The organism is Streptomyces glaucosporus, assembly GCF_039533345.1.
In the GTDB taxonomy this organism is placed as follows: Bacteria; Actinomycetota; Actinomycetes; order Streptomycetales; family Streptomycetaceae; genus Streptomyces; species Streptomyces glaucosporus.
Genome location: NZ_BAAATJ010000014.1, coordinates 112,160 through 158,244 on the forward strand (window position 1 = coordinate 112,160; position 46,085 = coordinate 158,244).

Annotated in this window: 41 protein-coding genes (1 of these 41 cut by a window edge); 16 read left to right on the forward strand and 25 right to left on the reverse strand. The window is 75.4% G+C overall.

The annotated features are described in order from the left end of the window. Positions 1-542: the 3' portion of a hypothetical protein gene (locus tag ABD358_RS16385; protein ID WP_344631762.1), read on the forward strand. Its footprint begins 262 nt before the window's first position; the window shows 542 of its 804 coding nt (coding positions 263-804); its start codon lies beyond the left edge, outside the window; it ends in the stop codon at positions 540-542. Positions 543-594: 52 nt separating this feature from the next. On the opposite strand, the gene ABD358_RS16390 is transcribed toward ABD358_RS16385, so the two are convergent. Continuing rightward, a complete protein-coding gene (locus tag ABD358_RS16390) occupies positions 595-780 on the reverse strand; it encodes a hypothetical protein (RefSeq protein WP_344631763.1) in 186 nt (61 codons plus the stop codon). A gap of 104 nt (positions 781-884) precedes the next feature. Then, complete coding sequence (locus ABD358_RS16395) at positions 885-1,958, reverse strand: fatty acid desaturase family protein (RefSeq protein ID WP_344631764.1); 1,074 nt, start codon at positions 1,956-1,958, stop codon at positions 885-887. Between the two features lie 229 nt (positions 1,959-2,187). Between ABD358_RS16395 and ABD358_RS16400 the strand changes: the two genes are divergently transcribed. Further along, positions 2,188-5,127 (forward strand): DEAD/DEAH box helicase, encoded by a 2,940-nt coding sequence (locus tag ABD358_RS16400; RefSeq protein ID WP_344631765.1) that lies wholly within the window; start codon positions 2,188-2,190, stop codon positions 5,125-5,127. Further along, positions 5,124-6,467 (forward strand): SWIM zinc finger family protein, encoded by a 1,344-nt coding sequence (locus tag ABD358_RS16405; RefSeq protein WP_344631766.1) that lies wholly within the window; start codon positions 5,124-5,126, stop codon positions 6,465-6,467. The genes ABD358_RS16400 and ABD358_RS16405 overlap by 4 nt, the downstream gene beginning before the upstream one ends. Here ABD358_RS16405 and ABD358_RS16410 read toward each other — a convergent pair. Next, on the reverse strand, positions 6,440-7,246 hold the full coding sequence (locus ABD358_RS16410; RefSeq protein WP_344631767.1) for an SGNH/GDSL hydrolase family protein: 807 nt from the start codon (positions 7,244-7,246) through the stop codon (positions 6,440-6,442). The two genes, ABD358_RS16405 and ABD358_RS16410, sit on opposite strands and share 28 nt — an antisense overlap. Before the next feature lie 328 nt (positions 7,247-7,574). Here ABD358_RS16410 and ABD358_RS16415 point away from each other — a divergent pair, with 328 nt between their 5' ends. Further along, positions 7,575-10,484 (forward strand): glycoside hydrolase family 2 TIM barrel-domain containing protein, encoded by a 2,910-nt coding sequence (locus tag ABD358_RS16415; RefSeq protein WP_344631768.1) that lies wholly within the window; start codon positions 7,575-7,577, stop codon positions 10,482-10,484. Positions 10,485-10,509: 25 nt separating this feature from the next. Here the strand turns inward: ABD358_RS16415 and ABD358_RS16420 are convergent, their stop codons facing one another. From ABD358_RS16420 to ABD358_RS16430, 3 genes are all read right to left on the reverse strand, one after another. Then, positions 10,510-11,331, reverse strand: a complete 822-nt coding sequence (locus tag ABD358_RS16420) for an SAM-dependent methyltransferase (protein ID WP_344631769.1) — start codon at positions 11,329-11,331, stop codon at positions 10,510-10,512. Positions 11,332-11,404: 73 nt separating this feature from the next. After that, positions 11,405-11,656, reverse strand: coding sequence for a DUF397 domain-containing protein (locus tag ABD358_RS16425; RefSeq protein ID WP_344631770.1), 252 nt, complete (start codon positions 11,654-11,656; stop codon positions 11,405-11,407). 16 nt (positions 11,657-11,672) lie between these two features. Beyond that, positions 11,673-12,539: a helix-turn-helix domain-containing protein gene (locus tag ABD358_RS16430; RefSeq protein ID WP_344631771.1), complete on the reverse strand. Its 867-nt coding sequence runs from the start codon at positions 12,537-12,539 to the stop codon at positions 11,673-11,675. A gap of 192 nt (positions 12,540-12,731) precedes the next feature. Here ABD358_RS16430 and ABD358_RS16435 point away from each other — a divergent pair, with 192 nt between their 5' ends. From ABD358_RS16435 to ABD358_RS16450, 4 genes are all read left to right on the forward strand, one after another. Next, positions 12,732-13,160, forward strand: a complete 429-nt coding sequence (locus ABD358_RS16435; RefSeq protein ID WP_344631772.1) for an ATP-binding protein — start codon at positions 12,732-12,734, stop codon at positions 13,158-13,160. 117 nt (positions 13,161-13,277) lie between these two features. After that, a complete protein-coding gene (locus ABD358_RS16440) occupies positions 13,278-13,688 on the forward strand; it encodes a cytidine deaminase family protein (RefSeq protein WP_344631773.1) in 411 nt (136 codons plus the stop codon). Between the two features lie 106 nt (positions 13,689-13,794). After that, entirely contained in the window at positions 13,795-16,155 is a 2,361-nt protein-coding gene (locus tag ABD358_RS16445) for a glycosyl hydrolase family 95 catalytic domain-containing protein (RefSeq protein ID WP_425576350.1), read from the forward strand. A gap of 78 nt (positions 16,156-16,233) precedes the next feature. Next, positions 16,234-16,530 (forward strand): SGM_3592 family protein, encoded by a 297-nt coding sequence (locus ABD358_RS16450; RefSeq protein WP_344631775.1) that lies wholly within the window; start codon positions 16,234-16,236, stop codon positions 16,528-16,530. A gap of 82 nt (positions 16,531-16,612) precedes the next feature. Here ABD358_RS16450 and xylA read toward each other — a convergent pair whose 3' ends face one another. After that, entirely contained in the window at positions 16,613-17,785 is a 1,173-nt protein-coding gene (gene xylA, locus ABD358_RS16455) for a xylose isomerase (protein WP_344631776.1), read from the reverse strand. A gap of 78 nt (positions 17,786-17,863) precedes the next feature. Between xylA and xylB the strand changes: the two genes are divergently transcribed. The 4 genes from xylB (at position 17,864) to ABD358_RS16475 (ending at position 23,565) form a co-directional block, all read left to right on the forward strand. Beyond that, positions 17,864-19,291 (forward strand): xylulokinase, encoded by a 1,428-nt coding sequence (gene xylB / locus ABD358_RS16460; RefSeq protein WP_344631777.1) that lies wholly within the window; start codon positions 17,864-17,866, stop codon positions 19,289-19,291. A 93-nt stretch (positions 19,292-19,384) separates the two neighbouring features. After that, positions 19,385-20,605 (forward strand): ROK family protein, encoded by a 1,221-nt coding sequence (locus ABD358_RS16465; RefSeq protein ID WP_344631778.1) that lies wholly within the window; start codon positions 19,385-19,387, stop codon positions 20,603-20,605. Positions 20,606-20,762: 157 nt separating this feature from the next. Then, positions 20,763-22,238: an acyl-CoA synthetase gene (locus ABD358_RS16470; protein WP_344631779.1), complete on the forward strand. Its 1,476-nt coding sequence runs from the start codon at positions 20,763-20,765 to the stop codon at positions 22,236-22,238. After that, positions 22,231-23,565 carry a carboxyl transferase domain-containing protein gene (locus ABD358_RS16475; protein ID WP_344631780.1) on the forward strand — a complete coding sequence of 445 codons (1,335 nt, stop codon included), beginning with the start codon at positions 22,231-22,233 and terminating at the stop codon, positions 23,563-23,565. The genes ABD358_RS16470 and ABD358_RS16475 overlap by 8 nt, the downstream gene beginning before the upstream one ends. A gap of 92 nt (positions 23,566-23,657) precedes the next feature. Here ABD358_RS16475 and ABD358_RS16480 read toward each other — a convergent pair whose 3' ends face one another. From ABD358_RS16480 to ABD358_RS16495, 4 genes are all read right to left on the reverse strand, one after another. Continuing rightward, the gene (locus tag ABD358_RS16480) at positions 23,658-24,371 is read right to left on the reverse strand and encodes a GNAT family N-acetyltransferase (RefSeq protein WP_344631781.1); all 714 of its coding nucleotides are present in this window, start codon (positions 24,369-24,371) and stop codon (positions 23,658-23,660) included. Between the two features lie 73 nt (positions 24,372-24,444). Next, positions 24,445-25,458, reverse strand: coding sequence for an MsnO8 family LLM class oxidoreductase (locus tag ABD358_RS16485; protein ID WP_344631782.1), 1,014 nt, complete (start codon positions 25,456-25,458; stop codon positions 24,445-24,447). 63 nt (positions 25,459-25,521) lie between these two features. Next, complete coding sequence (locus ABD358_RS16490) at positions 25,522-26,220, reverse strand: response regulator transcription factor (RefSeq protein WP_344631783.1); 699 nt, start codon at positions 26,218-26,220, stop codon at positions 25,522-25,524. Beyond that, positions 26,217-27,356 (reverse strand): sensor histidine kinase, encoded by a 1,140-nt coding sequence (locus ABD358_RS16495; RefSeq protein WP_344631784.1) that lies wholly within the window; start codon positions 27,354-27,356, stop codon positions 26,217-26,219. Before ABD358_RS16495 ends, ABD358_RS16490 begins: the two co-directional genes overlap by 4 nt. Positions 27,357-27,480: 124 nt before the next feature. On the opposite strand from ABD358_RS16495, the gene ABD358_RS16500 reads away from it, so the two are divergent. Next, positions 27,481-27,684: a hypothetical protein gene (locus ABD358_RS16500; protein WP_344631785.1), complete on the forward strand. Its 204-nt coding sequence runs from the start codon at positions 27,481-27,483 to the stop codon at positions 27,682-27,684. 359 nt (positions 27,685-28,043) lie between these two features. Here ABD358_RS16500 and ABD358_RS16505 read toward each other — a convergent pair whose 3' ends face one another. The 3 genes from ABD358_RS16505 to ABD358_RS16515 all read right to left on the reverse strand — a co-directional run bounded on the left by ABD358_RS16505 (position 28,044) and on the right by ABD358_RS16515 (position 29,485). Further along, positions 28,044-28,856 carry an SAM-dependent methyltransferase gene (locus ABD358_RS16505; RefSeq protein WP_344631805.1) on the reverse strand — a complete coding sequence of 271 codons (813 nt, stop codon included), beginning with the start codon at positions 28,854-28,856 and terminating at the stop codon, positions 28,044-28,046. A 147-nt stretch (positions 28,857-29,003) separates the two neighbouring features. Next, positions 29,004-29,354, reverse strand: coding sequence for a hemerythrin domain-containing protein (locus ABD358_RS16510; protein WP_344631806.1), 351 nt, complete (start codon positions 29,352-29,354; stop codon positions 29,004-29,006). After that, positions 29,351-29,485 (reverse strand): hypothetical protein, encoded by a 135-nt coding sequence (locus tag ABD358_RS16515; RefSeq protein ID WP_344631809.1) that lies wholly within the window; start codon positions 29,483-29,485, stop codon positions 29,351-29,353. The genes ABD358_RS16510 and ABD358_RS16515 overlap by 4 nt, the downstream gene beginning before the upstream one ends. 387 nt (positions 29,486-29,872) lie before the next feature. On the opposite strand from ABD358_RS16515, the gene ABD358_RS16520 reads away from it, so the two are divergent. After that, a complete protein-coding gene (locus ABD358_RS16520; protein ID WP_344631786.1) occupies positions 29,873-30,532 on the forward strand; it encodes a GOLPH3/VPS74 family protein in 660 nt (219 codons plus the stop codon). A 90-nt stretch (positions 30,533-30,622) separates the two neighbouring features. Here the strand turns inward: ABD358_RS16520 and ABD358_RS16525 are convergent, their stop codons facing one another. Both ABD358_RS16525 and ABD358_RS16530 read right to left on the reverse strand, forming a co-directional pair. Further along, complete coding sequence (locus tag ABD358_RS16525; RefSeq protein WP_344631787.1) at positions 30,623-32,365, reverse strand: trypsin-like serine protease; 1,743 nt, start codon at positions 32,363-32,365, stop codon at positions 30,623-30,625. Between the two features lie 171 nt (positions 32,366-32,536). Continuing rightward, positions 32,537-33,097: a winged helix-turn-helix transcriptional regulator gene (locus ABD358_RS16530; protein WP_344631788.1), complete on the reverse strand. Its 561-nt coding sequence runs from the start codon at positions 33,095-33,097 to the stop codon at positions 32,537-32,539. A gap of 56 nt (positions 33,098-33,153) precedes the next feature. On the opposite strand from ABD358_RS16530, the gene ABD358_RS16535 reads away from it, so the two are divergent. Next, entirely contained in the window at positions 33,154-34,365 is a 1,212-nt protein-coding gene (locus ABD358_RS16535) for a pyridoxal phosphate-dependent aminotransferase (RefSeq protein ID WP_344631789.1), read from the forward strand. Positions 34,366-34,471: 106 nt separating this feature from the next. Here ABD358_RS16535 and ABD358_RS16540 read toward each other — a convergent pair whose 3' ends face one another. The 3 genes from ABD358_RS16540 to ABD358_RS16550 all read right to left on the reverse strand — a co-directional run bounded on the left by ABD358_RS16540 (position 34,472) and on the right by ABD358_RS16550 (position 37,445). After that, a complete protein-coding gene (locus tag ABD358_RS16540) occupies positions 34,472-35,443 on the reverse strand; it encodes an MBL fold metallo-hydrolase (RefSeq protein WP_344631790.1) in 972 nt (323 codons plus the stop codon). Positions 35,444-35,586: 143 nt separating this feature from the next. Next, on the reverse strand, positions 35,587-36,234 hold the full coding sequence (locus ABD358_RS16545) for a response regulator (protein WP_344631791.1): 648 nt from the start codon (positions 36,232-36,234) through the stop codon (positions 35,587-35,589). Next, positions 36,225-37,445 carry a sensor histidine kinase gene (locus tag ABD358_RS16550; protein WP_344631792.1) on the reverse strand — a complete coding sequence of 407 codons (1,221 nt, stop codon included), beginning with the start codon at positions 37,443-37,445 and terminating at the stop codon, positions 36,225-36,227. The genes ABD358_RS16545 and ABD358_RS16550 overlap by 10 nt, the downstream gene beginning before the upstream one ends. A gap of 109 nt (positions 37,446-37,554) precedes the next feature. Here ABD358_RS16550 and ABD358_RS16555 point away from each other — a divergent pair, with 109 nt between their 5' ends. After that, the gene (locus tag ABD358_RS16555; protein WP_344631793.1) at positions 37,555-39,075 is read left to right on the forward strand and encodes a serine hydrolase domain-containing protein; all 1,521 of its coding nucleotides are present in this window, start codon (positions 37,555-37,557) and stop codon (positions 39,073-39,075) included. A 37-nt stretch (positions 39,076-39,112) separates the two neighbouring features. On the opposite strand, the gene ABD358_RS16560 is transcribed toward ABD358_RS16555, so the two are convergent. From ABD358_RS16560 to ABD358_RS16585, 6 genes are all read right to left on the reverse strand, one after another. After that, a complete protein-coding gene (locus tag ABD358_RS16560) occupies positions 39,113-39,823 on the reverse strand; it encodes an ABC transporter ATP-binding protein (protein WP_344631794.1) in 711 nt (236 codons plus the stop codon). After that, a complete protein-coding gene (locus tag ABD358_RS16565; protein ID WP_344631807.1) occupies positions 39,816-40,739 on the reverse strand; it encodes an ABC transporter ATP-binding protein in 924 nt (307 codons plus the stop codon). The genes ABD358_RS16560 and ABD358_RS16565 overlap by 8 nt, the downstream gene beginning before the upstream one ends. A gap of 59 nt (positions 40,740-40,798) precedes the next feature. Beyond that, positions 40,799-41,725, reverse strand: coding sequence for an ABC transporter permease (locus ABD358_RS16570; protein WP_344631795.1), 927 nt, complete (start codon positions 41,723-41,725; stop codon positions 40,799-40,801). Continuing rightward, positions 41,722-42,690, reverse strand: a complete 969-nt coding sequence (locus tag ABD358_RS16575; RefSeq protein WP_344631808.1) for an ABC transporter permease — start codon at positions 42,688-42,690, stop codon at positions 41,722-41,724. The genes ABD358_RS16570 and ABD358_RS16575 overlap by 4 nt, the downstream gene beginning before the upstream one ends. A 92-nt stretch (positions 42,691-42,782) precedes the next feature. Further along, on the reverse strand, positions 42,783-44,387 hold the full coding sequence (locus tag ABD358_RS16580) for an ABC transporter substrate-binding protein (protein ID WP_344631796.1): 1,605 nt from the start codon (positions 44,385-44,387) through the stop codon (positions 42,783-42,785). 262 nt (positions 44,388-44,649) lie between these two features. Further along, positions 44,650-45,639: an acetylxylan esterase gene (locus ABD358_RS16585; protein WP_344631797.1), complete on the reverse strand. Its 990-nt coding sequence runs from the start codon at positions 45,637-45,639 to the stop codon at positions 44,650-44,652. Positions 45,640-46,085 lie beyond the last annotated feature (446 nt).

Here is a 46,085-nt window from a genome sequence, read left to right on the forward strand (position 1 = left end):
CCCCGGACGAGGGGACGATCGCCGCCGTGCTCCCCGGCTGGCCGCTGGCGCTGGCGGTGTCCGCGCCGGGCGTCCCGGCTCCCCACGACCCGGAACCCGGTCCCGGACCGGACGGCGGCCGGGCGCCGCTGACCCCGCCGGACATCACGCGCTGGGGCCCCGCGCAGCGGCGGCTGGGGGCCGACGAGATCGCGCTGCGGTGGGCCGACTGGCGCGCGCAGGTCGACGACGCGGACGTGACGTCCGCCGGCCCGGGAGAGCGGCCGCGCGGCAGGGCGCGCCGCGCCCTGGAGGAGGCCCGCGCCTACCTGGACTCCCCGCCTCCGCCCGGCCGGATCCGCTCGGCCTTCGCCACCGGCAGCGCCCGGACGCTGCGCGTGGACGGCCCCGGGTGGAGCCTGGTGGCCCGGACCGACGACATCGCGTTCGTCCTGCTGGACGACGAGCCGGGCGGGGTGCTCCCGGTGGGCCGCGGCCCGGAGCTGCCGGGGCTGCTCCGGGCCCTGGACGAGCTGGCCCTGCGGCCGGACACCGCCGTCTGAGCCGCCGTCTGAGCGCGCCTTCCCGCGCCCGGCCGCGCGGTGCGGCGCCGGCTCAGCGTCCCAGTTCCTTGCGGGTCACCCGCCGCAGCCGGCGACGTTGCGAGGGGTCGAGCATCAGGTAGGCGACCGCCGGGACACCGACGATCACCGCCACCGCGATCAGGAAACTTCCGGTCAGCCACCATAGGAACAGCCCTGCGGCCACACCGCCGACGGCGATCTTCCCTCGGTTGGTCATCTTCCACGCCTCCTCGGCGGCGGTACGGCCACCGCCCGTCATCGGAACGCCCGGGAGGGGGTCCCGGTTCCCCTCCTACCCGCTCCCGTCCGGCATGCGCGCCCTCATCCGCGCAGCGGCGCCCCGACCTCGTGCATGTGCCGCAGCGCCTGCGCGTAGGAGTCCCACAGCCCGGTCTCGGTGTACGGCACCCCCAGCGCCCGGCAGTGGCGGCGGACCAGGGGCCGGGCGAGCCTGAGGTGCGGGCGCGGCATGCTCGGGAACAGGTGGTGCTCTATCTGGTGGTTGAGACCGCCCAGCAGCCAGTCCACGACCGCTCCGCCGCGCACGTTGCGCGAGGTGAGGACCTGGCGGCGCAGGTGCCCCCAGGGCTCCCCGTCCGGGTCGGGCATCTCCATGCCCTTGTGGTTGGGGGCGAAGGAGCAGCCCAGGTGGAGCCCGAACAGCGCGTGGTGGACGGCCGCGAAGGCGAGCGCCCTGCCGGCGGGCATCGCCGACAGCAGCAGGGCCGTGTATCCGGTCAGGTGCGCCAGGATCAGCGCCCCTTCCAGGGCGCGCTCGCGTCCCCGCCGCCGCTCCCCCTCGCCGGCCCACAGCATCCGCACGCTCGCCGCCTTCAGCGCGACGCCCTCCAGGAGCAGCAGGGGGAGGAACAGCCGTGCCTGGTGACGGGTGAGCCACCGCGCGACCCCTTCCCGTCCGGCGGCCTGCCGCTGGGTCCACACCAGGACTCCGACCCCGACGTCCGGGTCCTTGTCCACGTGGTTGGGGTTGGCGTGGTGGCGGTTGTGCTTGTCGTTCCACCACATGCGGCTCATCCCGAGCAGCAGGTTGCCGTGGACGAGCCCGATCGCGCGGTTGACGCGGCGGCTCGCGGCGATCTGCGCGTGTCCGGCGTCGTGGCCGATGAAGGCGGTGCGGGCCCACAGGACGGAGAACGGGAGCGCCAGCGCCAGGACCCACCAGGAGTGCCCGAGGAGCACGGTGCCCGCGGCGACGGCGGCCAGCGCGAGCGCATTGACGGCGATGCCGGTCGCGTACCAGCCGGTGCGCCGCTCCAGCAGGCCCTGCTCCCTGACCTGCCGGAGCAGAGGCGCGAACTCGCTGCCGCCCTCGGCGGCGCCCACGGGCGGTCCGGGGCTTCGGTCCGGTGCGGCGGGCCGGGTGGTCCTGGGCATGCTGCCTCCGTGGGTTGTCTGCGGGCGCGGCTCCGGTCTGCTCAAACGTAGGGAGGGGGACGCGGCGGGGACCATGGCGGCAGCCCCCGTGCCGGCCTGGGGAGAACCCCCGTAACCGTGTTCCGTGCGGTGCCGGCGTACCGCCTTCCGGCGGGGCTTGCGCAGGGAGCGGCCGTGCTGTACGGTGAGCCGCTCTTGACTAGTCAAATTTGAGGAGTCAGTCAGCACTGTGGCTTCGCCCGTGGCACCGTCCTCGCCCCCGTCTCCCCCTCTGCTCGCCGACTGCGCCGCCGTCTTCCTCCCCGCCGATCCGCCGCGTGCCGGGCGGATCGCCTTCTGGCGTCCGGACGGCGAGCCTCCGCTCCCGGGCGGCCATCCGCCGCAGGAACTGACCGTCGCCCTGCCCGGTGCCGGAGGACGGGTGCGTCCGCACAGCGTGCCGGCGCTCGTGCTGCCCGTCGCCGACGCCCTGCCCGTGCTGACCCGGATCCGCGCCGCGCGCCGGGAGGGCGCCCCCGCGTTCTGGGGGGCGGCCGCGCTGCTGGCCCTCCACCTCGCCGCCCGGGGACGTCTGCTGCCCGGCCTGAGCCCGCTGGACCACGACGCCTGGCGGCTCGGCCCCCTCGATCCCGCCGACCTCGGCCGGCTGCGCGACCTCGCCGCCGCCATGCCGCCGTACGCCCACGCCGTACCGCTGCCGCGGGAGGCCTCCCCCGGCCCCGGCGACCTGCGGCTGCCCGATCCGGAGCGGCTCCTGCGGGCCTTCCTCGACGCCGTGGCCGACGTCCTCCCCCGCACTCCCGCGGCCGAACTCGCCGCCGGGGGCCCCGCCTTCGCCGCCGACGCCCCGCAGCACCTGCCCGAACAGCGCGCCTGGGCGGACGGCGTCGCCGCCGGGCACGACACGGGCGTGCGGCTCTCACTGCGCGTGGAGGTCCCCGGCCTCACCGGACCCGGCGCCGGGGACACCCGGGAGCCCTCCCCCGCGCCGCGCTTCCGGGCCGTCCTCCAGGTGCACGACCCCGCCGGCCCCTCCCTCGTCGCCGATGCCGCCGAACTGTGGTCCGGCGCCTCCCCGGCCGCGGCGGACTTCGGTCCGCGGGCGCGCGCGGCCACGCTGCTCACCCTGCGCCGGGCCGCCGCCGCGTGGGAGCCGCTGGCCCCGCTGCTGTCGGCGGCCGTCCCCGACTCCGTCGAACTCGCCGACGAGGAGGTCGCCGAGCTCCTCGGCGCGCCCGTCGCCCGTGCGCTGGACGCGGCGGGTCTGGCGGTGCACTGGCCCCGGGACCTGGTCCGCACGCTGGCCACCCGCGCGGTGGTCGGCCCGGAGGAGGCCGCGGACACGGGGGACGTTCCCGGGCGGGGCCGCCCCTCCTCCCCCTCCGCGCCCTCCTTCCTCTCGGCCGACGCGCTGCTCTCCTTCAGCTGGCGGTTCGCCGTCGGCGACCGGGAACTCTCCCGTGCGGAGCTGGACCGCCTCGCCGAGGCCGGACGTCCTCTCGTCCGGCTGCGCGACCGGTGGGTCCTGATCGACCCGGCCGAGGTGCGGCGGGCCCGCGACCTCCGGGACCGCGAGGTCGCCCCGCTCGACGCCCTCGGCGCCGTGCTGGCCGGCGCCCTCCCCGGCGAGGACGGCGGGAAACCCGCGGTGGAGGTGCGGGCCACCGGTTGGCTGGAGGAACTCCGCCGCCGGCTCGCCGACCCCGGGCACACCGACCCCGACCCCGTCCCCCAGCCTCCCGGACTCGCCGCCGACCTGCGCGACTACCAGCTGCGCGGCCTGAACTGGCTGCACCGGACGACCTCGCTCGGGCTGGGCTGCTGCCTCGCCGACGACATGGGCCTGGGCAAGACCGTCCAGCTCGTCGCGCTCCATCTCCACCGGCAGCTCGATCCCGCCTCGGCCGGACCGACGCTGGTGGTCTGCCCCGCCTCCCTGCTGGGCAACTGGCAGCGGGAGATCGAGCGGTTCGCCCCCGGCACCCCCGTGCGCCGCCACCACGGCACCGGCCGCGACCTGTCGAAGGCGCCCGCGGACGGGTTCGTCCTGACCACGTACGGCACCATGCGGCTCGACGCCGCCGAACTCGCCCGCGTGGACTGGGGCCTGGTCGTCGCCGACGAGGCGCAGCACGTGAAGAATCCGTTCTCCTCCACCGCCCGGCAGTTGCGCGCCATCCCCTCCCGGGCGCGGGTGGCGCTCACCGGCACCCCGGTGGAGAACAACCTCACCGAGCTGTGGGCCGTCCTCGACTGGGCCACACCCGGGCTCCTCGGCAGCCTGGGCGCCTTCCGCAGGCTCCACGCCGACGCCGTGGAGCGGGACGCGGGAACGGACGGCGGCGCCGCGGCCGAGCGGCTCGCCCGGCTGGTGCGCCCCTTCCTGCTGCGCCGCCGCAAGAGCGACCCGGGCATCGCCCCCGAACTGCCTCCCAAGACCGAGACCGACCGAGCCGTCGCGCTGACGGCGGAGCAGGCCGGGCTGTACGAGGCGGCGGTCCGCGAAGGGCTGGCCGGGATCTCCGGGGCGGAGGGCCTCGCCCGCCGCGGACGGGTCGTGGGACTGCTCACCGCCCTCAAGCAGATCTGCAACCACCCCGCGCAGTACCTGAAGGAGGAGAACCCGTGTCTGGCGGGCCGCTCGGGCAAGCTGGAACTCCTCGACGAACTGCTGGACACCATCCTCGCCGAGGGGGCGGGGGTCCTGGTCTTCACCCAGTACGTGCGGATGGCCCGGCTGCTGGAGCGCCATCTGGCCGGCCGGGGGGTGGGCGTCCAGTGTCTGCACGGGGGCACCCCCGTGCGGCGGCGCGAGGAGATGGTGGAGCGCTTCCAGAGCGGCGAGGCGCCGGTCTTCCTCCTCTCCCTGAAGGCCGCGGGCACCGGGCTCAACCTCACCCGGGCCGAGCACGTCGTGCACTTCGACCGCTGGTGGAACCCGGCCGTCGAGGCGCAGGCCACCGACCGGGCGTACCGCATCGGGCAGGACCGCCCGGTCCAGGTGCACCGACTGGTCACCGAGGGCACGGTCGAGGACCGCATCGCCGGGATGCTCGCCCGCAAGCAGGCGCTCGCCGACGCCGTGCTGGGCTCGGGCGAGGCCGCCCCGACCGAACTGACCGACGCCGAACTGGCCGGTCTCGTCGAGCTGCGGAGGGACGGACGGTGAGCGGAACGAACGGAGCGGAGGAGCGGCGCGAGCGCACCTTCGAGGCGCTGCCGCCCGCCCGCGGGCGCGGCTTCGCGCAAACCTGGTGGGGGCAGTCCTGGCTCAGGGCGCTGGAGGACACCGCGCTCGACTCCGAACAGCTCAAGCAGGGGCGGAGGTACGCCCGTGCGGGCGCGGTCGGCGCGGTCTCCGTCCGGCCGGGGCGGGTCACCGCGGTCGTCCGGGACCGCGACGGCACGCGCCGCCGCTGCGACGTGCTGGTGCAGCGGCTGGACGACGCGGAGTGGGACCGGCTGCTGGACGTGGTGGCCGGCGAGGCCGGCCACATCGCGGCACTCCTCGACCACGATCTGCCTCCCCGGCTCGCCGAGGACGCGGACGCGGCGGGCGTCGCCCTGCTGCCGGGCATCGGCGACCTGGAGCCGGAGTGCGACTGCGGGGCGTGGGACCACTGCCTCCACACCGCGGCGGTGTCCTACCAGGTGGCGCGGCTGCTGGACCGGGACCCCTGTCTGCTGCTGCTGGTCCGGGGGCGGGACGAGCGCTCCCTGCTGGAGGAGGTGCAGCGGCGCAACGCCGTGCGGGCGGACGGTACGGCGCGGGCGGACGGCTCCGCGCCGCCGGCCGACCGGGAGCCGGCGGGCGTACCGGCCGACGAGGCCTACGCGCTGGGGGCGATCCTGCCCCCGCTGCCCGCCGTGCCCGCCGTGCCCGCCGGGCCGGGCGGCTCCGCGTCGCTCACCGGCGGCGCGCCGCCCGAACCCGGTGTGGACACCGCGGCGCTGGAGTTCCTGGCGGCGCGGGCGGCCGACGCCGCGCGGCGGATGCTGGCCGGGGCGCTGGCCCCGGGCCACGCGGACACCGTCGTGCCCGCGCCGCTCACCCGGTGGCAGGACGCGGTGCGGCTGGCCGCCGCCCGCCCCGGCCCGGACGTCGCCGCGCGGCTGGCCGCGGGCTGCGGCCGTACCCCTTCGGAGCTCCGCGTGGCCGTGCGGGCCTGGGAGTTCGGCGGTCCCGAGGGGGTGGCCGTGCTGGAGGAGGAGTGGGATCCGGACCCCGAGGCGCGGGCGCGCGCCCGGGATCTGGTCGCCGCCGCCTGGGCGGACGTCCGGGGGGACGGGCGGGAGGAGGGGGAACGGCCGCGGTGGCGCGTCACCCGCAACCGCTGGACGGCTGCCGGCACGGACCTCCAGCTCCGCCTCGGGCGCGACGGACGCTGGTGGCCGTACCGGAGGGAGGGCGGCCGGTGGTGGCCCGCGGGTCCCGCGGAGCGCGATCCGGCCGCCGCTCTGGCGGGGCTGTGTCAGCTGTGTCAGGCGAGTCCTTCCATCACGGGGTAGTAGCCCCCGGACTGGCCGGCCGCCTTGGGGTGGTACGAGTTGGTGATGTTGAGCCAGTCGACGCTGTGCAGCCACGCGTCGCCGGAGCAGATCTCGTGTCCGGTGAAGCGGCCCCGCACGTCGCCGAAGGCGAAGCCGTGGTCGGCGGCGCGCTTGGCGATGACGTCGCTCAGGTGGTCGGCGGCGTCGTTGATGGCCTTGCGCGAGGTCTCGCTGAGACCGACCGCGCAGGTGCCGTTGAGCTTGTAGAAGCGGGGGTAGTTGAGCACGACCACCCGGGCGTTGGGCGCCTTGCTCCGGATGGCGCCGTAGACCGCGTCGAGCCGTCCGGGGAGGGTGCCGGCGATGTACTGGCGTGCCTGGTCGATCCGTTCGACGCAGCCGCTCGTGCCCTGCAGGACACAGGTGGTCATCGCGTCCGCGAACCCGGCGTCGTTGCCGCCGATGGAGATGCTGACCAGGGTGGTGCCCGAGTTCAGGGGGCCGAGCTGACTGTTGATGACATCGGTGGTCTTGGCGCCGGAACAGGCGGTGAAGTGGAAGGATGCGGGGGCGTTGGCGTTCTTCCACAGCACCGGGTAGGCCCTGTTGCTGCGCTTGCAGGAGCCGCTGCTGCTGTCGTAGTCGCCGGCGCCGACTCCGGAGGAGTAGGAGTCGCCGAGCGCGACGTAGGAGGTGGCGGCGGCCTCCTGGGCCGTGGCCGCACCTGCTCCGCCGAGCACGAGTCCGGCGAGGACGGTGAGGGTGGCCGCCGCGGACGCGAGACGGGGCAGCTTCATGGAGCCTCCTGGAGCGTGGGGGGACGGGGGAGGGAGTTGCGCTTACTACGTGGTAGCAGCGGCACGTTCTTTCAGGAAGTGTTCATGCCAAATCTGATCCGGTGTTCGGCTGATCAACCGAACCTCGCCCCGGGGAGTAACGCCCTTTCCTCTGACGAACCGTCCGATGGGCGATCGTGCGGGAACCCGGGTCTTGTCGGAAACTCCGGCAACGGGCAGGGTCTGCGGAGAGCCACAGGGAACAACTCAAGCGAACACAAGCGCACTGGAACGGACTTCAGCGGGCCGGCCCTGCGGGGCGGGCCGGCACGGACGACCGAGGAGACGCATGTACCACGAGGACGTGACGCCGAGCCGGGGCACCCTCCCCGCCCGCGCCTGGTACGCGGACTCCGACGCCCGGCGGCTGAGCCTGAACGGGACGTGGGCCTTCCGGCTGTGGCCGACCGCCGCCGGAGGAGGGGAGGAGTTCACCCGGCCGGACTTCGACCCGTCCGGCGACCCGGACTGGGGCGAGGTCGCGGTGCCCGGCCACTGGGTCCTCCAGGGGCACGGCTCGCCCGCGTACACCAACGTCGCCTACCCCTTCCCCGTCGACCCGCCGCGGGTGCCCACCGAGAACCCGACCGGCGACCACCGCCTCGTCTTCGACCTGCCCGGCGACTGGCCGGCCGGCGGGGAGTGCGTGCTGCGCTTCGAGGGCGTGGAGTCCTGCGCCCGGGTCTGGCTCAACGGCCAGGAACTGGGCGTCTTCCAGGGCAGCAGGCTGCCGCACGAGTTCGCGGTCGGAAGGCTGCTGAGGCCGCGCGGCAACGTGCTGGCCGTCCGGGTCCACCAGTGGTCCGCGGGCAGTTACCTGGAGGACCAGGACATGTGGTGGCTGCCGGGGATCTTCCGCGAGGTGACGCTGCTGCACCGCCCCGCCGGGTCGGTCGCCGACTTCTTCGTGCACGCCTCCTACGACCACCGCGCCGGCACCGGCACCCTGCGGGTGGACTCCGCGCCGGGCGGCCGGGTCACCGTGCCCGAGCTCGGACTCGACCTGGCCGCGGGGGAGTCCGCGACCGTCCCCGTGGAGCCGTGGTCCGCCGAGGTTCCGCGGCTGTACGGCGCCCGGCTGACCACGGAGGGCGAGACGGTCCCGCTGCGGATCGGCTTCCGCACCGTGGCGATCGAGGACGGGGTGCTGAAGGCCAACGGCCGACGCGTGCTGTTCCGGGGCGTCAACCGGCACGAGTTCCACCCGGAGAGCGGACGGACCCTGGACCTGGAGACGATGCGCCGGGACGTGGTGCTGATGAAACGCCACAACGTCAACGCCGTCCGCACCAGCCACTACCCGCCGCACCCCGCCTTCCTGGACCTGTGCGACGAGCTGGGGCTGTGGGTGATCGACGAGTGCGACCTGGAGACCCACGGCTTCGTCGACCTGGGGTGGCGCAACAACCCCGTGGACGACGAGCGGTGGACCCCGGCCCTGCTCGACCGCGCCCGGCTCATGGTCGAGCGCGACAAGAACCACCCCTCGGTGATCGTCTGGTCCCTGGGCAACGAGTGCGGCGCCGGGCGCGGCCTGACCGCGATGGCCCGGTGGATCCGCGAACGCGACCCGTCCCGGCCGGTCCACTACGAGAACGACCCCGCGTACCCCGACTCCGACCTCCACAGCCGGATGTACGCCCCGCACGAGGAGGTCGAGCTGATCGGGCGGCGGGCCGAACCGCCCCTGGAGGACCCCGGGGCCGACGCCCGGCGCCGCGCCATGCCCTTCGTCCTGTGCGAGTACGCGCACGCCATGGGCAACGGTCCGGGCGGACTGAGCGAGTACCAGCGGCTGTTCGAACGGTACGAGCGCTGCCAGGGCGGCTTCGTGTGGGAGTGGATCGACCACGGGCTGGCCCGGCGCACCGCCGACGGGCGGCCCTGGTTCGCCTACGGCGGCGACTTCGGCGAGGAGCTGCACGACGGCAACTTCGTCTGCGACGGGCTGCTCTTCCCCGACCGCACCCCCTCCCCCGGCCTCGTCGAGTACAAGAAGGTGATCGAGCCGGTCCGGATCGGGGGCGACGGGGTCGCCGGCACCGTGCGCGTCGCCAACCTCCACGACGTCGCCGACCTGTCGCATCTGGCCTTCACCTGGTCCTACGAGGTGGAGGGCGAGACGGTCGCCGACGGAACGCTGCCCGTGCCGCCGCTGGGCCCCGGCGAGAGCGCCGAGGTCGCCCTCCCTGAACCGCCCCGCACCGACCTCGCCGGCGAGGTGTGGTGGACCGTGCGGGCCGTCCTCGCCCACGACACCGCCTGGGCCGAACGGGGCCACCCGGTGGCCTGGGGCCAGCTCGCCGCCGCGCCCCTCCCCCGCACCCGCCCGGCCGCCACCCCGGTGGCGCCCCGCCGGGCCGCGGGACGGATCGACCTGGGTCCGGCCGTCTTCGACGCGGCCGACGGGCTCCTCGTCTCCCTCGGCGGCATCCCCCTGAAGGGTCCGCGACTGGACGTCTGGCGCGCCCCGACCGACAACGACAACGGCGCCTCCTGGCAGACCGACACCCGTCACGGGCTTCTGTGGCGCGAGCTGGGCCTGCACCGGATGCGGCACCGCCTCGACGCCGTCGAGACCGACGCCGCCGACGGCGGGGCTCTGACCGTGCGCACCCGTGTCGCCCCGGCCGCCACCGATCTGGGTCTGCGCGCCGTTTACCGGTGGACCGCCACCGAGCGGACGGTGCGGCTGGAGGTGGCCGTCGAGCCGGAGGGCGACTGGCCCTGCCCGCTGCCGCGACTGGGCGTGCGGCTGGGGCTGCCCGCCCGCCACGGGTACGCGCGGTGGTTCGGCGGCGGGCCGGGCGAGGCGTACCCCGACACCCGGGCGGCGGCGATGACGGGACGCTGGGAGGCGCCGGTGGACGACCTCCAGACCCCGTACGTCCGCCCCCAGGAGAACGGCGCCCGCGCGGACGTGCGCTGGGCGGAGCTGCGGGAGGACGGCGGGTCGGGCGGCGGCCTGCGGATCGAGGCCGGCTCCGCGCCCTTCTGGTTCACCGCGCGCCGCTGGACGAGCGAGCACCTCGACGCCGCCGGGCACACCTGCGACCTCGTGCCCGGCGACACCGTCTGGGTCAACCTCGACCACGCCCTGCACGGCATCGGCTCGCAGTCCTGCGGGCCCGGTGTGCTCCCCGGGTACCGGCTCCGCGCGGAGCCGGCCCGGTTCTCCTTCGTCCTCTCCGCCGCGTGATCCCGCCCGGCGGTCCGGCACCGGCTCAGCGCTTGACGCCGACCCCGCCGTAGAGCGCGACGCGGCGCAGCTCGTCCGGCTCGGGCACCGGTCCCTCCGGCCGCCACAGCGGCAGTTGGACCAGTCCGGGGTCGAGGAGGTCGTAGCCGTCGAAGAAGCGCAGTATCTCGGCGTGGCGGCGCAGGGTCACCGAGGCGGTGGCCTTCCGGTAGACGTCGGTGCCCTCTTCCACCAGGTCGCGCTCGTGGAAGTCGGGAGTGCCGTGGGTGAGGACGAGGCAGCTCCCGGCGGGCAGGGCCTTGTCGAAGGCCGCCACGATCCGGGCGGGGTCCTCGTCGTCGGTGACGAAGTGCAGGACGGCGACCAGGAGCAGGGCCACCGGCCGGTCGAAGTCGATCAGTTCGCGGACGGCCGGGTCCTCCAGGACGGCCTCGGGTTCGCGGATGTCGGCCAGGACGAACTCCGCGTTGCCCGAGCCGACGAGCTTGGCGCCCGCGTGGGCGGAGACGATGGGGTCGTTGTCGACGTACGCCACCCGGACGTCCCCGGCGACGGAGCGGGCCAGTTCGTGGGTGTTGGGCGAGGTGGGGATGCCGGTGCCCAGGTCGATGATCTGGCGGATGCCGTGGTCCCTCACCACCGTCCGTACGGCACGTCCGAGGAAGTCGCGGTTGGCGCGGGCGCTCACCCGCACGTCCGGGGCGATCGCCATGAGGCGCTCGGCGGCCTCGCGGTCCACCTCGTAGTTGTCGCTCCCGCCGAGGTAGTAGTCGTACATACGGGCCGGGTGCGGCCTGCCCGTGTCGATCTGGTCGGGCGTGAAGCCCAGGTGGGACTGGTTGGTCATGCCGTCCTCCGTCGCGGTCCTTGCGGTCTTCTCCGCGGGCTCTGCGCCCTGTGCCCTGCCCTGTGCCCGGGTCCTACGCGGGTTCGCGGGCGAGCAGGAAGTCCGCCTCGCCCGCCTTCACGCCCTGGATGAACCTCGCGATCGCGTGGCGGGTGTAGACGAGCGCGGGGCCGTCGGGGTCGGTGGACTGGCGCAGGGCCACCCGCCCGTCCGCCAGCCGCATGGCCTCCACGCAGCTTCCCCCGTTGCCGCCGCTCCACGGCCTGTGCCAGCCCTCGCTTCCCAGCTGCCGGGCCGGCATGCCGTTGTAGATACGTTCCTTCATGGCTTCACCGGTTCTTTCACAGCTCCTTGCGGAGACCGTCCAGGACGGCCTCGGTCCGCCGCACCGGAGCGGCCTGCGCGCACATCCGGTCCAGCGCCTCCTGGAACGCCGACACGTCGTCGCGCCGGTCGAAGTAGACGGCGCCCACCAGGCTCTCGCTGTAGGCGACGTCGGGCAGTTCCGGGACGGGGAACCGGAAGATGTGGAAGGGCCCGTACATGGCCGGGTGCGGACCCGCGGCGAAGGGCATGACCTGCAGGCGCACCGTCGGCATCGAGCACGCCTCGATCAGGCGGGCGATCTGCTCGCGCATGACGCCGGGGCCGCCGATGGGCCTGCGCAGGACGGTCTCGTCCATCACCACCCACAGCAGCGGCGGCTCCTCGCGGGCGAGGATCCGCTGGCGCTCCATGCGGAGGGCGAGCCCGCGTTCGATCTCCTCCTCGGGCGCGTGGGGCTGCCCCGCGCGCAGCACGGCCCGGGCGTAGTCCTCGGTCTGCAGCAGTCCGGGCACGTAGTGCGGCTCGTAGGCCCGGATGACGTGGGACTCGCTCTCCAGGCTGACGAAGGCGCTGAACCACTCGGGCAGCACATCGCGGTAGCGGTGCCACCAGCCGGGCCGGTTCGCCTCGCGGGCGAGGGCGAGGAAGCCGTCGATCTCCGCCTGGTCGGTGACGCCGTAGGTGCGCAGCAGCTTCTCGACGTAGGGGATCTTGAGGCCGACCTCGGCCCGCTCCATCCTGCGGATCGTGGCGTGGGTGACGTCGAGGGCCGCGCCCGCCTTCTCGTAGGTGAGCCCCGCCTGCTGCCGCAGATCCCGCAACCGCTTGCCGAGGACTACGCGCAGAACCGTCGGAGCGCCTCCCGTCCGGGAGTCCGCCACTGCCGCCCCTCCAACCCGCCGACCACCGCTTCGCGGCGGAAGTCTGTCATGCCGTCACGTCTTTCCAACAGGGTGCCAGGTGTTTTTCTGCAAACAACAGACTGATCCTTGCCAGATGTCGTCGACGCCCCCCACACTGAGGACGTGGCTTCCTTTTCCGATGTTCGCCCGTTAGAGCGCCACGCCGGATCCGTGGAAGGGATCCTGCGGGACGCCTTCCACCTCCCGGCCATCGGCGCCTCCGTCTCGGAGGCCCGCAGGAGGGTTCTCCACCGGCTGACCGAGTGGAACATCGGGGCCCTGGTGCGCGACGACGCCCAACTCGTCATCTCCGAGCTCTTCACCAACGCCGTCAAGCACACCGACAGCGACAAGGTGGACTGCGAACTGCGGGTGGCGGGCGTGCGGCTGCGGCTGGAGGTCGCCGACCGGGGTGGGGGCCCCGGCCGGCCCCGCCTCCGGCGCGCCGGGCGCCGGGGCGCCCCCGACCGCGAGGGGGAGAGCGGTCGGGGGCTGACGATCGTCGCCGCCCTGGCCGAGGAGTGGGGGGTGCGGCCGGGCGGCGACGGCAGGGGCCACACGGTCTGGGCGGAGCTGGGCTTCGGCTGCTCCGCCCCGTAGACGCGGGACCACCCGGCCTGGGGCGGGGGAGGCCGGGTGGTCCCGCTCGCGCGCCGTCCCGCGCGGACCCTCCGGTGCGCCCTGGCGCGGCGGGCGGCGCGCGGATAGCTTCGCCGCATGACCACCGTCACCAACGGCGAACTGATCGCCTCCGCCGAGCGCGTGCTCCATCCGCACACGGTCGGCGACCGGGTCTTCGGCAATGTGGCGTCCGCTCTGGTCACCGAGGCGGGCGCTGTTCACTCGGGCGTGTGCATCGACACCGGCTCGGGGACGGGCTTCTGCGCCGAGCACGCCGCCATCGCCGCCATGGTCACGGCCCGCGAGTACCGCATCGCGAAAATCGTCGCGGTGTGGCGGAACGAGGAGGGCGCGCTTCACGTGCTTCCGCCGTGCGGAAGGTGCCGGGAGTTCATCCGCCAGGTCGATCCGGGGAATCTCGACACCGAAGTAGTGCTCGGAATGAGGAATTCCGTCACCCTGCGGGATCTGCTGCCCTTCAACGAATGGCCGAGCCCTCTCGACTGACACCCCGGCTCGCGTCCCGGCTTCGCGCGACCGGGTACCGAGGGCGTGCTCCAGGTGTACGGTAAGCGCTTGCCCCCGCACGTCGCCCGCCCCCGTCCTCTCTCCCATGGAGCCGTACGTGAGCACGGACCACCGCCCCGAACGCACCGGCGCCGACGCCGGGCTCCGCCTGTGGTACCCCCGCCCCGCCGACGAGTGGCTCCGGGCCCTGCCGGTGGGCAACGGCCGGCTGGGCGCCATGGTCTTCGGCGGCACGGACACCGAACGGCTCCAGCTCAACGAGGACACGCTGTGGGCCGGCGGCCCCCACGACTACGACAACCCCCGCGCCCTCGCCTCCCTCTCCGAGGCCCGCCGGCTGGTCTTCGAGGGGCGGTGGGACGAGGCGCGGGCCCTGGTCGACAGCGACCTGATGGGCGTCCCCGTCAAGCAGCTCCAGTACCAGACCGTCGGCGACCTGCTGCTGTCCTTCGACGGCGGCGGGACGGAGGACGCGGAGGTCTCCGGCTACCGGCGCGAGCTCGACCTCGCCACCGCCGTCGCCTCGGTGGAGTACGAGCGCGGCGGGGTGCGCCACCGCCGCGAGGTGTTCGCCTCCGCGCCGGACGGAGTCGTCGTGGTCCGGCTCACCGCGGACACCCCGGGCGCGCTCTCCTTCACCGCCTCCCTGGGCAGCCCGCTGCGCTCCGCCTCCTCCTCCCCCGACCCGACGGGCATCGCGCTGGACGGCAGGGGCGACGACGCCCAGGGCATCGCGGGCGCGCTGCGCTTCCGCTGCCTGGTCCGGGCGGTGGCCGAGGACGGCGAGGTGTGCTCCGCGGACGGGGAGTTGCGGGTCACCGGCGCCACCGCCGTCACCCTGCTGGTCTCGGCCGCCACCAACCACCGCGACTGGCGCGGCGTGGACGACGACCCCGGGGCCGCCGCCGTCCGCGCGGCCCGCCCGCTCACGGCCGCCGCGGCCCGCTCCTACGCCGAGCTGCGTGCCCGCCATGTGGCCGACCACGCCGCGCTGTTCGACCGCGTCCGCCTGGACCTCCCGGCCACGCCCGCCGCCGCGCGGCCGACCGACGAGCGGGTGGCGGACTTCGCCCGCGGCGACGACCCGCACCTGGTGGCGCTGTACTTCGCCTACGGGCGCTACCTGCTGATCGCCTGTTCCCGTCCCGGCTCCCAGCCCGCCAATCTCCAGGGGCTGTGGAACGACCTGACCGATCCGCCGTGGGGCGGCAAGTACACGATCAACATCAACACGGAGATGAACTACTGGCCCGCCGCGCCGGCCAACCTCCTGGAGTGCTGGGAGCCGCTCTTCGACCTGCTGGACGACCTGGCGGCCGCCGGCGCCCGCACGGCACGGGCCATGTACGGGGCGCGCGGCTGGGTCGCCCACCACAACACCGATCTCTGGCGGGGCACCGCGCCCGTGGACGGCGCGTTCTGGGGCATGTGGCCCACCGGCGGCGCCTGGCTGGCCCTGTCGGTGTGGGAGCACCACCGCTTCACCGGCGACACCGAGGCGCTGCGCGGGCGCTACCCCGTCCTGGCGGGGGCGGCGCGCTTCTTCCTCGACTCCCTGGTGACGGACCCGGCGACCGGCGAGCTGGTCACCTGCCCGTCGCTGTCCCCGGAGAACGCCCACCACCCCGGCCCGGGCGGCTCGCTGTGCGCGGGGCCGACCATGGACAACGAGATCCTGCGCGACCTGTTCGACGCCACCGCGGAGTGCGCCGAACTCCTCGGCGTGGACGAGGAGCTGGCGAAGGAGGCGCGGGCGGCGCGCGACCGGCTGGCCCCGATGCGCGTCGGGGCGCTGGGCCAGCTCCAGGAGTGGCGCGAGGACTGGGACGCGCAGGCCCCCGAGCAGGGCCACCGGCACGTCTCGCACCTGTACGCGCTGCATCCGGGGAACCGGATCACCCGGCGCGGCACCCCGGAGCTGTTCGAGGCCGCGCGCACCACGCTGGAACTGCGGGGCGACGCGGGCACGGGCTGGTCGCTCGCCTGGAAGATCAACTTCTGGGCGCGGCTGGAGGACGGCGCGCGCTCCTACAAGCTGCTGGCCGACCAGCTCACCCCCGAGCGCACCGCCCCCAACCTCTTCGACCTGCACCCGCCCTTCCAGATCGACGGGAACTTCGGCGCCACCTCGGGGATCGCGGAGTGGCTGGTGCAGAGTCACGCGGGCGAGGTCCACCTGCTGCCCGCCCTGCCCCCCGCGCTCCCCGAGGGCTCGGTGCGGGGGCTGCTGGCGCGCGGCGGCTTCGAGGTGGGCGTCACCTGGCGCGGCGGCGCGCTCGCCGGGGCCGAACTGGTCTCCCGGGGCGGGCGCCGGGCCCGGGTGCGGACGGCCGGGGAGGTCCGCGTCCTGCACGACGGCCGGCCGGTGGAGACCGTGCGGCCGGAGGCCGGCGTCGTGGAGTTCGGCACGGTGGCGGGAGGCGTCTACCGGCTGCTTCCGGAGTGAGCGCGCCGGCGGCCGGTGCCTGGAACCCGCCGTCCGCGCCGGTCGTTCCCGGGGCAGGACCGGAGAGGGAGGTGCCCGGTGAGCGAGGGAGGGCCACGGCGGGGAGACGGCGGTGACGGCGGTCCGGAACCGGACGGCGCGCCGGGAGGCGGCGACGCGCGGGACGACGCGTGGGACGGTGCCGTGTTCGACGAGGAGTTCGTGCGCGGCGCCGAGGTGAGCGAGCCGACGGCGCGTACGCGCATGCTGCGCGCCCGGTGGCGGGAGAACCCGCCCGAGCCGCGGCCCTGGCGGGCGGACGAGCCCCCGGCGGGCTGGTTCTGGAGCAGGGGCCGCCGCAGACGGCGCGGTTGGCGTCGCCGCAAGGGAGAGTGATCCGCCCGCTCCCTGGACGGGACGCGGGCGGGACACGGGCCCGCAGGCCCGTGCCCCGCCCGTCGGAGCCGAGATCCGGTCGTCAGCCGCGGACGCCCAGGAGGTGGTCCATGGCGAGCTGGTCGAGCCGCTCGAAGGCCATGCCGCGCTTGGCGGCGGCCTCCACGTCGAACTCCTCGAAGGCGGTCCTGTCGGCCAGCAGGTCGGCCGCCGTCTCGCCCTCGTTCAGGGTGGGCTGCGCCAGCTCGTCGAGGCGGGCGGCGCGCAGCGCCTCCTGGACGGCCGGGTCGGCGCGGAAGGCGGCCGCCTTCTCCTTGAGGACCAGGTAGTTGCGCATGCAGCCCGCGGCCGAGGCCCACACGCCGTCGAAGTCCTCGGTGCGCGGCGGCTTGAAGTCGAAGTGGCGCGGGCCGTCGTAGCCGGCCGACTCCAGCAGGTCCACCAGCCAGAACGCCTGGCGCAGGTCGCCGGCGCCGAAGCGGAAGTCCTGGTCGTACTTGATGCCGGACTGGCCGTTGAGGTCGATGTGGAACAGCTTGCCGTGCCACAGCGCCTGGGCGATGCCGTGCGGGAAGTTCAGCCCGGCCATCTGCTCGTGGCCGACCTCGGGGTTGAGGCCGACCCGGTCGGCGTGCTCCAGCTCGTTGATGAACGCCAGGGCGTGGCCGACGGTGGGCAGCAGGATGTCGCCGCGGGGCTCGTTGGGCTTGGGCTCGATGGCGAAGCGCAGGTCGTAGCCCTGGGAGACGACGTAGTCGCCGAGCAGGTCGAAGGCCTCCTTGAGGCGGTCCAGCGCCACCCGCACGTCCTTGGCGGCGCCGGACTCGGCGCCCTCGCGTCCGCCCCAGGCGACATAGGTGGTGGCGCCCAGCTCGACGGCCAGGTCGATGTTGCGCATGGTCTTGCGCAGGGCGTAGCGGCGGACGTCGCGGTCGTTGGCGGTGAAGGCGCCGTCCTTGAACACCGGGTGGGTGAACAGGTTGGTGGTGGCCATCGGCACCTTCATGCCGGTGGCGTCCAGCGCCTGGCGGAAGCGCTTGACGATGCCCTCGCGCTCGCTGTCGGAGGAGCCGAAGGGGATCAGGTCGTCGTCGTGGAAGGTGACGCCGTAGGCGCCCAGCTCCGCCAGCTTCTGCACGCTCTCCACCGGGTCCAGGGCGGGGCGGGTGGCGTCGCCGAAGGGGTCGCGTCCCTGCCACCCCACGGTCCACAGACCGAATGTGAACTTGTGCTCCGGGGTCGGCTCGTAGCTCATGGCATGCCTCTCGGGTATTTCGTCATGGCCGTTGACAAATTAGTATGCGCCCAAGAGCCGCAGAGAGGAAGAGGCGACATGGCTGCACCTGAAGGTCCGCTCGTCGTAGGCGTGGACAGCTCGACGCAGTCCACGAAGGCGCTGGTCGTCGATGCCGCGACCGGCGAGGTGGTCGCCCGCGGCCAGGCGCCGCACACGGTGTCGGCCGACCACGAGAGCGATCCCGAGCAGTGGTGGGGGGCGCTGTGCGCCGCGCTGGAGCAGTGCGGCCCGGTCGTCCACCAGGCCGCCGCGGTCTCGGTCGGCGGGCAGCAGCACGGGCTGGTGACCCTGGACGGACAGGGACGGCCGGTGCGGCCCGCCCTGCTGTGGAACGACGTGCGGTCCGCCCCCCAGCGCGACCGCCTGGTGGAGGAACTCGGCGGCCCCAAGGCGTGGGCCGAGCGCTTCGGCAGCGTGCCGGCGACGTCCTTCACCGTCACCAAGTGGGCGTGGCTCCGCGAGACGGAGCCGGAGGCCGCCGCGGCCACCCGCGCGGTGCGGCTGCCCCACGACTACCTCACCGAGCGGCTGACCGGCCAGGGCACCACCGACCGGGGCGACGCCTCGGGCACCGGCTGGTGGTCGACGGCCGACGAGGAGTACGACCGGGAGATCCTGGAGAGGGTCGGCCTCTCCCCCGACCTGCTGCCCCGCGTGCTGGGCCACGGCGAGGCGGCCGGCACCGTCCGCCCCGTGGAGGGGCTGCCGCTGCCCCAGGGCGCGCTGGTGGCCGCCGGCACCGGTGACAACATGGCCGCCGCGCTCGGGCTGGGCCTGCGCCCGGGGCAGCCCGTGCTGAGCCTGGGCACCTCCGGCACCGTCTACGCCGTCTCCACCCGCCGCCCCGCCGACCCCACCGGCACCGTCGCCGGGTTCGCCGACGCCCGCACCGACTGGCTGCCGCTGGCCTGCACCCTCAACTGCACCCTGGCCGTGGACCGCGTGGCGGCCCTGTTCGGCCTGGACCGCGAGGCCGTCGAGCCGGGCGGGAGCGTCACCGTGCTGCCCTTCCTGGACGGCGAGCGCACCCCCAACCTCCCCTACGCCTCCGGCCTGCTGACCGGCCTGCGGCACGACACCACGCCCGGACAGATCCTCCAGGCCACCTACGACGGCGCGGTGTACTCGCTGCTGGCGGCGCTGGACCTGGTCCTGGACGCCGACGCCTCCCCCGACGCCCCGATCCTGCTGATCGGGGGCGGCGCCCGGGGCACGGCATGGCGCGAGACCGTCCGGCGGCTGTCCGGACGTCCGGTGGCCGTGCCGCGCGCCCAGGAGCTGGTCGCGCTCGGCGCGGCGGCACAGGCCGCCGCCCTGCTGCTGGGCGAGGACGCGGCCGCGGTGGCCCGCCGCTGGTCCACCGCCGAGGGGCCGTCGTACGAGGCGGTGGAGCGCGACGAGGAGGCCCTGGCCCGTCTCGCCGCCACCCTCACCGGCGCCGATACGCTGCTCCGGCAGCGCTGACACCGGGTGTCCGCCGGCGCGGGGGAGCGCCCGGCGGACACCCTGCGAACACCCGACGAGCACCGCCCGGAGAACCCGAGGAGCAGACGGCCGATGGCAGCACCCGCGCCCACCACCCAGCAGGAGATGCGGCGGCGGAACCTGGCGCGCGTGCTGCACGCGGTGGCCGACGGCGGTCCCCTGTCACGGGCCGCCGTCGCGGCGCGGATAGGCCTCACCCGCACGGCCGTGTCCACCCTGGTGGACGAGCTCCTCGGCGCCGGACTGCTGGTGGAACTGGGACCGGGCCGCTCGGGCACGCCCGGGCGGCCCGGCACGGCGCTGGCGCTCAGCGACCGCGGGCCCTGCGGGATAGGCGCCGAGATCGGCGTCGACCACCTGGCGGTGTGCGCCGTCGACCTGCGCGGCGAGGTCCGCGCCCGCCTCGCCGTGGACGCCGCCAACCGCGGCAGCGACCCCGGGCCGGTGCTCCGGCGGCTCGCCTCGCTGGTGCGGGAGGTGGCCGAGGAGGTCCGGGCGGCGGGCCTGCGCCCGGCCGGCGTCGCCGTGGCCGTGCCGGGCCTGGTCGCCCGGGGCACCACCACCGTCGTCCAGGCCCCCAACCTCGGCTGGGCGGACCTGGACCTCGCCCCCCGCCTGCGCGAGGACGCCCTCGGCCCGGACGCCGAAGACGCCGTCTGCTTCGTCGACAACGAGGCCAACCTCGGCGCCCTGGCCGAGCTGTGGCTCGGCGGCCACACCCCGCCGCCGGAGGACTTCGTGCACGTGTCGGCCGAGATCGGCATCGGCGCCGCGATCGTGGTGGACGGGGAGCTGCTCCGCGGCACCAGGGGGTTCGCCGGGGAGCTGGGGCACGTGCCGGTCCGCCCGGAGGGCCGCCCCTGCGCCTGCGGCGGGATCGGCTGCCTGGAGCAGTACGCGGGCGAGGAGGCCGTGCTGCGGGCCGCCGGACTCGACCCGCGCGCCGTCGCCGACGGCCACCCCGGGCCCGGCGCCCGGATCGACCTGCTCGCCGGCCGCGCGGAGGAGGGCGACCACGCGGTGCGCCGGGCGCTGAACGGGGCCGGCACCGCGCTGGGCACCGCGCTGACCGGCGCGGTCAACCTGCTCGACCCGCAGACCGTGGTGCTCGGCGGCGCCCTCGCCCGGCTCGCGCCCTGGCTCCTGCCCTCCCTGGAGAGGGAGCTGGGCCGCCGCATCGCCGGCCCCCCGCCGGTGGCGGTCTCCCGCCTCGGCCCGGACGGCCCGCTGCTGGGCGCGGCCCACTCCGTCGTCCGGGCGGTCCTGGACGACCCGCTGGCCCGGCGCGGCTGACGCGCGTCCCCCGCCCCCGGCGTCCCGCGTCCGCCGTCCGGGGTTCACGGCCCGCGCCGGACGCCGGGGGCGCCCCGGGCTGTGTGCCGGACGGGTCATGGGCCACCCTGGAGTCGGACCAGTCAGCGGTACGAACACGAGGACGAGGAGTCACCGGGTGCCCACACTCTTCCCCCACCTTCACGACGCACCGGCCAAACCCGCGCTCCGCTTCGGCGACCGGGTGATCGGGTACGGCCGGCTGGCCGGGCTCGCCGGCGCCCTCGCGCTGCGGATCGGGGACGCCGGACGGGTCGCGGTGTGGGCCACGTCCTCCCCCTACACCTGCGTCGGCGTCCTGGCCGCGCTGCTGGCCGGCGTGCCCGTCGTCCCCGTGAACCCCCGGATCGGCACGCGCGAACTGGCCCACATCGTCTCCGACAGCACACCGGATCTGGTGCTGGCCGCTCCGGGCGACGACCTGCCCGACGCGCTGGCCGCCCTCCCCCGCGTCGACGTCGACCTGGAGGCCGGGGACTCCGGGGACGGGGCGGGGCCGCCCGCCGGGGCCTTTCCGGAGCCGGCCGGGAACAGCCCCGCGTTCGTCGTCTACACCTCCGGCACCACCGGACCGCCCAAGGGGGTGGTCCTGCCGCGCAGCGCGGTCGCGGGCACCCTGGACGACCTGGCCGACGCCTGGCAGTGGACCGGCGACGACGTGCTGGTGCACGCCCTGCCCCTGTTCCACGTTCACGGGCTGATCCTGGGCGTACTGGGGCCGCTGCGGCACGGCGGCACCCTCCGCCACCTGGGCCGGTTCTCGCCCGAGGGCGTCGCCGGGGCCCTGGAGGAGGGCGGCACCATGGTGTTCGGGGTGCCGACGATGTACCACCGGCTGGCCGAGGTCCTCGACGCCGGCGGGCCGGACGGCGACCGGCTCGCCGCGGCCCTGCGCGGCGCCCGCCTGCTGGTCTCCGGCTCGGCGGCGCTGCCCCTCCACGACCACGAGCGGATCACGGCCGCCACCGGCCAGCGCGTCGTGGAGCGCTACGGCATGACCGAGACGCTGATGATCACCAGTGTGCGGGCGGACGGCGAGCGCCGCCCCGGCACGGTCGGGGTGCCGCTGCGCAGTGTGGACGTGCGGCTGGTGGACGAGGACGGCAGTCGGATCGAGGAGAGCGACGGGGAGACCGTCGGCGAGGTCCAGGTGCGCGGGCCGAACCTGTTCATCGAGTACCTGGGCCGTCCCGACGCCACCGCGGACGCCTTCGCGGGCGGCTGGTTCCGCACCGGCGACATGGCCACCCGGGACGCCGACGGCTTCTACCGGATCGTGGGCCGCAGGGCGACCGACCTGATCAAGAGCGGCGGGTACAGGATCGGCGCCGGTGAGATCGAGAACTGCCTGCTGGGCCACCCCGAAGTCGCCGAGGCCGCCGTCGTCGGCGAGCCGGACCCGGACCTGGGCGAGCGGATCGTGGCCTGGGTGGTGCCGGCCGGGGGCCAGGAGCCGCCGGCCGCCGAGGAACTGGCCGACCTCGTCGCGCGGCAGCTCGCCCCGCACAAGCGGCCCCGGGTCGTGCGGTTCACCGACGCCCTGCCCCGCAACGACATGGGCAAGGTCGTGAAGCGGGCGCTGACGCATGGCTGAGCGGCTCCCGGCCCGTGCGGCGCTCGACGCGGTCGCCGACGGCTTCGCGGAACTCCCCGGGCTTCCCCACTCCGCGGGGGACGGGGACGGCCCGATCGGCTGGGAGGGCTACGGCGCGGCACGTGCCCGGGCCCGCGAGCGCACCGGCGAGCGGGAGTCGGTGGTGTGCGGAACCGGTACGGTCGGCGGCGTCCCGGCGGTGCTGATCGCCTTCGAGTTCGCCTTCCTCGGCGGCTCCCTGGGGCAGCGCACCGGCGACCGGATCGAGGCGGCCCACCGGCACGCCCGCGAGGCGCGGCTGCCGGTGGTGTCGCTGATCGCGACCGGCGGCAGCCGCATGCAGGAGGGCATGCGGGCCCTGGTCCAGCTCCAGCGCGTGGCGCGGCAGTCGGCGCTGACCCGCGCCGCGGGCCTCCCGCAGATCGCCGTGGCCCGGGACCCGACGACGGGCGGCGGCTGGGCGACGCTCGGCGCCGGCTCGGACGTGGTGCTGGCGCTGCCCGGCGCGCAGGTCGCCTTCGCGGGCTCGCGGGTCCGCCCGCCGGGGGCCGATCCGGCCGCCTACGGCGCGGAGGAGAAACTGGCTGCCGGGCAGGTGGACCGGATCGTGGCGCCGGACGAGCTGCGGGACGTCCTGGGGCGCTGGCTGTCCCTGCTCGGCTCCCCCGCCGAGGGGCCCGCCGAGCCGCCGCGCGCGCTCGGCGCGGCTCCCGGACCGCCGAAGTCGGGCTGGGAGGCGGTGGAGCGGGCACGCTCGCCGCACCGGCCGCGCGCCGACGCCTACCTGGACGCGTACTTCGAGGTGCGGGAGGAGATCTCCGGCGACCGCTGCGGCGGGACCGATCCGGGGATGCGCTGCGGTTTCGGGCGCAGGAACGGCCGTACGGTCGCCTACGCCGCGCAGTGCGGCACGCCGACGCTGCCGGCGGGCTTCCGCACGGCCGCCCGGCTCGTCCGGCTGGCCGACCGGCTGGGCATTCCGGTGCTCACCCTGGTGGACACCCCGGGCGCGGCCAACGACGAGGCGGCGGAACGTTCCGGCGCGGGCGCGGCCATCGCGGAGGCGTTCGCGGCGGTCGCCGAGGCCCGGGTCCCGGTCACGACCCTGGTGGTCGGGGAGGGCGGGTCGGGCGGCGCCCTGGCCCTGGCGGCGCCGGACAACACCTGGGTCGCCCCGGACGCCTACTTCTCCGTCATCGCCCCGGAGTCGGCCGCGGCCATCCTCAAGCGCGGCCCGGAGCGGGTGCGGACGACGGCCGACGAGCTGCGGCTGCGCCCGCAGGACCTGGTGGAGCTGGGCGTCGCCCGCGGCATCGTGGCACCGTGATCCGGCCGCCGTGACCGCCGGCGTCCCGCACGTGCGGCGGGGCTCCGGCGCCGCCCGGCCCCGCCGCCCCGGGCCGTCAGTCCGTCAGCCCGTCAGTCCGTCAGTCGGAGGCTGAGCTGGGCTCCGCGCTCCCGGAAGCCGAGTGCGCGGGCCACCCGCCGGGAGGGCTCCGGCCGGGCCCTCCACTGCGGCAGCAGGCCCGCGCCGAGCGCGTGCGCGACCGCCGCGGAGGCGGCGGCCCGGGCCAGTCCGCGGCCGCGGTGCCGCGTCGCGGTCAGGACGGACAGGTGCGCGACCCGCCGGGGCCAGAGCCGGTACCCCGCCGCGGCCGTGACCTCGCCGTCCTCGAACACGGCGAAGGCCGGCGAGGTGATCTCGTCCAGGGCGCTCTCGTCGGCGTCCTCCCGCCCCACCCCGGCCGACAGGTCCGCGACGCGCGGATGCCCGCGGGGCACCTCGGCCACCGGCACGGGCGCGGGGCGGAAGTCCGCGGCGGACAGGTAGGCGAGGGCGGCCGGGCCGAGCGTCCGCGCGACGGGCAGCAGGGAGCGGAGGACGGCCGCGTCGACCAGTTCCTCCGGTGCCCGTCCGGCCGCGGCTCCGCGCAGCCGTGCGGCGGCCTCCGCGGTGGGCGCCGTGGCGATCGCGGCGCCGTCCAGGAGCACGATGCCGGCCCAGGAGGGCGGGCACAGCCCCGAGCCCGGCGAGACGGCGACGCTCGTCCCCGTTCTCCCGAACTCGACCGGCACGCCTGCCAGTTCACACCACAGCGCGCGGGCGCGGGTCACCACCGGATCGGCCGTCATGACCGGATCCTGTCACCTCCGGACCGTGCGGGCGACGGCATTCGCGCCTCCGGTCCGACCCGGCGGCCGGGCCTCAGCCCCCGGGGGCCAGGCGGGCCAGGCGGGCCAGGCGGCGGTAGGAGTCCAGCCGCCGGCCGCGGTCGTGGGCGTTGAGGGTGAGGAGCAGTTCGTCGGCGCCGCTGCGCCGCACCAGTCCGGCGAGCGCGGCGGCCACCTCCTCCTCCGTACCGTGGATCTGGGAGGCGCGGGCCTCGGCGAACAGCGCGGCCTCCCGCTCCGTCATCCCCCGCACCGGCACCTCCTCGGGCGGCGGCAGCGGCGGGAAGACGCCCCGGGTGCGGGAGACGACCGTCGCCCACGCCTCCGGCCTCTGCATCGCCTCGGCCTCCCCGGCGGTGGCGCCGACCGCCGCGCTCACCGAGACCACCACATACGGCTCGGGAGCGAGGGCGGAGGGACGGAAGGACCGGCGGTAGTCGTCGAGCGCTCGGAGCATCCGCTCCTCGCCGCGCACCGGGGCGATGACCAGGGGCAGTCCCCGCTCGGCGGCCAGGGCGGCCCCGGCGCCCGTGGCCAGCAGGAACACCGGCACCCGCAGCCCCTCGGAGGGCACGGCCCGCATGCCCTTGGCGTGGTTCCCGGCGAACCAGTCCAGCAGTTCGGCCAGGTCGTCGCCGAACCGCCCGGCCGCCTCCTTGTCCGCGCCCAGGGCCCGGCGCACGGCACCGGTGAAGCCGACCGATCGGCCCAGGCCCATGTCGATCCGGCCGGGGAAGAGGGACTCCAGCACCCCGAACTGCTCGGCGACCACCAGGGGCCGGTGGTTGGGCAGCATCACCCCGCCCGTGCCGACCCGGATGCGGGAGGTGGCCGAGGCGACGGCCGCGGCGAGCACGGTCGGCGCGGAGCCGGCGACGCCGGGCACCCCGTGGTGCTCGGAGACCCAGAAGCGGTGGTAGCCCAGCGCCTCGACGTCCCGGGCGAAGCGCACGGTGGCGCGCAGGGCCTCGTCCGCCCCCTCGCCGCGCCGGATCAGGGAGCGGTCCAGGACCGACAGGCGGGTGGTGCGCAGGATGTCGTCGACCATGTTCCGTCCAACGCTCGGGACCGCGCGGGATTCCCCGAAGGCTCCCGCCCGCTCCCGGCCCGGTCACCCGTCCGTCAGCCCGGCGTCGTGGACCAGCAGGGCGAGCTGGACCCGGTTGCCCAGGCCCAGCTTGGCGAGGGCGCGGGAGACGTGCGTCTTCACGGTGGGGACGCTCAGGTGGAGCTCGGCGGCGATCTCGGCGTTCGACCCGCCGCGCCCGACGGCGAGCGCGACCTGCCGCTCCCGCTCCCCCAGTTCCTCCAGCCGCCGGCGGGCCCCGGCCCGGCGGTCGCCGTGCCCGGGGGAGGCGACACGGGCGATGAGCCGCCGGACGACGGCCGGGGAGAGCACCGGATCGCCCGCGGCGACCCGCCGCACCGCCTCGGCGATCTCGGCGGGCGGGGTGTCCTTGAGGACGAAGCCCGCGGCCCCGGCCCGCAGCGCGCGCAGCACGTGGTCGTCGGCGTCGAAGGTGGTCAGGACGATCACCTCGGGCGGGTCGGGGCGGCGGCGCAGCGCCTCGGTGGCGGCCAGCCCGTCCACGCCGGGCATCCGGATGTCCATCAGCACCACGTCCGGCCGGTGGAGGTCCACCAGGCGCGGCACCTCGGCCCCGTCGGAGGCCTCTCCGGCGATCTCCAGGCCGGACGCGCCGCCGAGCATCAGCCGCAGCCCGGCGCGGACGAGGGGGTCGTCGTCGACGAGGAGGACGCGGACGGCGCGCCCGGCTCCGCTCGCGCCGCCGCCGGTGCGGATGGTCATGCCCGCCACGGTAGCCAGGCGCGCAGCCGGAAGTCACCTCCGGTCCTGCCGTGCTCCAGGCGGCCGCCGGCGAGGGCGACGCGTTCGGCCAGCCCGGTCAGCCCCATGCCCGCCCCCGGGACGGCGCCCTCGGCGGCCTGCCCGGGCGCGGCCGGGGAGCGGCCGAGCCGGTTGCGCACCTCCACGGTCAGTCCCTCGCCGGGCGCGCCGGCGACCGTCACCCTGGCCCCGGAGCCGGGCGCGTGCTTGCGGGCGTTGGTGAGCCCCTCCTGCACCACGCGGTAGACGGTGCGGCCGGTCGCCTGCGGCAGGGTCTCCGGCGCCTCGACCCGCTGCTCCAGCTCCACGCGCGTGCCGGCCCGGCGCGACTCCTCCGCCAGCCGGGGCAGGTCGGCCAGCGTCGGCTGGGGGCGGTCGCCGTCCCCGGTGTCGCTGCGCAGCACCCCGATGACCTCCCTCAGTTCCTCCAGCGCCTGGTGGGCGCTCTGCCGGATCACCCCGGCGGCCAGCCGGACCTCCTCGGGCGGGGTGTCGGCGCGGAACTCCAGGGCGCCGGCGTGGACGCTCAGCAGCGACAGCCGGTGGGCGAGCACGTCGTGCATCTCGCGGGCGATGGCCTCACGGGTGTCGCGCCGGGCCTTCTCCCAGAGGGAGGCGATCAGTTGGCGCCGGGAGCGGACGTACAGACCCCAGCCGATCACCCCGCCGATCAGCACCAGGCCCAGGAAGGCGTCGAGTTCGGGGTTCACCGGGTCCGGGCGGATCACCGTGGCGGTGGCGAGCATCGCGGCGAGGGCGAGTCCGCCGACCCAGGCGACGGTGCGCGGCCTGCGGTGCACGGCGACGGTGAACAGGGCGACCTCCAGCGGGCCGGCCACGAAGTGGGAGAAGGCGCTGACCGGCACGATCGCCAGCGCGACGCCCACCGGCCACCGGCGCCGCAGCCACAGCGCGGCGCAGGCCAGTGCGCCGGCGAGCTGGTCGGCGGCCAGCCACGCCTCGGTGACGTCGGGATGGTTCACGACCGGTTCGGAGGTGGCGGCGCTGAAGACGGCGGCCAGGAGGAAGGCGCTGGTGTCGACGGCCCAGTCGCGCCTGCTGCGCCGGACCGGTTTCCCCCGGAGGATGCGGACCATGGGGCGAAACTACCGGCGGTCCGGCCCGTCCGTGCCCTCCCGGGTGCGGCCGTGTACCGAAGTCGCACGGTCGCATACTTTCGACGGTCGTCCCGGCCGGGTCGGCACCGGCAGGCTGGCGGGCATGAAGACGCTCTTGGGATTCCTGGCCTTCGTCCTGCTCGCCCAGGGAGCGGGCGGGCTCCTCCACGAGGTGTCCGGCCGGTTCGAGCTGTGGGGCCTGGTGCACCGCGTCGGTTTCCTGGACGGCTACGAGGTCTATGCGAGCGTGGTGCTGATCGTGCTCGGCCTGGCGGTGGGCGCCGCCTCGGAGAAGGCCGGGTCCTGAGGGCCCGCCCCGCGTTCCGCGGCCATGACGGGGGTGTGCGTCCGCTGAGGCACGGCCGCGCCAACCGCGCCCTCGGGGACGGGAGGGTGGTGGGGAGGACCTACGCGGGTCCCGACGCCGGCCCCCGGCTCGACCGCGAGCGCGCGCTGCCGGCCCGGCTGCGGGGGCGGCTGTCCGTGCCGCCGGTGCGCGCGGCGGACGGCGGCACCCTCACTCCCGGGTCCTGGCCGGGCGTGCCCGGCCAGGACCTGCCGGACGCGGGCCGTGCGGCGGACGTCCCGGCGGCGTGCGGCCGTGACGGCGGGCCGGCGGGAGCAGCCCGGCGCGTCCCGGTTCCCGGCTGCCGCCCGGCGGCGGGCCTACGGCTTGCGTCCGAGACCGCCGAACACGGCCACCTCGGCGGGCGGTTCGCCGGACGCGTTCTCCGGCCGCCACCGCGAGCAGGGGACGACGCCGGGGTCGAGCAGTTCCAGGCCGTCGAAGAAGGCGGCGATCCGCTCGGGGCTGCGGGGCGTGTAGGGGGTGGCGGTGCCCCGGGCGTTGTGGGCCTCGATGGCCCGCACGTAGGCCGGATCGGTGGTGGAGCCGTCGTTCAGGCCCAGGAAGCTGCCCGGCGGCAGGGCGTCCAGCAGCCGCCGCACCACCGAGCGGGCCTCGTCGTGGTCGGGGACCAGCCCCAGGATCCCCATGAGCATCAGCCCGACGGGGCGGGAGAAGTCCAGTGTCCGCGCGGCCCGTTCGAGGATCGCCTCGGGATCGCGGACGTCGGCGTCGATGTAGTCGCACGCCCCTTCGGGGGAGCTGGTGAGCAGGGCCTCCGCGTGCAGCAGCACCACCGGGTCGTTGTCGGCGTAGACGACCCGGCACTCCGGTGCGACGCGCTGGGCGACCTCGTGGGTGTTGTCCCTCGTCGGCAGGCCGGTGCCGATGTCCAGGAACTGCCGGATCCCCTCCCGGCCGGCCAGGTGGCGGACCACGCGGCCGATGAAGGCGCGGGAGGCGAGGGTGATGTCGCGCATGCCCGGGAAGACCGCGAGGACCTTCTCGGCGGCCTCCGCGTCGACCTCGTAGTAGTCCTTGCCGCCCGCCAGGTAGTTCCATATGCGGGCGGAGTGCGGGCGGGAGGTGTCGATCCTGCTCCCGCCCTGCTGTGCGGTGCTGTCCGCTATGATCGTCGTTCTCCTCGGTGGTGACCTGACCTGACGCGGGGTCACATTCTGTCACCGGCCCCTCCGCCCGCCGCCCGGGCCCCTCCGGCGCTCCTCGCGTCCGGCGGGGCCCGGGGAGCGGGCCCGGGAAGCGGACCCGGGCGGCGGGGCTCAGGTGGCGGGGGCGTCCAGGACCGGGATCAACCGCTCCTCCTCGTGGGCGAGGTGGTCCTCCAGCCCGGACGTGAGCCTTTCGACCTCGGCGAGCACGTCCGCGGGGTCCGCGCCGTCGCCGGAGACGGCCTTCCGCGGCTCCTCCACGAGCTCCGCGATCCTTCCCTGCTCCCGGCGCAGCCGGTCCACCACCGGAGCGAGTCCGGGGCGCCGTCCGGCGACGGCGGGGAGCATCCCGGTGTCCTCGTTGACGTGGTGCCCGTGGAGTCCTCCGCGGAAGGTCAGGCAGTTCACCCGGAGCCGGGCGCCCAGTCCGGGCCCCGACTCGGCGATCTCCCGGCGGATCAGGGAGAGTTCGCGCCGGAACGCGTCGTGCCGTTGTCGGCGCGGAACTCGTCGATGACCTGCTGGCCGAAGTCGTTGGGCATGATCCGCCGTTCCTCCTTGGAATGGGATCTTCCGCGTTTGTTCGCGGGCATGGCGGGTTCCCCGCCGGGACTTGCCGTCCACGGCGGGAGGAATGGGCGGACCGGTCCCCGGCCGGCGTCGTCACTGCGGCGGCCTGGCGGGCACGGGGGATCCGGCCGGAAGCGCCGCGCGGTGCGCGCGGCGGGAACGGAGCGGGACGGAGGCGTGGAAGGCGGGCCTCTCGCCCGCCCCGCGCTCACGCCGAGGCCGGGTGCCTCACTCGTGAATGGCCCATGGCCGACCCGGCGGTCACGGGAGTGGAACCCAGGGGCGGGGGCATGCCGCCGCAACGCCGTTTCCCGCCGCCCGCCGCGGTTCTCCCGTGCGGCGCGGCAACCCCGGACACGTGTTCGTGCGTCCTGCCGGTACAGACGGACGGAGAGAGCGAGGGGTCGACGGTGCGGGTCACGCTGGGCGAGGAGATCATGCTGCTGTCGCTGGACGACGAGTCCGGTACGGCGGGGAACCGGTCCGTCACGGGCTGGGGTGTCGCGGGCGGCATCCTGCTGGACCTGGTCGTGGCGGGACGGCTGGCGGTGGACGACGGACGGCTGGAGGTCGTCGACCGGTCGCCGACCGGGACCCCGCTGCTCGACGGGCGCCTGGAAATGATCGCCGGATGGGCGGGGAACCGGCGGAGGAAGACGTCCGACTGGCTGGCGAAGGACCGGCCGAGGGCTGTGCAGGCCGCGGTGGAGAGCCTGTGCGAGCGCGGCCTGGTCTCCGAGGAGCACCGCCGCGTGCTCGGCCTCTTCCCCGTGCGGCGCTACCCGGAGGCGGACGGATCGGTGGAGCGGGAGCTGCGCGACCGGCTGACCGCCGTGGTCGTGGACGGCGCGGAGCCGGACGACCGCACCTGCGGCCTGATCGCCCTGCTGCACGCCGCCGGCCTGCACCGGCAGGCGTTCCCGGAACTGCCCCGCAAGCGGGTCGAGCCCCGGATGGCGGAGCTCGCCGAGGGGCAGTGGGCGGGCGACAGCGTGCGGAGGGCGATCCGCGACGTCCAGGCGGCGGTCACGGCGGTCACGGCGGTCACGGTGATCACCGCGGCCTCCTGAGCGGCGGCCCGGGGCCGGACGGCGAAGGGCCCCGGGCCCGTGCGGACGGCCTCCCGGCGGCCCCGGGCCCGGACGGCCCGGGGCCGGGGCTCAGCCCCAGAGGTCGTATCCGCGGTATCCGGTCCCGATCCTGATCCGTGCCGCGAAGATCCCCCGTCCGGCCTTTCCGGTGCCCGGGTGGAGGTAGAGCGTTCCGCCCGGGGTGCGGGCGACGTGGTCCGCGATCCCGTCACCGGTGACGTCGCCGGGGGCCGCGAAGGCGTCGTAGCCGGACCAGTCGCGGACCCTGCCCCCGGCCATGAAGGGCGATGTCGCCCTGCCCGTGCCGCGGAGGAGGTGGACCGAACCGTCCCGGGTGCGGGCGAGCAGGTCGGCCCTGCCGTCGGCGGTGTGGTCCCCCTTGCCCCGGAGGGAGTCGTAGCGGGAGTAGCCGCTTCCCGCGGCGATCGTTCTGCCGTAGCCGCCCCTGCCGTCGCCCGGGTGGACGCGGAGGGCGCCGCCCGAGGTCACCGAGAGCAGGTCGGGGAGCCGGTCGCCGGTCACGTCGCCCGGTGCGACGAGGAACCTCCTGGTGCGCCAGCCGTCGGCGATCCTGGTGTCGGTCCACCGGGAGCCGCCGCGGGTGCGGTGGCGCCAGAAGACGTCGCCGTCGAGGCGGCGGCGGAGGATGAAGTCCTGCCGGCCGTCCCGGTCCATGTCGGCCTGGAGCACGGTGTCGTAGGCGTTCCAGGAGCCGGGGAGCCTCTCGCGGGCGAGGAAGCCGGAGCCGGTCGACTTCTTGACGTACCCCGTGCCCGTCGCAGCGGAGCGCAGGAAGAGGTCGGCCCTGCCGTCGCCGTCGACGTCGGTGTCGTCGACGCGCGGTCCGATCCTGTGGGCCTGGGCCCTCACCTCGGTGAAGACCTCGTAGCTGCCGGGGGCGTTGCAGGCCCGGGCGCCGTTGCCGGCGCCCCAGGAGACCACGCCCGCCACCTTTCCGCGCACCAGCAGCGGTCCGCCGGAGTCGCCGGGGCAGGTGGCGCGCCCCGTGGCGTCGTCGCCGGTGCCGGGCGGCCCCGCGCAGAACATGCTGCCCGCCCTGAAGGATCCCGCGCCGGCCACGGCGTCGAGGTTCGCGCGGCACTCCGCGTCGGAGTGGACGGGCAGCGAGACGCGTTGCAGCGTGGGGGCGAGGGAGCCGGCCTCCCAGTCCGAGCCGGTCATGCCCCAGCCGTACGCGGTGCCCGTCTCGCCGGGCCGGTAGAGCACTCCGTCGCCGGGGCCGGCGATCTCCGCCGTCCGCAGGCGCACCGGCTCGGCGAGGGTGAGCACGGCCATGTCGTTGTCGGAGCTGCGGTGGTCGTAGGAGCCGAGCACCCAGCCGCGGGTGACGTCGACGAACGTGCCCTCGGCGTTGCCCGGCCCGCCGAGCAGCCTGTTCGTGCCCGCGAGCACCATCCCGTACCTGCCCCAGTCCTGGCGCGCCCCGTTCTCGTCGTGCAGGCAGTGGGCGGCGGTCAGCACCTTGTTCGGGGCCACCAGTGTGCCGCCGCAGGTGAAGTGGTGGTCGCCGTCGCGGTCCCGGTCGAAGAGGAGCTGGACCATGAACGGGGCGTCGGACAGGGGGGTGTCCGCACCGCCGATGATGCGGGGTCTGAGCCCGGTGCTGCCGCTCTCGGCGGCCTGGTGCCGCACGGGGCCGGGCGGTTCGGTCCCCGGCGGGGGTCCGCCGGCCGGCGGGGTGCCGGCCTGCAGGACGCCGCCCGCCAGTGCGAGGACCAGACCCGCGGCGGGGACCAGGCGGCTCGTCAGCCGTCCGTGCCGTGCGCTGCCGGGGTGGGGGGAGAGACGCACTCGAGTCTCCTGTCGGGTCGAAGAGCGGAGTACCCCACCAGGAGAACGGGCGCGGTGCGCCGGATCCGGTCATGCTCCCGCGCGGCGCGCGGGATTACGCCTTCGGCGAGCGGGATCGCTCATTCCTTCGGGTCTCCCGTCACCCGGATGCCGCAGCGCGTCTCGGCGGGGTCACTCCCGCTCCCCACTGCCGATGATCTTGAGCACGGTGTCGGTGTCCATGACGAGGCGTTCGTCGGGGTGCTCGGCGGGGCCGTCGGCGTAGGCGGGTCCGGCCTCGCCCAGGGTGACGTGGAAGGCGCCCTCGTCGAGCCGGACCTCGACGACGCCCTCGGTGCGGCCGGTGGTCTCGGCCAGGTGCCGCATGAGCGGCACGGCGAACCAGTGGGCCCGCACGGCGTCGGTGGGGCGCCGCTCGGCGAGGGCCGGGGCGCCCCAGTCGGCCAGCGCCGTCAGCACGGGGAGCAGGCCGCGTCCCCGCTCGGTCAGCTCGTACACCGACGCCGCGGCCGGGGGCGGCAGGCGGCGGCGGGTGACCAGTTCCTCGCGCTCCATCTCCTTCAGCCGGGCCGCGAGCACGTCGGTGGAGACGCCGGGCAGGTCGGCGTGGAGGTCGGTGTAGCGGCGCGGACCGGCCAGCAGTTCGCGGACGATCAGCAGGGTCCAGCGCTCCCCCACGACGTCCAGGGCGCGGGCGACGGGGCAGAACTGGTCGTAGCTTCGGCGTGGCATGACGTCAGCCTAACGGAAAGTTGGACTTTCCAAGTGCCCACTTGGTAAAACCAAGTATGGAGTTCAAACAGTCGAGCAAGCTGACCGATGTCTGCTACGAGATCCGCGGCCCGGTGGTCGAGCACGCCAACGCCCTGGAGGAGGCCGGTCACAGCGTGCTGCGGCTGAACACCGGCAACCCCGCGCTCTTCGGCTTCGAGGCCCCCGAGGAGATCCTGCAGGACGTCATCCGCACGCTCCCGGCCGCGCACGGCTACAGCGACTCGCGCGGCATCCTCTCCGCGCGCCGGGCCGTGGCCCAGCACTACCAGGAGCGCGGGCTCACCGAGGTGGGCGTGGACGACGTCTTCCTCGGCAACGGCGTCTCCGAGCTGGTCCAGATGGCCGTGCAGGCACTGGTCGACGACGGCGACGAAGTGCTCGTCCCGGCCCCCGACTTCCCGCTGTGGACGGCCGCCCCGACGCTCGCGGGCGGCCGGGCCGTGCACTACATGTGCGACGAGTCCGCCGACTGGCTGCCGGACCTGGACGACATGGCCGCGAAGATCACCAGCCGGACCAGGGCCATGGTGATCATCAATCCCAACAACCCGACCGGCGCCGTCTACCCCAGGGAGGTGCTGGAGGGGATGCTCGACCTGGCCCGCCGGCACCACCTGATGGTCTTCGCCGACGAGATCTACGACAAGATCCTCTACGACGACGCGGTCCACCACCACGCCGCCCTCCTCGCCCCCGACGTGCTGTGCCTGACCTTCAGCGGCCTGTCCAAGGCGTACCGGGTCGCCGGCTTCCGCTCCGGCTGGCTGGTCGTCACCGGGCCCAAGCAGCACGCCCGCGACTACCTGGAGGGCCTGACCATGCTGGCCTCGATGCGGCTGTGCCCCAACGTCCCGGCACAGCACGCGATCCAGGCGGCGCTGGGCGGACGGCAGTCCATCGAGGACCTCGTGCTGCCCGGCGGGCGCCTGCGCGAGCAGCGCGACCGCGTCTGGCAGAAGCTCAACGAGATCCCCGGCGTGTCCTGCGTCAAGCCCAAGGGCGCGCTGTACGCCTTCCCCCGGATCGACCCGGACGTCCACCCCATCCACGACGACGAGAAGTTCGTCCTCGACCTGCTGCTGCGCGAGAAGATCCAGGTCGTCCAGGGCACCGGCTTCAGCTGGCCGCGCCCGGACCACTTCCGCATCCTCACCCTGCCGCACGCCGACGTCCTCGACGCGGCGATCAGCCGGATCGGCCGCTTCCTCGCCGGCTACCGCCAGTGATCCGCGCCGCCCGCGGCCGGGAGCGCCCCGCCGGCCGCGCCGGGCCCGCTCGCCCGCCGGTCCCCCTCCCCGGCGGGCGGACGTCCGCGACCGCGGGCGGGCCTCCTCACCCCGCGTACGGCTGCCAGACGGGGCCGTCGCCGCTCCGGCGGACGCGGCCGAACACCACGTCGGCGAAGTGCCCGCCGAAGCCGATCGTGCCGGGCTCCTCCAGTTCGGCGACGAGCCGGCGGCGGAACGCCGCGGACAGTTCGCGGTCGTGGTCGGGGGCGGCCGACCACTCCGGACGGCCGACCTGGACCGGGGAGTGCATCGCGTCGCCGAAGGCGATCAGCCGCCGCCCGCCCGCGGACCCGTCCCCGGTCCCGTCCCCGGAGACGACGTACATGGCGTGCCCGGCCGTGTGGCCCAGGGCGTACACCACCCGCACGCCGGGGAAGACCTCCTCCCCGTCGGCCACGGTGCGGACGCGGGGTTCGATGGCCGCGAGCACCTCCCCGGTGACGCCGGACGCCTCGGCGAGGTGCCGCTGCTCCCACTCGGGACCGGTCAGCAGGTGGTCGGCGTGGGCGAAGGCGAGCCGGCCGGTGCCGGGGACGGGGTGCCAGGCCCATCCGACGTGGTCGATGTGCAGGTGGGTGATGGCCACAGCCTCGATGTCCTCCGGGCGGCGGCCCACGGCGGCCAGGCTGTCCAGCAGCGCGCCGGCGCGGATCTCGCCGATGGGGCTGCCCGGCTGCGCCGGGAACGCCTGGGGTCCGAAGCCCGTGTCGATCAGCAGGGCCCGGCCGTCCCGCTCCACCAGCAGGCCGCCGATGCTCGCCACCAGGTGGCCGGAGTCGTCGAGGTACTCGGGGTGTTCGGCCCACACCTCGTCGGTGGTGTCCGGGAACCAGCCGGTCGGCACGAGTTGCGCCGCGCCGTCCGGCACGTAGGTGACCTTCGTCCTGCCCAGCCGCAGCGTCCGGATGCCCGAGGGCCGCCGCAGCCGTTCACCCCTCCCGGACGCCCCCGCGGGCGCGCCCTCGGCGCTCACCGTGCTTCCCGCGCTCCCCGTGCTCTCCGTGCTCTCCGCCATGTCCCCTCCCCTTCCCACGCCGTGCGTGTCCGCAGGAGCCCGCCCGAGGCGTGGACGGCGGGCCCCACCATCACCATCTCCACCGACGCCCCGCGCCAAAAGGGGAGTCGGGGGCGCCCGCCGGGCCGTCGCCCTCCGTTCGTTCAGGCCCGCAGGTAGGCGAGGACGGCGAGAACGCGCCGGTGGCCTTCGCCGTCCGGGTGGAGGCCGAGCTTCTGCAGGATGTTGCCGATGTGCTTGTTCACCGCGGCCTCGGTGACGTGGAGGTCACGCGCGATGGCGGCGTTGGCTCGTCCCTCGGCCATCAGCGAGAGCACCTCCCGCTCCCGCGGCGTGAGCCGCCGCAGCGGGTCGTGCCGCCGGTGCAGGAGCTGACGCACCACCTCGGGGTCCATCACCGTGGCGCCGGCGGCCACCCGGACGACCGCGTCGACGAACCAGGCGACGTCGCCGACCCGGTCCTTGAGCAGGTAGCCGATGCCGCTCCCGCCCCCCAGATCGAGCAGGTGCTCGGTGTAGGACCGCTCGATGTACTGACTGAGCAGCAGGACCGGCAGGGTGGGGTGCGCGCGGCGGAGGGCCGCGGCGGCGCGGAGGCCGTCGTCGCCGTTGTCCGGTGGCATCCGGATGTCTGTGACGACGATGTCGGGACCGTGTTCGCGGACCGCGTCGACCAGTGCGTCGGCGTCGCCGACGGCGGCCCGTACCCGGTGGCCGAAGCGGGTCAGCACACCGACCAGACCGTCCCTCATCAGCGCCGAGTCCTCGGCCAGTACGACGTTCAGCGACACGGCAACTCCACGTGCACCAGGGTGGGTCCGCCCATCGGGCTGGACAGCCGCATTCTGCCGTCCGCCGCGGCGACGCGGTCGGCCAGGCCGGACAGCCCGCTGCCTCCGGCCGGATCCGCTCCGCCGACGCCGTCGTCGCGGACCGTCAGCACCAGCAGGTCCGCCCGCAGCCGGGCGTGGATCTCCACCCGGGTGGCGCGGCTGTGCTTGGTCGCGTTGGCCAGCGCCTCGGCGACGACGAAGTAGGCCGTGCTCTCCACGGCGGCGTCCGGCCGCCGCGGGAGCCGGATGTCGACGGTGACGGGCAGGACGGAGCGGGTGGTGAGGTTGCCGACGGCCGCGGCGAGTCCGTGGTCGGCGAGGGCCTTGGGGTGGACACCGCGTCCGAGTTCGCGCAACTCCTCGACGGCCGTCGTGATCTCCTTCTGGACGACGGCGAGTCGATCGCCGACCGGCGAACCGGGGTCCGCGTCCAGCCGGGCCATGCCCAGCATGACGTTGGCCGAGACCAGGCGCTGCTGGGCGCCGTCGTGCAGGTCCCGCTCGATGCGCCGCCGCTCCGCGTCGAAGGCGTCCACCAGGCGCGCGCGGGAGGCCCGCACCTCGATCAGTTCCCGGCCCAGCTCGCCGTCGCGCGGGGCGAGGACCAGCCGGGTCAGCGCGGCCCGGGCGCCGGCCCAGGCGGTGACGGTGTACGGGGCCGCGGGCAGCATGCACACCCCGACGACCAGCCACGGCCAGGCGGCGGGGTCGTCCACCGGCGACGTCATGAGCAGCACCGGCACGGCCAGGGCGAAGCCCAGGACGAGGGCGTCCATCCACCACAGGGCCCCCAGCAGCACGGCGGTGAAGCCCAGTTCCCGCCAGGTCGCCGGCTCGCGCAGCCGGGTCCGCAGCCAGGCGCGCGGCCCCGGACGGCCGGGCGGCCGGTGCGGGTCCGGCGCCGGGTCCAGGTCCACCAGCCGAAGCCTCCGGCGTTCGATCCGGGCGACCAGGACACCGGACAGGGCCACGCCGAGCAGGACCACCGCTCCCACGGCCACGGCCAGCAGGACCACCCCGGCGACCACCGCCGGTACCAGGACGGCGGTGACGGCCGCGCCGAGGGCGGCCCCGGAGGACAGATAGGCGAAGGCGCGCCAGGGCCAGCCGGAGGCGAGGAATCCCCACGGATGCTGCGCGAGAGCCTGCCAGGCGGTTCGAACCTGCATGCGCCGACCGTACCGATCCGCCGGCCCCCGCGCGGTAGTGCCCGCACTACCCTCGAAACTCGTGCGCTCGCCAGTGCGCCGCCCGGTCCCGTTCCGGTGCACTGCCGGCATGCAGAGAACCCTCCTCCGCGGTGCCCGGCGCCGGGCGGCCGGGCTGGCCGCCGCCCTCGGCATCCTCCTGGCCTCCCCCGCCGTCTCCCCGCCGGCGCTCGCCGCCCTGCCCGCCGATGGGCCCGCCGCCCGTCTGGACCCGGCCTCCATCGACAGGTTCGTGGAGGACTACCGGAAGCGGACCGGTCTGCCCGGTGCCGTGGTGGCGGTGACCAGGGGCGGTGGGACCGTCCACGCCGCCGGGTACGGCCGCACGGCGTCCGGGGAGGACATGACCGCGCGGACCCCGGTGCCCATAGCCTCGCTCTCCAAGTCCATGACGGCCCTGGCCGTCATGCGCCTGGTCGACGAGGGCAGGGTCGACCTCGACCGGCCCGTGCGGCACCACCTCCCCGAGTTCGCCATGGCCGATCCGCGCGCCGAGGAGATCACCGTCCGGCAGCTGCTGAACCAGACCTCGGGCATGGCCGACTCCGCCCACCCCGAGATGACCCTCCCCCACCCGCGCACACTCGCCGGCGCCGTCGCCGCCCTGCGCGGGGCGCGGCTCGCCGACGCCCCGGGGAGCCGGTGGAACTACCACAACCCCAACTACTTCGTCTCCGCCCGGCTGGTGGAGGTCGTCGCCGGACAACCCTTCGCGCGCTACATGGCCGACCGGGTGTTCCGGCCGCTGGGCATGACGCACACCCGCTCGGTCGCCTCCACCGACGAGATGCCCGACCGCGCCCGAGGGCACGTCCGCGCCTACGGCAAGGTGTTCCGCGCCTCTCAGCCGCGCTGGTTCGCCGCCGGAGGCCACGGCGTCGTCACCACCGCCTCCGACCTGGCCCGATGGCTGATCGCACAGCACAACCGCGGCGTGTCCGCGGACGGCCGGCGCGTGGTCTCCGCGCGGGGCGTCGAAACCACCCACACCCCGCCCCCGGGGCGCGACTACGCGATGGGCTGGTCGCGGGGAGCGCCCGGGGAAGGGCCCCGGCAGCTCCGGCACTCCGGTGAGCTCCTCACCCACAACGCCGTCCAGATCCTGCTGCCGGACAGCGGGATCGGCATCGCGGTCGTCACCAACACCGGCATGGTCTCCGGCGACGACTCCTCCGTCATCGCGCGCGGACTGGTCGATCTGGCCCGGGGCGAGAACCCCGGGGCGGTGAAGCCGTTCAGCATGACGGCCGACCCCGTCCTCGCGGCGCTCACACTGCTCGCGGTCGCCCTCGGCGTGCCGGGCGTCGTCCGGGCGCGCCGCTGGGCCGGGCGCGCGGTGGACCGGCCGCTGTGGCGGACGGTCCTGCGGTCGCTGCCGTACGCCCTGCCGGTCCTCCTCCTCGTCCTGCTCGGCGATCTCGTCGGTCTGCTGACGAACCGGGCAGCGGACCTGGCGCTGCTCGCCCGGCTGTGGCCCGCCTTGGTCGTCTGGTCGGCCGTGACCGCGGCGGTCTGCGCCGTCGTGCTCGTCGCGCGGGGGGCGGCGGTGTTCCACGTCCGGCGCCGCGGCCGGCCCGGTCCGGCGGCCTGAGCCGGCCCGGGCCCGCCCCGGTGTCACGCGGCCGGTGTCACGCGGCCGGGAAGTCCACCACCCGGTCGCACCAGCGCCTCAGCAGCACCCGGTCGTGGCCGACCGCCAGGAGCGCGGTGCCGTGGGCGCGGCGGTGGTCCTCCACGGCGGCGACGAGGGCCGCGGTGGTGGAGGCGTCCAGCATCGCGGTCATCTCGTCGCAGATCAGCAGCTTCGGACGGAGGATCAGCGCGCGGGCCAGGCAGGCGCGCTGGAGCTGGCCGTCGCTGACCTCGTGGGGACGGCGGGAGAGGAGGTCGCCGCCGAGGCCCACGGAGGCGGCCAGTTCGGGCAGGCGGCCGGGGATCTCGTCGCGGCGTCCGGTGGCGCGCAGGGGCTCGGCGATGGTGTCGGCGAGGGTGAGGCGGGGGTCGGCGGCGAGGCGGGGCTGCTGGAAGACCACCCCCACCGAGGTGCGCAGTTCACGCGGGGCGCGGTGGCGGAAGCCGCGCACCTCCCGGCCGCCCAGCCGGACGGTGCCCGCCCAGGGCCGGTGGAGCAGGGCGGCGACGCGGGCGAGGGTGGACTTGCCGCAGCCGCTGGGCCCGAGCAGACCGACGGCCTCGCCGCCGGCCACGGTCAGGGACACTCCGTCCAGCACGGGCGCGCGGCGGTCGTATCCGGCGGCGATGCCGAGGAGTTCGAGGGCCGGTGCGGAATCCGGTGCGGCGGTCGGACCGGCGGTCGGCGCGGGTGTCGGCTCAGGCATCGGCCGTCTCCGGGGTGTGGACGTACGCGTGGTGGCAGGCGACCGCCCGGCCGGGTGCGCCGGTCAGGGCGGGCACGGCGGCGCAGGCGTCGTCGGCGCGGTGGCAGCGGGGGGCGAAGGCACAGCCGCCGGGGAGGGCGTCCAGTTCCGGGGGCATGCCGGGGATGGGGGTGAAGGCCCGTTCGGGCAGGGCGTCGAGCAGGCCGCGGGCATACGGGTGCCTCGGGCCGGGGGCGCCGAAGAAGCCGTCGGCGTCGGCGAGTTCGACGACGCGTCCGGCGTACATCACGGCGACGCGGTCGGCGACGCGTTCGGCGGCGGCCAGGTCGTGGGTGATGACCAGCAGCCCGTGGCCGCCGTCCACGTGGCGGCGGAGCTCGTCGACGGTGCGGTCGACGAGGTCGCGGTCCAGGCCGGTGGTCGGCTCGTCGGCGATCAGCAGGGGGGCGTCGCCGACGAGGGCGAGGGCGGTGGCGGCGCGCTGGGCGAGGCCGCCGGAGAGCTCGTGGGGGTGGCGGTCGAGGTGGTCGGCGGGGAACGCGGCGCGTTCGGCGGCCCGTTCGGCGGCGGCGCGGGCCTCGCTCCCGCGCGCCCCGGTCAGCTCCCGCACGGTCTCCTCCAGTTGGGAGCGGACGGTGCGCACCGGGGTGAGGTGCGCGGCGGGGCTCTGCGGGATGAGGGCGACGCGCCGGCCGCGGACGGTGCGGGCCAGGACGGCCTCGTCGGCCGCGATCAGGTCGAGGCCGTCCAGGAGGGCGGAGCCGCGCACCTGGGCGTTGCCGGGCAGCAGTCCCAGCAGCGCGGAGGTCAGCACGGACTTGCCGCAGCCGCTCTCGCCGACCAGGGCCAGGCACTCCCCCGCCGCCAGGTCGAAGGACACGTCCGTCACGGCGGCGACGGTGCGCCCGCCGCGCATCCGGAAGCGTACGGACAGGTTCCGCACGGACAGCTCGGCCGTCCGGGTCGTCTGGGCTGTCACAGCATCAGCTCCGATCGGCGGCGCGGGTTGATCCGCTCGCGCCAGGCGCCGGCGAGCCCGGCGATGGCGAGGGTGGGGACGATGATGAACAGGCCGGGCCAGAGCGTGGTCCACCAGGCGCCGGCGAGCAGCGTGCCGCGCGCGGCCTCGACCATGGTGCCGAGACTGGCCTGGTGGGCGGGGATGCCCAGTCCCAGGAAGGACAGCGCGGACTCGTGCCAGACGGCGTGCGGCACCATCAGCACGGCCGCCAGTCCGGCCTGCGGCAGGACGCCGGGCAGCAGGTGCCGTACGGTCACCCGCCACCGCGAGGCGCCTCCGGAGACCGCCGCGTCCAGGTAGGGGCGGCCGCGCAGCGAGTGCACCTCGGCCCGGACGATGCGGGCGGTGGAGACCCAGTGGGTGAGGCCGACGGAGGCGACGACGGGCCAGACGCCGGGCCGGAACATCGCCACGATGAAGACGCCCATCAGCAGGTGGGGGACGGACGCGAAGACGTCCACGGTGCGCATCACCAGCCGGTCGACCGTGCCGCCCAGCGCTCCGGCCGCGGCGCCGACGGCGATGCCGACGACCGTGGCGACCAGGGCGGCCACCACCCCGACCAGCAGTGAGACCCGCAGCCCGTACACGCAGCGCAGCAGCAGGTCGCGGCCCATCTCGTCGGTGCCGAACGGGTGCGCCCAGGACGGGGGTTCGAGCTTGGCGGCGAGGTCGACGGCCTGCTGGTCCAGGGGGAACAGCGGCGGTACGGCCAGGACGGCGAGGACGGTGGCGGCCACGAGCGCGAGCGACAGCAGTCCGCGCGGCGTACGGGCCGGACGTCCGCCGGCGCCGGCGGTGCGCCACGCAGCAGCGCCGGAGGCGGCGGGGCCGGCGACAGAGCCGGGGGCGGGGCCGGGGGCGGGGTCGGTGGCGGTCACATCTCCTCCAGGTCGACGCGGGGGTCGGCCAGCGCGTACAGCAGGTCGGCCAGCAGGTTCCCGGCGAGGACGGCGAGGGTGGCGAGCACGGTCACCGCGGCCAGCAGCGGGAAGTCGCTGTCGGTGGCGGCCCTCACGGTGGCCGAGGCGACGCCGGGCCAGCTGAAGACGGTCTCCACCAGCAGGGCTCCGGTGATCAGTTCGGGGACGCGGGTGCCGATCAGGGTGAGCACCGGCAGCAGCCCGGAGCGCAGGGCGTGGCCGAACAGGACGGTCCGCTCGCGCAGCCCCCGGGCGCGGGCGCCGCGCACCGGGTCCTCGTGGAGGGCGTCGGCGACGCCCTGCCGTGCGTAGAGGGCGAACCACGGCAGCTGGGAGACGGCCAGCACCCCCACGGGCAGCACCAGGTGGCGGGCCAGCGAGCCGGCGGTGACCTCCTCCTCGCCGAAGTCGGTGAGCCCGCCGGCGGGCAGCACCCCGAGGTGGAGGGCGAAGAACCAGACGGCGAGCAGGCCGAGCCAGAACGGCGGGGCCGCCTGGAGGACGTACGCCGCGCCGGTGACGCAGCGGTCGAGCCATCCGCCGCGGCGGCGCGCGGCGGCGACGCCGAGCAGTGTGCCGATCGCCACCGCGAGGACGAACGCGATCGCGCACAGCAGCACGGACCAGCCCATGCGCTCGCCGATCACCTGGTCCACCGGCTGGCGCAGGGACACCGACCAGCCCAGGTCCCCGCCCAGGGCGGAGGTGAGCCAGCGCCACCACTGCTCGGTGAACGGGCCGTCCAGGGCGAGATTCTCCCGCAGCTGGTCGAGGGTGTCCTGCGAGGCGCGCAGTCCGGCGCTTCCGGCGTACTGGCGCACCGGGTCGAAGGGGGACGCGGCCGCCAGGGCGAAGGCCCCCAGGGTGACGGCGGCCAGCACGGGGACGGCGGCCAGGGCGCGCCGTCCGGCCAGGCGGGCCATTCCCGCCCAGGGCAGCCCCCGGCTCCGGGCGGGCGCGGGGCGGGGCGGGGTCCGCGTCCCCGCCTCCGCCGTCTTCGTCGTGGCCGGGACCGTCACTTCGCGGGCCGCCAGTCCTCGACGTTCCACCAGGGGCCGGTGCCGAAGCCGTGGTCGTGGGGCTCGACCTGGGTGGTGACGTCCTTCCAGGCGTCGTCCATCACGTACACGTGGTCGATGTGGGTGAGGAAGGTGTAGCCGGGGTTCTCGGCCAGCTCGCGCTGGACGGTGGCGTAGGCCTCGGCGCGGGCGTCGCGGTCGCCGGCGCGGCGGCCCTCCTCCAGGGCCCGGTCGACGGCCGGGTTGTCGTAGGCGGCCATGTTGTTGAAGCCGTCCAGGGCGAGGGAGGAGTGCAGCAGCGGGTAGAGGTCGAAGTCGGGGTCGGCCGGGCTGCCGCCGCCGGAGAGGACGGCGTCCTTCTTCATGCGCGGCTCGATGACCTCCCAGGTGCCGGACTCGACGGTGACGTCGACGCCGATCCTCTTGGCGTCGGCGGCGTAGGCGAGGGCGTGCTCCTGGCGGAGCCGGTCGCCGGAGGGGTACCAGAGGGTGAAGGCGGCGCGGCGGCCGTCCTTGCGGCGCACCCCGTCCCCGCCGGGCTTCCAGCCGGCCTCGTCGAGGATCTCCTTCGCCCGCTCGGGGTCGTGGCGGCGTTCGGTGCCCTTGGCGAACCAGGGGCTGTCGGTGGGGACGGGCCCGTACGCGGCCCGGCCGGCGCCGTTCAGGACGCTGTCCACGAGGGCCTCGCGGTCCACGGCGATGTCGAGGGCGCGGCGCACGGCCCGGTCGCCGGTGACGGGGTTGGCGGTGGGGAGGGTGACGGCCCGGAAGTCGGCGGTCTTCGCCCGTATCACGCGCTTGCCGGTGTCCTCGGCGTCCTTGCCGAAGGTGTCGGCCAGGGCGGGCGGCAGGATCGCGGCGTCGAGGTCGCCGGAGCGCAGCCGGGTGGCGCGGATGTCGTCGTCCTTGATGATCGCCATGGTGAGCTTCCGCACCTCCGGCGCGCCGCCCCAGTAGTCGGGGTTGGCCTCGAAGACGAGCTTCTCGCCCTTGCTCCAGTCGGCGAGGACGTACGGGCCGGTGCCGACCGGGTCGGTGTTGTAGGGGGCGGTGTTGACGTCCTTCCCCTCCAGCGCCTCCTTGGAGGCGATGGGCAGCACGGTGCGCTCGGCGAAGGCGGCGTAGGGGTACTTCAGCTCGAAGACGACGGTGTGGTCGTCCTTGGCGGTGACGTCGGCGAGGGCGTCGAGTTCGCCCTTGGAGGGGTTGTTGGTCCTCTCGTCGAGGATGGTCTGGTAGGTGAAGACCACGTCCTCGGCGTCGAAGGGGGTGCCGTCGCTGAAGGTCACCCCCTTGCGCAGGGTGTAGGTGTACGTCCTGCCGCCGTCGGCGACCTCGGGGAGTTCCGCGGCGAGGGCGGGCTCGAGTTCCATGTCGGCGTCGTGCCGCAGCAGCCCGTCGAAGATCTTGGAGTTGCCGTCCTTGCCGTAGCCCAGCAGGGGGTTGAGGGTCTCGGGCTCCTGGGCGACGCCCACCACCAGGGAGTCGTCCGCCCCGGTGCCGCCACCGCCCTCGGAGGGTGCCGAGCAGGCGGCCGTCCCCGCCAGCAGAGCACCGGCCGTCACGGCGGCCACCGCGGCCCGTACCACCCGGACTGTCATGATCCACACCCCTGTTGCAGGAACCCTGTTGTTGCGAGCAGCTTGCAATTAAACACCAGGGGTGTGTCAACCACCGTCCCGGGGGCCGGACTCCGCACTGCGCCGCGTCCGGCCCCGGCCCGGCAGGCCGACGCCCCGCGCACTGCTGCGCGCGGGGCGTCGGGAAAAATCGCCGGGGGTCCTCGCCGGCGCCGGACACGGCGGGTGGTCCGCCCCGTCCGGGCGGCGGGCCCGGTGCCGCGTCACACGGCCGGCGGCACGGTCACGCGCCCGCCTCGGGGGCCAGGCCGTGCCCGCGCAGCCACAGCAGCTGCTCGTGCTGCTGCGAGGAGCGCCCTCCGGCGTGGTCGCCGAAGTGCCACACCCGGATGTCCTTGTCCTCCCCCGCGTAGCGGTGGTACGCGGCGAAGACCGTGGACGGCGGGCAGATCGGGTCCATCAGGGCGACGCTGAACAGGGTGGGGGCCGTGGCGCGGCGCGCGAAGTGGAGCCCGTCGAAGTAGTTCAGGGTGGCGAAGACGCTGTCGGGCTCGACGCGCTTGTGGACGCCCAGGTAGTGGGCGATCTCCGGGTAGGGGCCGGCCGAGGCCAGTTCGGCGCCGCGCCGGAAGTGGCACAGGAACGGCACGTCCACCAGCGCCGCCGCCACCTTCTCCGGGGCCAGCCCGGCCACGGCCAGGGCCAGTCCGCCGCCCTGGCTGCCGCCGGCTACCACCACCCGCTCCGCGTCCACCGCCGGGTGCTCGCGCACCGCGTCCACCGCGCGCACGCAGTCGGTCATCAGCCGCCGGTAGTAGTGGTGGGCGGGGTCGTCCAGGCCGCGGGTCATGAAACCGCCGACGTACTGCGGGGTGGTCGCCGGATCCGGGTCGGGGGTGTCGTGGCCCTGGCCCCGGCTGTCGACGACGAGGGTGGCGTAACCGGCCGCGCTCCACAGCAGGTGCTCGATGTACAGGCCGCGTCCGCCGCTGTAGCCGATGTAGTTGACCACGGCGGGCAGCGGCCGGCTCGCGCCGCGCGGCAGGATCAGCCAGGCCGCGACGGGCTGGCCGTCCCAGCCGGGGAAGCGCACGTCGTACACCTCCACGGTGTGCAGCGGGGCGTCCTCGACCCGCCGGTACTCCGCCGGGCCGGAGGCCGCGGCCCGGGCCGCGGTGAGGGTCTTGGACCAGAAGGCGTCGAAGTCCCCGGGCTCGGCCACCTCGGGCCGGTAGTCGCGCAGCTCGTCCAGCGGAAGATCGGTCAGCGGCATGTGGGCATCCGTCCCCTCGTCGCAGTAAGCGCTTTCCCCGGCAACTTACGGTTCGGGCGTTGCCCGGTCAACGGCACGGCCCCCGCCGCGGGGCCCGGGACGCCACCCCGGCCGGAGCGCGACGCATGAGCCCTTCCCCTTCCGCCGGTGCCGCACTCCCCCGCCCGGCTTCGGCCCCCGCTCCACCGGACGCGTACGCCGCCGGCCGGACGTCCGCCGTCCCCGGGAATCCGGTGCGCCCGCCCATCCTTTCCCTCCGGCGGCTGTGTGATCGGCCACGGGTTCCGTCCCGCCCTGGCCGCCGGACCGGCGCCCTGCCAGGATCGGCGCCATGCCCAACGCCCTTCTCCGTGATGTGTATGTGGTTGATGCGGTGCGTACCCCGGTCGGCCGGTACGGCGGTGCTCTGTCCCGGGTCCGCCCGGACGATCTGGCGGCGTACACGA

Bases quoted from the DNA above. Each gene is read 5' to 3' on its own strand.
- ABD358_RS16425 (WP_344631770.1), bottom strand. From the start codon at position 11,656: ATGAAGGAACGTATCTACAACGGCATGCCGGCCCGGCAGCTGGGAAGC.
- ABD358_RS16490 (WP_344631783.1), bottom strand. From the start codon at position 26,220: ATGACCATCCGCACCGGCGGCGGCGCGAGCGGAGCCGGGCGCGCCGTC.
- xylA (WP_344631776.1), bottom strand. From the start codon at position 17,785: ATGAGCTACGAGCCGACCCCGGAGCACAAGTTCACATTCGGTCTGTGG.
- ABD358_RS16440 (WP_344631773.1), top strand. From the start codon at position 13,278: ATGACCACCGTCACCAACGGCGAACTGATCGCCTCCGCCGAGCGCGTG.
- ABD358_RS16480 (WP_344631781.1), bottom strand. From the start codon at position 24,371: ATGACGGCCGATCCGGTGGTGACCCGCGCCCGCGCGCTGTGGTGTGAA.
- ABD358_RS16420 (WP_344631769.1), bottom strand. From the start codon at position 11,331: ATGACCAACCAGTCCCACCTGGGCTTCACGCCCGACCAGATCGACACG.
- ABD358_RS16410 (WP_344631767.1), bottom strand. From the start codon at position 7,246: ATGAAGCTGCCCCGTCTCGCGTCCGCGGCGGCCACCCTCACCGTCCTC.
- ABD358_RS16445 (WP_425576350.1), top strand. From the start codon at position 13,795: ATGGAGCCGTACGTGAGCACGGACCACCGCCCCGAACGCACCGGCGCC.
- ABD358_RS16500 (WP_344631785.1), top strand. From the start codon at position 27,481: ATGAAGACGCTCTTGGGATTCCTGGCCTTCGTCCTGCTCGCCCAGGGA.
- ABD358_RS16565 (WP_344631807.1), bottom strand. From the start codon at position 40,739: ATGCGCGGCGGGCGCACCGTCGCCGCCGTGACGGACGTGTCCTTCGAC.
- ABD358_RS16560 (WP_344631794.1), bottom strand. From the start codon at position 39,823: ATGCCTGAGCCGACACCCGCGCCGACCGCCGGTCCGACCGCCGCACCG.
- ABD358_RS16575 (WP_344631808.1), bottom strand. From the start codon at position 42,690: ATGGCCCGCCTGGCCGGACGGCGCGCCCTGGCCGCCGTCCCCGTGCTG.
- ABD358_RS16475 (WP_344631780.1), top strand. From the start codon at position 22,231: ATGGCTGAGCGGCTCCCGGCCCGTGCGGCGCTCGACGCGGTCGCCGAC.
- ABD358_RS16495 (WP_344631784.1), bottom strand. From the start codon at position 27,356: ATGGTCCGCATCCTCCGGGGGAAACCGGTCCGGCGCAGCAGGCGCGAC.
- ABD358_RS16540 (WP_344631790.1), bottom strand. From the start codon at position 35,443: ATGGCGGAGAGCACGGAGAGCACGGGGAGCGCGGGAAGCACGGTGAGC.
- ABD358_RS16485 (WP_344631782.1), bottom strand. From the start codon at position 25,458: ATGGTCGACGACATCCTGCGCACCACCCGCCTGTCGGTCCTGGACCGC.
- ABD358_RS16515 (WP_344631809.1), bottom strand. From the start codon at position 29,485: ATGCCCGCGAACAAACGCGGAAGATCCCATTCCAAGGAGGAACGGCGG.
- ABD358_RS16585 (WP_344631797.1), bottom strand. From the start codon at position 45,639: ATGCCGCTGACCGATCTTCCGCTGGACGAGCTGCGCGACTACCGGCCC.
- ABD358_RS16465 (WP_344631778.1), top strand. From the start codon at position 19,385: ATGGCAGCACCCGCGCCCACCACCCAGCAGGAGATGCGGCGGCGGAAC.
- ABD358_RS16535 (WP_344631789.1), top strand. From the start codon at position 33,154: ATGGAGTTCAAACAGTCGAGCAAGCTGACCGATGTCTGCTACGAGATC.
- xylB (WP_344631777.1), top strand. From the start codon at position 17,864: ATGGCTGCACCTGAAGGTCCGCTCGTCGTAGGCGTGGACAGCTCGACG.
- ABD358_RS16530 (WP_344631788.1), bottom strand. From the start codon at position 33,097: ATGCCACGCCGAAGCTACGACCAGTTCTGCCCCGTCGCCCGCGCCCTG.
- ABD358_RS16555 (WP_344631793.1), top strand. From the start codon at position 37,555: ATGCAGAGAACCCTCCTCCGCGGTGCCCGGCGCCGGGCGGCCGGGCTG.
- ABD358_RS16550 (WP_344631792.1), bottom strand. From the start codon at position 37,445: ATGCAGGTTCGAACCGCCTGGCAGGCTCTCGCGCAGCATCCGTGGGGA.
- ABD358_RS16395 (WP_344631764.1), bottom strand. From the start codon at position 1,958: ATGCCCAGGACCACCCGGCCCGCCGCACCGGACCGAAGCCCCGGACCG.
- ABD358_RS16580 (WP_344631796.1), bottom strand. From the start codon at position 44,387: ATGACAGTCCGGGTGGTACGGGCCGCGGTGGCCGCCGTGACGGCCGGT.
- ABD358_RS16415 (WP_344631768.1), top strand. From the start codon at position 7,575: ATGTACCACGAGGACGTGACGCCGAGCCGGGGCACCCTCCCCGCCCGC.
- ABD358_RS16390 (WP_344631763.1), bottom strand. From the start codon at position 780: ATGACCAACCGAGGGAAGATCGCCGTCGGCGGTGTGGCCGCAGGGCTG.